Source organism: Herbidospora sp. NBRC 101105, from assembly GCF_030269205.1.
Taxonomy (GTDB): domain Bacteria; phylum Actinomycetota; class Actinomycetes; order Streptosporangiales; family Streptosporangiaceae; genus Herbidospora; species Herbidospora solisilvae.
In genome coordinates this window covers 1537913-1595583 of sequence record NZ_BSSX01000001.1, presented here as the reverse complement: position 1 = coordinate 1595583, position 57671 = coordinate 1537913, and the positions used below count along the sequence as shown (strand labels likewise).

Here is a 57671-nt window from a genome sequence, read left to right as displayed (position 1 = left end):
GACCACCTCGGCCGCCGCCAGCCGGGCCAGGCTCGCCGTCAGGTCGGAGCCGAAGGTCCGGCGGCGCATCTCGATGTAGTCGACGGGGTCGGGGATCCGGCCGGCGGCCTCGTTGTCGAGCTCCCACACCCAGCTGTCGATCATGTCCTCGACCGCGGTCCGGAATCCGGACCGCGCCCGCTCGGGCAGGCTCGCGGCGGTACGCCGCCACAGGTCGGCCAGCCCCCGCTCCATCGACGTGACGGGCTCGGGAGCGGAACCCTCGCGCATGATCGCCTTGAGCCGCGTGTTCAGCGCCCGGGCCCCGGCGAGGTCGCGCCCGGCGCCGAAGGCCACGGGATAGTAGTCGTCGCCGTAGGTTCCCCAGGTCAGCCAGTCGGTGGTCAGGAAGACCTCCTCGGGGGCGCCGTCGGCGTTGATCAGGGCTGCGCAGTGGGCCAGGTCGATGCCCGAGAAGCGGCGTTCGTCCCAGATCGCCTCGTCGAGGAAGCCCATCTCCCGCGCCCAGACGCCCGCGTGGCGGCGGGCCGCGTCGAGGTGGGGGCTCATCCGGAGCGGGTAGGGCAGGTGGAGCTCCGGCACGGGCTGCGGCCCGACCCGCTCGAACGGCACGTGGGAGTGTTGCCGGGCACGCTTCTCCGCGCCGATCCGCAGGGTCGCCGTGCCGAGGCCGTGAGGTTGCCGCACCTTGCCGGAGACCATGCCCTCGTTCATGTAGCGGCTCGACCGCATGTGCCACTCGTGGCCGCCCGACTGCCAGTCCTGCAGGCCCTTGGCGTAGAGGGCGACGGCGGCCTGCTCGTGGGGCGGGACCGCCCGCTCGGCCAGCAGGGCCGGGAGCTCGGTCAGCGCGGTCGTCTCGAACTGCTGCAGCCGGGAGGTCAGCAGGTCGTTGACCCGTTCGGCGGCCTCCTGCGTGGTGACGCCGAGGAACTTCTCCAGCACCAGCACGGCGTTGGAGTTCTCCCCCTCCTCGGCCACCTCGCGCTGGTAGGAGAACAGGTCGTTGCGCAGGTGGACGGCGTCGGAGAAGGCGTCGGAGAGCACCTGGAGCGGCCGGGTCGCGGCCAGGTGGCCGGGCACCTCGGCCCCGGCGGCGAACTCGACCAGGTTGGCCGACCAGGGGGCGCCGCCGACGCGGCGGCGCATCTGGACGTACTCGATGGGGTTGGCGATCCGTCCCCGGTCGATGTTCTCCAGTTCCCACATCGACTCGACCATCAGGTTGTGCGTCGACACGACGAAGCGCTCGCGCCAGCCGGCGGACATGTGGGGAACGGTGCGCTCCCACAGGTCCTTGAGGCCGGCCTCGGCCGGGTTCTCGGGCTCGGGCGGGTCGTCGCCCATGAACAGCTCCAGCCGGTCGAGGTAGTGCTGCGCGCCGGCGAAGTCGCGGGAGTGCTTGAACAGCTCCAGGAAGTGGTCGTCGAAGAAGAACACCCACACGTACCAGTCGGTGACCAGGTCGAGCGCGGGGCCGTCGCAGTCGGGGTGGGTGTACGCGCACATCAGCGCGTAGTCCATGCGGTCGAGTTCGTCGGCGGTCCACACGACGCCTCCCCCGGGTCGGGGGGCGTCGAGCATGCCCATCTCCTTGGCCCACGCCATGGTGTGGGCCCGGGAACGTTCCAGATGGGGGTTGAGCCGCGCGGGATGCGGCACGTAGAACTCGGGCATGGTGAAGGCCTTCAAAGAGGCTCCTCTCCTCGGGGGGGTACTCGCCGTGACGACATTGGCACTTTCCGTGGGATCACCGCAAGACCCGAAAGATCTCACCCTTGCGGCGGACCCGCCGGGTCTGTCCCGCTTTGTACGCTCTCCCGATGACGATCAGGGTGCTCATCGCCGACGACCAGGCGATGATCCGTGTGGGGCTGCGCCTGATGGCCGAGACCGAGCCCGGGGTCGACGTGGTCGGCGAGGCCGCCGACGGCCGGGCGGCGGTCGCCCTGGCCCGCTCCCTGCGGCCCGACGTCCTGCTGCTCGACATCGCGATGCCCGTCATGTCGGGCCTGGAGGCCGCCCGGATCCTCCTGGACGAGGGCGGCGCGCCCCGGATCGTGATGCTCACGACGTTCGACACCGACGAGAACCTGCACGCCGCGCTGCGCCTGGGCGTGGGCGGCTACCTGCTGAAGTCGTCTCCCCCGGAGCAGCTGGTCGAGGCGATCAGGACCGCCGCCGCCGGAGACGCCCTGATCGACCCCGCCGTCACCCTGCGGGTGATCGCCGCCTTCGCCGCCGCGAGCCGCCTGGCTCCCCCGCCCGAGTTGTCCACGTTGACGGCCCGCGAGCGGGAGGTGCTCACCGGCCTGGCCCGGGGCCGTTCCAACCGCGAGATCGCCGCGTCGCTCTTCGTCGGGGAGGCGACGGTACGCAGCCACGTCGCCCAGGTGCTGCGCAAGCTGGGCCTGCGCGACCGCGTCCAAGCTGTGGTGTTCGCGTACGAGACCGGGCTGGTCAGGCCGGGTGAGGGCCGATGAGCCGGGTGGCAGCCGTCCTCGTGGCCGTCGCCGGGCTGGCCGAGGTCCTCGGGCGTCCCGAGGCGGTCGGCGACCCGGTCCCGCTCGCGCTGGGGGCGCTGGCCGCCGGGGCGCTGGTGTGGTTCCGCACCCGCTTCCCCGCCGCGCTGCTGGTGGCGCTGGTCGCGGTGGGGGCGGTGTCGGCGGGCGGCGCGTACTACCCGTTCTGGCACCTGTACGCCACGCTCGTGCTCGTCCACACCATCGGGTGGGCCTACGAGCTGCGGTCGCGCGCGGGCCTGCTGGGCCTGGCGGCCGTGATGGCGGCGTGGGCGCACCTGCAGACGCGGCTCTGGACCGATCCGCCCGAGGTGCTGATCTCGGCGATCTTCTACGTGGCGGCGTACACGACCGGAGTGGCCCTGCGCCGTCAGATCGCCCGCACCCGGATCATGGCCGAGCGGGCCGTCCGCCTGGAGCTGGAGCGCGAGCACGCGGTGCGGCAGGAACGCGCCCGCATCGCGCGGGAGCTGCACGACGTCGTGGCCCACAACGTGAGCCTGATGACGTTGCACACCGGCGGCGTGCGCCGCCTTCTCGGCCCCGCCTTCCCCCGTGAGGTGGAGCTGCTGCACGGCGTCGAACGGGCCGGGCGGGAGGCGATCGAGGAGCTGCGGCTGATGCTCGGCATGCTCCGCGAGCCCGGCGAGCCGTCCCCGCCCGGCACCCTGGAGGACCTGGTCGCGGCCGCGGGTCCCGGCGTCGGCCTGACGACGGTGGGCGAGCCCCGGCCGCTGCCGCCGGGGGCCGGTCTGTCGGTCTACCGGATCGTCCAGGAGGCGCTGACCAACGTCCGCAAACACGCCCGCGCCACCCGGGCCGAGGTGACCCTGACCTACGCCCCCGGCTCCGTCACCGTGACGATCACCGACGACGGGACCGGCGGCGGCGCGGACCACGCCGCCGCCGGGACCGGGCACGGCCTGATCGGGATGCGCGAACGCGTCGCGATGCACGGCGGCACCCTGACGGCGGGCCCCACGGCCACGGGCTACCGGGTGACCGCCGTGCTGCCCATCGGCTGAGCCCATTCCCCGTCGCTCATCCTGAGCATCCGCAGGCCGACGACCCCCGCTCCGGCCAGGTAGAGCGCCCCGGCCACGATCGTCCCGACCGGATAGATCGGCCCGGCGAGCGCCCCCGCCAGCATCGCCGGCCCCGCCCACCAGGGGGCCTGCTTCGTGTACGCCAGCACCAGCGCCAGCAGCAGGACGCCCAGCAGCCCGAGGAAACCGGGGTTGCGGAAGCCCCAGGCGAGCCCGGGGTCGGCGCCGATCAGGTCGCCCAGGGCCGACCCGGCGTGGGGCTCCATGACCCGCTCCAGCCGGGAGTAGACGAAGTCGCTCGTCATCAGCGCCGAGAAGTTGATCACACCCAGTACGGCGACGGACCCGGTGACGTGGGCGGCGACCGGCGCGCGTTTGGCGGCCAGATGCGTCATGCCGAGCAGGCCCGGCACGAGCAGCACCCACGACCAGTGCAGCAACGTGGCACTGACGGAGACCTGGCCCGGGTTGGCGCCGTAGTGCCCGATCCCGCCACCGGCGCGGAGGGCGGGATCGACGACGAGCCCGGCGATGTAGAGGACGGGGACGGCCAGGAGACTGCTCCCGGCGACGACCCGGAAGAACCTCACGGGATCACGAAACATGACAACCTTCCGACAAGCCGCGAATGACGTGCGGGAAGGCTAGAGACCGGACACGGGCCGGGGCGTCCCCCGGGACGCGGAAGGCGGGTCCCCCGAGACGCTGAGCCGGCCCGCGCGGCGGCTAGTCCGCGAGCTGTTTCACCAGGGTTCTGGCCTCCATGGTCACCCGGCTCGACCCCTTCCTGGCCGCCAGTTCGGCCAGCCCCGGCACCTTGCCCTTCGCCCCGCACACCCGGGCCGCCTTCACCGCCACGCCCAGCAGCTCGCCCAGCCCGGAGCGGGGCTTGGCGCCCTCGTCCGGCAGCAGGCCGGGCAGGGCGACCGACAGCACCTCCCACACGGCGGCGTGGGCGCCCGCGTCGGCCGACTGGCCGAGCACCTCGGTGATGCGGCTGAGTTTCAGGACGTCGCCCGTCACCAGGCGGCGGATCGCGTCGCCGACGCCCTCGGCCGGGAAGTCGGGACGGCCCGCCAGGGCCAGGAAGGCCTCCCCGGCCGCCGAGCGCTGGACCGCCCGCTGGTGACCCATCGCGCCGACGACGGCCGCCGCGACCAGAGGGCCGACCGGGCCGGGGGCCACGGCCAGCGGGATGACGGCCTCGCCGGAGGGGTCGCTCTGGTCGGCCCAGACGCAGATCCAGCGGAGCAGGTAGGCGGCCGTGGCCTCGGGGTGGTTCGGAAGGGTGCCGGCCCAGATGTCGCGGGACCGGACCCAGTAGTTGAACTCGTCGTCGGGCGACAGGGTGACCAGAGTGCTGATGTGGTCGGGGAGCCGCCGGCCCGGGTTCATCGTGACGACCGGCTGCCGCTGGATCCAGCCGTGGCGGTCGGTGACCTTGACGGTCCACTCGACGACGGGGTCGGGCAGACCGCCCTCGCGGATCCATTCGGCCACCATGCGGCCCCCGTGACCGCCGATCTTCTCAGCGCGGTCGGCCACCGAGGCGTCGACGTCGCGGGGCAGGCGGAGCAGGGCCTGGGTGAGGTCGGCCGGGAAGGGCTCGCGGTCGCCGAGGGCTTCGAGCCGGGTCAGCAGGGTCTCGGGGTCGACGAGGTGACCGGGCAGCGTCGGGGTGGCGAGCAGGCAGGGGCGGGTCTCCCCCTCGGCGGCCATGCGGACGAGTTCGAGGGCCCGCTGCCGGAACAGGCGGGCGTGGGGGGTCGTTCTGCCGCGGTCGGGGTCGCGCGGCGGCAGCGCCAGGTGTTTGAGCCGATCGAGGAACGACGGGTTCAGGCCGAGGAGCTTGCGGGCCTTGGCGCGGAAGCCCTCGTCGGCGTGTTCGCCGATCAGCGCGGCGGCCCAGAACAACAACCAGCCCGGGTCGTCGGGGACGTAACCACTGGTCCGGAAGTACTCCCAGGCGGTGGGCTGGAAGTCGGCCTTGAAGCCGGCGACCATGGCGGCGCGGTCGTGGTGGCTCAGCTCCACCAGGGCGGCCATGACCCGCTCGAAGGTGTCCATGTCGTCGGTGTGCTGGACGTCGTGCAGCTCGATCACGAGTTCCGGGACGGTGCGGATCGGCGGCTGGAGCGGCGGCGCGCTCACCAGGGGGACGCCGGTGAACACCTCCTCCTCGGCCGTCTCGGTCACGCCGAACCTCTCGGCCAGCGGCGCGCGTTCGTCGGCGGGCAGCCGGACGGCCGCGTCGGCGACGGCCGCGCGGGCGGTCTCGGTCGACGGGCCGAGCTTGACCGCGAGGCGGATCGCGCGGGCGCGGGTCGCGGAGCTCTCGGCGGAGAACACGTCGGCCAGCGCGAGCAGGGCGCCCTCGGCCCTGACGGGGTCGGCCGCGGTGACCTTGAACGTGTCGGAGATCCACTTGAGCGCGGCCCCGACGTGCTTCTTCTCGGCCCGCAGGGCCAGCGCGCCGACGGCCTCGCCGAACAGGCCGGCGTCGAGCCGCCCGGCCAGATCGAGGGCGCGCAGTTCCCCGACCGCGAGGTCGGCGACGTTGGCGGCCCCGGCGGGCAGGCAGCGGACCAGGTCGCGGGCGGGCGTCTCGTCGGGGCCGGGCTCGAACCGGCGGCGCAGCTCCACGAACATGCCGAGGTCGCGGGCCTCGCCGCCGATCAGGAACCGGCCGATCGTGCCGTCGAGGACCGTCGCCCGGTCGAGGCGGCCCCTCTTCACCTCAGCGTGCAGCGCGTCGACGAACGCCGTGACGGCGGCGCTCTCCCAGGTGCTCCGGAAGGGGGCGGAGGCCCCTTCGGTGTCGAACAGGCGCGGCACCATCGTCTCGGCGATCGGGTCGTTCCTCAGGTCGCCCGTGACGAAGGCGTGCCACGCCCAGCAGACGGTGAACGCGTCGCCCTCGGGTTCGACGCCGGTCTCGAGCAGCATGGTCCGGGCCAGCGCGAATCCGGGCGGCCCGCCCTGCCGGCGCCACGACCAGCTCGACCCGCGGGGCGGCCGGAGCGCGGCCGTCAGCCGCCGGGCCAGGTCGGCCCGCCATTCGAGGGGACGCCCGCGCAGCGCCCCGGCGACGGTCTTCGCGTCGGCCCACGCGTCGGCGGGCTCGCGCAGCTCACGCCGGTTGAGCCAGGTGGCGACCTGGCCGGCCCCGCCGTGACAGAGGGCGCCGGCGACCCGCAGCCCGGTGATCTCGTGGCGGTGGTCGGTCGCGAACCGCCACTCGCCGAACTTGCGCACCCGCGCGGTCAGCTCGGCCTGGAGCTCCTTGCGCCCGGCGGCGTCGAGCCACTCGATCGCGGCGGGGATGTGGGTGTGGCGGCTCTGCGCGATCAGCTGGAGGACGGTGCTCACGCCGTCACCTCGGCCAGGGACGCGACCTTCTGGGCGGCCAGCACGTGTTTGCACGGCCCTCGCGACCCCCGGTAGTCGATCCACCAGGGACAGGTGCAGGTGGGCGCCGCACCGGGGGTGAGCCGGACGGTCCGTTCGTTCACCTGGGCCACGCCCGGGCCGGTGAACCGGACGGCCCCCCGCTCGACCAGGTCGAGCGCCGACTTCAGGCGCGGGTTCATGGCCAGGACGCGGCCGGCGTCGTAGGGCAGCTCGCGGTGGAAGTGGGCGGCCTCGGCGACGTCGTAGCCGACGCGGCCGCCGGTGCCCAGGCGGGTGAGGGCCGCGCCGACGCGGGCGCGAGTCAGGCCCGACTGCTCGGCGAGCAGGTCGGCGTCGAGGCGGGGCTCGAACCGCAGCAGCGCGCCCACGAGGTCGGCGTCGTCGGCCACGGTGTCGCCGTTGAGATCGTCGAGGACGGCCCCCTCGCCGGAGAACCCGCGCCGCGGCTCGGGCGACAGGGTGAGCGTGAACCGCATGCCGGGCAGCTCCAGCTCCCACGCGGACGCCATCGGCAGCCCGCCCTCGACGAGGGGACCGTAGACGCGCAGCCCGGTCGCGAACCGCAGCAGCGGCGCGAGCACGGCCAGCCGCTCGGGCCCGGCCAGGCAGACCGCGCCGGGCGTGGGGCGCGCGGCCAGCCGCAGCGACCGCCCGGCGGGCACCGCCCACAACACGCCGCGTTTGGGCAGGTCGCGCACGAACTTCACGGCCTCGGCCCGGCCCAGCGAGGCCCGCAGGTCGAATCTGGACGCGATCACCTGGACCTCGGCGAAGCCGCGTAACCAGCGCTCGGGCAGCGGCACCTTCTTCTCCACCACCGCGCCGTCGAGCGTGGTGGCGACCACCTCGTCGTCGCCCACGGCCAGGTGGAGGGGGTCGGTGCCGCCGACGCGGGCCAGCGCCCTGCGGAGCGGCACGTTGACGTCGACGTTGGTGGTGCCGACCTCGACCACGTCGCCGTCGAGCGCCTGCTGCAGCACGTCGAGCCGGGCGTAGACACCGCCGCACGCGGAGAACGACTCGAACCGCAGCCGGTCGCCGTTGCAGGTCACCACCGGGTCGCGCATGAACGTCACGGCGCGCAGATCGAAGTAGCGGGTCTTGGCGACGTCGGCCAGGCCGATCAGGGCGGCCGCCGCGGGGGCGGCGTTGGTCAGCACGCCGCTGAAGAAATGGGGGCGGGCGACCAGGCCGGAAGGGGTGAACCCGCCGGAGGTGGACAGGCCGAGAAGGCCGGCGGCGAGGTCGAGTTCGGAGGCTCGCGAATAGGAGTACGCGATCTGCGCGTCAGACATGGCGGGGACTCTAACGGCGTCGACCGACATTCACGGAACTCGATATAGTCGAACACATGAGCGATCTCCAGGGTGACGTGCAGGCCGCGATCGACGAACTCGTCGAGAAGGGCGTCGAGCGGGGCCTCCAGGTGTCGGTCTACCTGGGCGGCGAGCCCGTGGTCGACGCCGTGGCGGGGGTGGCCGACCCGGCGACCGGGCGGGCGGTGACGCCCGAGACGCCGTTCTACAACTACTCCGTCGGCAAGGGCGCCACCTCGGCCGTGCTCCACGTGCTCGCCGAGCGGGGCCTGATCGGCTACGACACGCCGATCGCCGAGGTGTGGCCCGAGTTCGCCGCCCACGGCAAAGGCCGGGCGACGGTCCGCATGGCCCTCGACCACTCCGTGGGTGTGCCGGGCATCCCGCTCACCACGACCGCCGAAGACCTCTGCGACTGGGAGGCGATGTGCGCGGCCGTCGCCGACGCCGAGCCGTGGTGGGAGCCGGGCACCGCGATCGGCTACCACGCCTACAGCTTCGGCTACATCGTCGGCGAGATCGTCCGGCGTGTCACCGGCAGGAAGATCTCCGAGGTCCTGCGCGACGAGGTCGCCGGCCCGCTCGGCGTGGCCGACGAGCTCTACTTCGGCATGCCCGCCGACCAGCACCACCGGCTGGCCGTCCTCGAAGACGCCCCGTCGCCCGAGCCGCCGCCGGGGCTGCCGGCCGAGCTGCCCGACCTGCCGATGTTCAGGGCGGCCCCCATGGCGCTGATGCCGACCGCCGCGTTCGGCAACCGGCCCGACATCCTGGCGGCCGACATCCCGGCCGGGGGCAAGATGTCGGCCCGCGCGATGGCCCGGCTCTACTCGGCGCTGATGACCGAGGTCGACGGCGTGCGGCTGATCTCCCCCGAACGCCTCCGCGAGATCTCGGCGATCTCCTTCGAGGGCGTCGACGCCGTCTTCGGCAACCCGGTGCGGTGGGGCCTCGGCTACGGCATCGGCCACCCGGGCGCGTTCGACGATCCCGACCCGACCACGTTCGGCGTCCCGGGCGCGGGGGGCGGCAGCGCCTACGCCGACACGAAGATCGGCATGGCCTTCGCCCTCACGAAGAACGTGCTCAGCACCGACTTCACCACCGCCACCACCATCAGCGACCTGGTCCGGCGGCGACTCACCGGGTGACGGCGAGCGGCTCGCAGGTGGATTTTGGGGGTCGAGGTCGGAGAGACTGCCCGTTATGACATTTCTTCTGGCGATCAGCGATGTGCACGTCGGTTACCCCGAGAACCGGGAGATCGTCGAGCGCATCCGCCCCCGGTCGGAGACCGACTGGTTGCTGCTGCCCGGAGACGTGTCCGAGAAGGTCGCCGACTTCGAGTGGGTGCTCGGCACCCTCGCCAGCCGCTTCGCCAGGGTCGTCTGGGCGCCCGGCAACCACGACCTGTGGACCCACCCGAGCGAGACGCTCCAGCTCCGCGGCGTCGAACGCTACGACCATCTGGTGAAGGTGGCCCGTGACCTGGGCGTCGTCACCCCCGAAGACCCCTACCCGACCTGGGAGGGCCCCGACGGCCCGGTCACGGTGGCGCCGCTCATGGTCCTCTACGACTACAGCTACCGCGTGCCCGGCGTCACGACCAAAGAGGCGGCGCTGAAGCTGGCCTACGACAAGGGCGTCGTCTGCACCGACGAGATGGTCCTCCACCCCGACCCCTACGACGGCATCGACGAGTGGTGCGCCGCCCGGGCCGAGGAGACCGAGCGCCGCCTGGCCGAGCGCCCCGGCGGCCTGCCGACGGTCCTGGTCAACCACTATCCGCTGGTCCGCGACCCCACGTTCGTGCTGCGCCACCCCGAGTTCGCGATCTGGTGCGGCACCGACCGCACCGCCGACTGGCACATCCGGTTCGGCGCGGTCGCCATGGTCTACGGCCACCTGCACATCCCCCGCACGACCTGGCACGACGGGGTGCGGTTCGAGGAGGTGTCGCTCGGCTACCCGCGGGAGTGGCGTCCGAGGAGCACGACACCGGGCGAGCTGCGGCAGATCCTGCCCGTGATCTGACGGCGTGATCGACACCGTGCTGATCGACACCGTCTTGTTCGACGTCGGGGGGGTCCTGACGGTCGACCCCTGGCAGGCCCTGTGGCTGACCGGCGGCGACGGTCTCGCCGACCGGCTCGGGCTCGACCACGAACGGGTCGACGCGATCGGCGAGCGGTTGTGGCCCGACTACTCCCTGCGGGTGCGCGACGAGGCCGACTACTGGCGCGACTTCGGGCGGGCGCTCGGCCGCGAGATCCCGGCCGAGGTCGTCGCGGCGGCGGAACACTCGACCCTGCGGAGCGACCCGGCGGCGGGGAGGGCCGTCGGGCTGCTCGCCGGCCACGGCGTCACGGTCGGATTCATCAGCGACAACACGTCGTTCTGGTTTCCCAAACAAATGCGCCTCATCGGCGAAGTCGCGGAAATCCGGCCGGACCACGTGTTCCTGTCCTATCTTCTCGGTGTGTCCAAACAGACCCCCGGAACCGGCCTCTTCGAGCTCGCCGCCCGAACGCTCGACCCGTCGCGCACCCTCGTCGTCGACGACCGGGCGCACAATATCGGCCGCGCCGCGAGCGCGGGTTTCCGGACGCGCTTCCACGCCCTCGGCGGCGATATCGGCCTGCTCGACGCCGTCAGGGAGAGCGCGGGAATTTAGGGTGCGATTCTTACGCCGCGCGCCCTCGCCGCCGCCCGTCGAGATCCAGGAACTGGGCGATCAGACGCAGGCCTTCCAGGCCATGCTGGTCGAGTACAACTGGCTCCGCCAGGAGAGCCTGAACGCCATCAGCAACCGGGTGACCATCGCCAACTTCATGTTCGGCGCCATGGCGATCATCCTGGCCGCCCTGATCGGCCAGCCCACCCCGAGCACCGGAACCGCCCTGGTCAGCCTGATCGGCGTTCCCCAGATCGCCAAGGTCGGGCTGATGATCTGGCTCGGCGAGTACAACCGCTCGCAACGTGCCGGGAAATGGCTGGCCGAACTCGAGGTGCGCATCAACACCGCCGTCGGGCGCAGGAACGTGTTGTCGTGGGAAAGCACGCTGCTGAGCAATTCCCTGCACATGTCCTATCCCTATTCGTCGGTGCTGCTGCTGTTGCTCGGCGCGGGCTGGGCCGGGATATTCGTCGGCGTGATGCAATTGCGGGTCACCGCCGGCCTGCCCGCCGGCCAGGTGCCGTGGCTCATCGGCGGGGTGCTGGTGGTGGCGGTCGTCATGGAGGCCTGGTTCCTGGTCTTCTTCCGCCGGAAATGGCTGCAGATAAAACGGAACTACTCCAAGTCCGGCCCGTCGATGTGGACGGTCTGAGCCTCAGAATCCCGCCGTCTCGCGCACCAGCACGACCACGCTCCGGCCCGGCATGAACTCGTTCTCGATGATGAGGATCCGGCTGATGAACGACTCCTGCCCGACGAGTTCCCGCAGCCGCCGCCCCTCCAGCACCAGGCTGTGCTCGCGCAGCCGGCGCAGCCCCGTCTCGACGTCCGGGACGATCTTCTGGGAGCCGACCACCCACACCGCCGTCCGGGCGCCCGACCCGTACGGGGCGAGTTGCGAGCCGCTGGCCGACGCGGTGAGCAGGCGGCCGTCCTCGGTCACGGCGTGCACGCTGCCGACGACGACCTCCGGGGTGGCGCCCAGCCTGATCCGGTCGCGCACGTCGTCGAGCGGGCCCGCGGAGGCGCGCACCGACACGTAGCCGCCCGACTCGTCGATGTCGGCGGCCAGGCCGGAGACCCGGAGGGTCTCGCTCGTGGCGGTGAAGATCGGCTGGTCCCTGGGGAGCAGGCCGCGGACGAGGTCGCGGGCCTCCACCAGGGTGTCGACGACGTGGACGTCGAAGCCGTTGGCCTTCAAGGCCCCGGCCGCGCGCTGGAGGGTGGTCTCGTCGGCGGGCAGGGCGAAGGTGGAATCGGTCATGATGTCCCATCTCATAGGTGGTTCCGTCTGGTAACTGACCACATTTTGCGGAACCATGACGTCATGGAGAAGACGGCACTTTCAGCTGCCTCAGGCACCTCGGGGGAACCACGTGACGAGCGGTTGTGCCGGGCGCGGCAGATGCTCGACCGGGTCGCCGACAAGTGGACGCTCAACGTCATCCACGTCATCGGCACGGAGACCAAGCGCTTCACCGTCATCAAGCGGGAGATTCCGGGCCTCAGCCAGCGCATGCTGACCGTCACGCTGCGCAACCTCGAACGCGACGGCCTGGTCACCCGGACGGTCCATCCGGTCGTCCCGCCGCGGGTCGATTACGAATTGACACCGCTGGGTCACACTTTGCGTTCGGCGGTTTGCGGTCTGTTGGACTGGTCCATGACAAACGTGGACGCGATCGACCGGGCCCGCGAGGCCTACGACGCCCGGCAGGCCGACATGTAGGGGAGGAACCCATGCATCCGAGCCCGGTTACGTGGCGTGACCAATTCCTGTACTTCCTGCTCCCCGACCGGTTCAGCGACGGCCGCGAGGAGACCCGCCCGAAGTACGACCGCACCGACGCCCACCGGGCCCCCGACCCGATCGTGTGGGCCGACTCGGGATCACGTTTCCAGGGCGGCACGATCAAGGGGATCACCGGCAAACTCGGCTACCTGCGCGACCTCGGCGTCACCACCCTGTGGCTCGGCCCGGTCTGGAAGCAGCGCCCCGACCTGGAGACCTACCACGGCTACGGCATCCAGGACTTCCTGGACGTCGACCCCAGGTTCGGCAGCCCCGACGACCTGCGCGCCCTCGTCGCCGCGGCCCACGACCGGGGCATGTACGTGCTCCTCGACGTCGTCTACAACCACACCGGCGACAACTGGTTCTACGACGACGGCGGCTCCCCCGTCTCCCAGCTCCCCTACCGGCCCGCCCCGCCCTACCCGATGCACGGCTGGCGCTCGGCCGACGGCGCCAGCGTCCGACACATCGCGGGCCGGGGCGACGGCGTCTGGCCGGAGCCGTTCCAGAACCCCGAGTGGTACACCCGGGCCGGCGGCATCGGCCGCTGGGACCCCGAACCGTGGGAGAACCCGCTCCACCCCGACGTCGAGTTCCGCCGGGGCGACTTCCAGACGCTGAAAGACCTGGCCCTCGGCCGCGACGAGGTCCTGTCGGCGGTGGTCGACGTCTACCGGCACTGGATCGCGTTCACCGACTGCGACGGGTTCCGGATCGACACGGTGAAGCACGTGCCGTGGGAGGTGTCGCGCAACTTCTGCGGGGCGATCCGCGAGTACGCCGAGTCGGTCGGCAAGGAGAACTTCCTGCTGCTCGGCGAGGTGACCGGTGGGGCGGAGATGGCGCGCGACTACCTTGACGTGTTCGGCCGCAACCTCGACGCCGTGCTCGACATCGGGCAGCCGGCGGCGCTGATCGCCGGGCTGGTCAAGGGGTTCGCCGACCCGCAGGCGTTCTTCGCGCAGTACCGGGGCCACGACGTCCTCGGCGGCCACCGCGAGACCGGCCGCTACCACGTGACGATGTTCGACGACCACGACATGGTCGGCCGTGAGCGCCGCCGTTTCTCGGCGGGGAACAGCGGGCCCCACTCCGACACCCAGGTGGCCCACGCGGTCGGCGTGCAGCTCACCACGCTGGGCATCCCGTGCGTCTACTACGGCACCGAGCAGGGCTTCGACGGCGCGTCTCCGGCCGGGGGCGACGACCGCTACATCCGCGAGACGATGTTCGGCGGCACGTTCGGGGCGTTCGGCACCCAGGGGTGTCACTTCTTCGACCCGGAGCATCCGGCGTACCGGCGGATCCGGGCCCTGGCGGCGGTCCGCAACCGGGCCGACGGCGTGGGGCTGGCGCTACGGCGCGGCCGCATGTACCTGCGGGAGATCTCGACGGGCGGCCCGTTCCGGCTCCCGGCGACCGGCGAGCTGACCGCGTGGTCGCGCCTCCTGCACGACCGCGAGGTCCTGGTCGCCCTCAATCCGACGCTGCACCCGCTGACGGCCCTGGTCACCGTCCACCGCCCGTTCCACCCGGAGGGGTCGGTGCTGTCGGTCCTCTACGGGGAGACGGCGCCGCCCTCGGTCGTCCACCACGAGGGCCGGGCGCTGGTGCGGGTCAGCCTGCCACCGGCGGGCATGGCGATCCTGGGCTGAAGGCCGAGGACTCGGCCGCACGGCGCTCTCCCCGAGCGTGACATGCGACCAGGTCGATTGAGACGGACCGTCCCCGATCAGTCGCAGGCCGAACCCCCTCCGGGTCAGCCTGGTTGCGACCCCGACGTGAACGCCGCCTGCAGTAAGGCCTCCGCGTCGTCCAGATACCTCGACAGGTACTGCTCCGCCTCGGCCAGCCGGCCCTCTTCCAGGAGCCCGGTCAGCAGGCGGTTGCGGGCGACGAACGGCGCGTGGAACGCGCCCGGGTTCTCCATCACGTGGAAGACCAGCCGCAGTTCGGCGAGCAGCTGGCCCATCAGCTCGTCGAGGCGGGAGCTTCCGTGGAGGGCGACGAGGGCCTGGTGGAAACGCAGGTTCGCGGTGCCGACGTCGCGCCAGCGGTCGTCGGCGGCGGCGCGTTCGCCCTCGTCGACCGCCTCGCGGCAGGCGGCCAGGTCTCCCCCGGCCGAGTTGCGCACCGCCGCGCACTCGATGACGCGCCGGACCAGGTAGAGGTCTTTCACGTCGGAGGCCGACAGCACCCGGACGAACACGCCCCGGTTGAGCTTGTGGACGAGCAGTCGCTCGTGGCCGAGCAGGCGGAAGGCCTCGCGCAGGGTGTTGCGGGAGATCTCCAGTTCGGCGCCGATGGCCTCTTCGGAGAGGCGTTCGCCGGGTGCGTAGACCGCCTGGGCGATGCGGTCGCGCAGCACACCCGCCACGAGTTCGGCGGTGCTGGCGCGCAGGAGATGGGCCCCGGTCCTCTGTTCACGCACGGTAACCAGCAAAACATGCGAACAAACCTCTTGTCGAATTGTTCAACAATTCTTATGTTGAAAATGGCCCACCTCCCCACGAAGGAGCGTCATGGCAACCTCCCAGTCCCGCCGGGTGATCGTCGCGAGCCTGATCGGCACGTCCCTGGAGTGGTACGACTTCTTCCTCTACGGCACCGCCGCCACCCTGGTCTTCGGCAAGGTCTTCTTCCCGACGTTCGAGCCGCTCACCGGCACCCTGCTCGCCCTCACGACCTACGCGGTCGGCTTCGTCGCCCGCCCGCTCGGCGGCATCGTCTTCGGCCACTTCGGCGACCGGGTCGGCCGCCGGGGTGTGCTCGTCACGACGCTCCTGCTGATGGGGATCGCGACGTTCCTCATCGGCCTGCTGCCCACCTACGCCGCCGTCGGCGTGGCCGCGCCGGTCCTGCTCGTGACGCTGCGTTTCCTCCAGGGGCTCGGCCTCGGCGGCGAGTGGGGCGGCGCGGTGGTGATGACGATGGAGCACGGCGACCCCGCCCGGAAGGGCTTCAACGCGAGCTGGCCGCAGGTCGGGGTGCCGGCCGGGAACCTGCTGGCGGCCGGCGCGCTCGGGGTGCTGTCGGCGGTCCTGCCCGAGCAGACCTTCCTCGACTGGGGGTGGCGGGTCCCGTTCCTGCTGTCGGGCGTGCTCGTGGGGGTGGGGCTCTGGATCCGGGTTCGGGTCTCCGAATCCCCCCTGTACGCCGAGATGCCCGCCAAGGCCCGCATGCCGCTGATCGACGTGATCACCACGCATCCGCGCGCCCTGCTGTCGGCCATCGCCGCCCGCATCGGCGTCGACGTCGCGTTCTACACCTTCACCCTCTACATCCTCACGTACGTCACCGGCACGCTGAACCTCGACCGGCAGACGGGCCTGAACGCGGTGCTGATCGCGTCGGCGTGCCAGCTCTTCCTGATCCCGCTGTTCGGCGCGTTGTCCGACCGGGTCGGCCGCAAGTCCGTCTACCTGGCCGGGGCGGCGGGCGCGGCGGTGTGGGCGTTCGTGTTCTTCCCGCTGCTCGACACCCGGTCGTTCGCCCTGATCGTGTTCGCGACGGTCGTGGCGCTGGCCTGCCACGCGGCCATGTACGGCCCGCAGGCCGCGTTCATCGCCGAGTTGTTCAGCACCCGCCTGCGCTACAGCGGGGCGTCGATGGGCTACCAGCTCGCGGGCGTGCTGGGCGGGGCGCTGGCGCCGATCATCGCGCTGGCGCTGCTCGACCGGTTCGGCAGCACCCTGGCCGTCTCGCTCTACGTCCTGGTCGCGCTGGGGATCACCGCCGCCGGCGTGGTCGCGGCGCCCGCGACGGCGGAGGCGCGCGTGTGACGCGCCGAGATCCGCGCCGCCACTTCACACGCGAAGGCCGCCGGCGAGGCCGGCTCGAAGACCGGAATGGAGGCGCTCGCGCGCGGCGACATCGGCCTCGACGGTCCCGGTCCCGGCGTGCGGGCGTCCACCGCGTCGGTGTGGCTCCCTCTTCTGGAGCACCGCGCGAAGGACACGGGTGGCGTCGCTGCCACGGCGCCACCCGTGCCGATCTCACCTCGCCGCCGACGGTCGCGATGGCGTGCCCGACGGCCGGGGCGCTCGTCCAGCAGGTATTCGCATCGGTGATCTCGAAGCGCTGAACTGGCCCGCGCCATCTGGTTAGTGTAGCCTTACCTAAGTTTTACTCGGGCGAGGCGGAGGGTGACGGGTGAGGGCTGTCCTGTGGCGGGCGATCTCGGGGCAGCGCCGTGACGTCGTCACCGGTGCCGTGCTGGGGGCCGCCCACCAGGCCGGTGAGGTCATGGTCCCGGTGCTGATCGGCGTCGTGATCGACCAGGGCGTTGCGGCGGGCGACCTGCCCGCGCTGGCCCGGTGGCTCGTCGTCCTGGCGGTCGTCTACGTCGCCCTGTCGTTCTCCTATCGTTTCGGCGCCCGCGCCGGGGAGCGCGCCGCCGAGCGGGCCGGGCACGCGCTGCGCATGGAACTGGTCGAACGGGTGCTCGACGCCCGGGGCGGCGCCGAGGAGGGCCGGCTCCCGGGCGCGCTGACCAACACCGCGACCGAGGACGCCAAGCGGGTCGGCGCGGTCAACATGTCGGTGATGCTGGCCTTCTCGGCGCTGATGGGCATCGTGGTCGCGGCGGTCGTGCTGCTGCGCATCTCCGTGCCGCTCGGCCTGGTCGTGCTGGCCGGCACCCCCCTGCTGCTGTTCCTGGGCCACCTGCTGAGCAAGCCGCTCGAGAAGGCCAGCGAAGACCAGCAGGACCGCGCCGCGCACGCGTCCGGCGTCGCGGCCGACCTGGTCAAGGGGCTGCGGGTGCTGAAGGGCATCGGCGCCGAGACGGCCGCGGTCGCCCGCTACCGGGTGACCAGCGGCGACTCCCTCGCCGCGACGCTGCGCGCGGCCCGCGCCGAGGCCCTGCAGACGGGCCTGGTCGTCGCGCTCACCGGCGTCTTCATCGCCGTCGTGGCGCTGGTCGGCGGCCGGCTGGCCGCCTCGGGTGAGATCACGCTCGGCGAGCTCGTCTCGGCCGTCGGCCTCGCGCTGTTCCTGATCGGCCCGCTGGAGGTCTTCGCCTGGGTGAACGCCCAGTTCGCCATGGGCCGGGCCTCGGCGGCCCGGATCGCGGAGGTGCTCGCCGCCCCCCACGCCATCGCCGCCGGCACGTCGCCGATGCCCGTTCCGGTACGCGGTTCGCTCCGCCTCCGCGGCGTCTCCCACGACACCCTCAAGGGCGTCGACCTGGAGGTGGCCCCGGGCGAGGTGCTCGGAGTGGCGGCCGTCGACCCGGCCGACGCGGTCAGCCTGCTGCGCTGCCTGGGCCGGACCGCCGACCCGTCGTCCGGGACCGTCGAGCTCGACGGGGTGGCGCTGGCCGACCTCGACCCGGCCGCGCTGCGCGAGGTGTTACTGGTCGCCGACCACGACGCCGACCTGTTCGAGGGCACGCTGCGCGAGAACGTCGGCGGCGCCCACCCCGAGGCGATGGCGGCGGCCGGCGCCGACGAGGTGGCCGGCGAACTGCCCGGCGGCATCGACGGCCACGTCGCCGAACGCGGCCAGTCGCTCTCGGGCGGCCAGCGGCAGCGGGTCGCCCTGGCCAGGGCGCTGGCGGCCGATCGCGCCGTCCTGGTCGTCCACGACCCGACCACGGCGGTCGACGCGGTGACCGAGGCGCGCATCGCCTCCCGGTTGCGCGACGTCCGGCGCGACCGGACCACGATCCTCGTCACCACCTCCCCCGCGCTGCTCGCGGTGGCCGACCGGGTGGTGCTGCTCGACGGCGGCCGGATCACCGACGCCGCCCCGCACGCCGACCTCGTGACCCGCAACGCCGCCTACCGGACGGCGGTGCTCGCGTGAACCGCGAACTGCTCCCCGTCGCCACGGCGGCCCGCACCCGCGCGGTGCTCCTCGACCTGGTCCGGCCCTATCGCGCGCTCGCCCTCGGCGGGTTCGCCGTGATGGTGGTGGCCACCTCCATCGGCCTGCTCACCCAGCCGCTGCTCGGCGCCGTCGTCGACCTGGTCGCCGCCGGGGAGCCCGCCGCCGCGATCACGACGCCGGTGCTGGCGCTCGTCGCGGTCGCGCTCACCCAGGGCGGCGCGATGACTGTCGGGCTCGCCCTGGTGTCGCGGCTCGGCGAGACGGTGCTGGCCCGGCTGCGCGAACGGTTCGTCGACCGGGCGATGCGGCTGCCGCTCGAACAGGTCGAACGGGCCGGGTCGGGCGACCTGACCGCCCGGGTGACCGGCGACGTCTCCCTGATCGCCGAGGCCGTGCGGGTCGCGCTGCCCGAGATGGCCCGCTCCGGCTTGGCGATCGTGCTCACGCTGGGCGCGCTGGCGATCCTCGACTGGCGGTTCCTGCTGGCCGCGCTGATCGCGGTGCCGGTCCAGTGGCACACCGCGCGCTGGTACGTCCGCAACGCCGGCCCCCTCTACGCCCGCCAGCGGGTGGCCGGCGGCGCCCAGCAGCAGCAGCTCCTCGACACCATCGGCGGCGCGACGACCGTGCGGGCGTTCCGGCTGGAGGCCGACCACACGGCCAAGGTCGCCGAACGCTCGAACACCGCCGTCTCGCTGACCCTCCAGGGCGTCAACCTGGTGCTGCGCTTCTACAGCCGCCTCCACGTCGCCGAGTACGCGGGCCTGGCCGCCGTGCTGGTCGCCGGGTTCCTCATGGTGCGTTCGGGGGCCGCGTCCATCGGCACGGCCACCGCCGCCGCCCTCTACTTCCACTCCCTGTTCGCCCCGGTGAACACCGCGCTGGTGCTGATCGACGACGCCCAGTCGGCGGGCGCGGCGCTGGCCCGCCTGGTCGGCGTCATCGACCAGCCCGAACCGCCCGCCCTCGACCGGCCGAAGGCCCCGCAGATCGAGGTCTCCGGGCTCGGCCACGCCTACGACGAGGGCCGGCCCGTGCTGCACGACGTCGACCTGACGATCCGCGCGGGCGAACGGGTCGCCCTGGTCGGCGCGAGCGGCGCGGGGAAGACCACCCTGGCGAGACTGATCGCCGGCATCCACCGGCCGTCGACGGGCACGATCGCCGTCCCCGGCGAGGTCGGCATGGTCACCCAGGACGTGCACGTCTTCGCCGGCCCGCTGGCCGACGACCTGCGCCTGGCCCGGCCCGACGCCACCGACGCCGACCTGCGCGAGGCGCTGACCAGGGTCGACGCGCTCACCTGGGCCGAGACGCTGCCCGAGGGCCTGGCCACGGTCGTCGGCGAGGGCGGCCACCGCCTCACCGCGACCCAGATCCAGCAGCTCGCGCTGGCCCGGCTGATCCTGGCCGACCCGCCCGTGGCCGTGCTCGACGAGGCGACCGCCGAGGCGGGCAGCGCCGGGGCGCGGGTGCTGGAGAAGGCCATCGAGACCACCGTCGAGGGCCGCACCGCCCTCATCGTCGCCCACCGCCTCACCCAGGCGGCGGCGACCGACCGGGTCGTCGTCATGGACGGCGGCCGAATCGTGGAGAGCGGCCCGCACGACGAGCTGCGCTCCTCCGGCGGCCGCTACGCCTCCCTCTGGGAGGCGTGGTCGGGTGTCCGCACCACCAGTGAAAACCCCCTCGAATAAGGAAATTCGATGCTCGGCATTACGAGAGGCATCCGGTTCGCCGCGGTGCTCGCCTCCTCCCTCCTGCTCGGCACCGTCGCCGCCTGCGGGTCGTCGTCGGAGACGGCAACCCCCGCCGCGTCGGCCCCGGCCGCCCCTCCGGCCGGCACGACCGCCCCCGCCGCCGCCTTCCCGGTGACGATCGAGCACAAGTTCGGCTCCACGACCGTCCCGGCCGCCCCGCAGCGGATCTTCACCGTCGGCCTGACCGACCAGGACGCCGCCATCGCGCTCGGCGTCGTCCCCGTGGGCACCACCAACTGGTTCGGCGGCTTCCCCGGCGCGATCGGCCCGTGGGCCACGCCGAAGCTGAACGGCGCCCCCGTCCCGACCCTGCTGGAGGACCCGGGCACCGGCCCGCAGGTCGAGAAGATCGCCGCCCTCAAGCCCGACCTGATCCTGGCCCTGTACGCGGGCCTGACCAAGGAGCAGTACGAGACCCTGTCGAAGTTCGCCCCGGTCGTGGCGCAGCCCGCGGCGTACAACGACTACGGCATCCCGTGGCAGGAGCAGACGCTCATCACCGGCAAGGCCCTCGGCAAGGAGACCGAGGCCAAGGCGCTGGTCGACGAGGTCGAGACCAAGTTCAAGACGATGGCCGCCGAGCACCCCGAGTTCGCCGGCAAGAAGGCCGTCGTGGCCACGCCCTACGAGGGCTTCTTCGTGTACGGCAGCCAGGACACCCGCTCCCGCAACCTCGTGTCGCTCGGCTTCAGCCTGCCGGAGGACCTCGACGCGGTGATCGGCGACAAGTTCGGCGCCAGCATCTCCAAGGAGCGCAGCGACCTCCTCGACCAGGACCTCATCATCTGGACGGTCCCCGACACCAAGAAGGACGTCGAGACGCTGCACAAGGACGCCGTCTACAAGGACATGAAGGTCGTCGCCGAGGGCCGCGAGGTCTTCGTCGGCGAGAGCACCAACTACGGCGTGGCGTTCTCGTTCGTGACGGTGCTGTCGCTGCCGTACGTGCTCGACCGGCTGGTACCGCAGCTGGCGCAGGCGGTCGACGGCGACCCTGCGACCAAGGTCGAGCCCGCCGCCGACTAGCGGCCGTCACTTGAATGAATCGGAGGCCGGGCCCACACAGGGGCCGGTCTCCGTTCTCACGGGCCGTAGGTCAGTCGATGGTCTGACGAGTGCGACCAGCCGCGTCGTCAGTCGGACCGCCCACTCACGATTCGATCGTGAAGCGCGGAGATCCGCGTCTTGTACTCGGCAAGTTGCTTGGAGTCGGCGAGATACAGGCTCTCCGGCGATCCTGCCAATAGTTGCTCCAGGCCCTTACACAGCTCCTTCGCGTAGCTTGGTTTACCTTGATCGATCGCGTGGCCGATCAAATCGATGTACGCGGAGATCTTTTGCCTGACCGCCCTGTGCGGGAGCCGGGATGGTTTCGTCGTAGCTGAGCGCCTGGTCTGAGGCACCGATGGCTGGCTGGTCAGGGCCCGCTGAAGACTGTTCAACAGCTCCTGGAATGCGCCGACGTGAGCAATGGGTACGGATCGAAAGAGTGCCAGCGCCTGACCGTGCAAGCGCCTCGCCTCGGGCACGTCTCCTGCCTTGGCCTTATCGAAGGCGAGATCGAGGATCCGGCCAAGTTCCCGGACCGATTCCGACGACGCAGCCGGTGGGGCTTCAGCTCTGTTGTCTGCCCTTCGCCGACGGTTGAGACGCTTGCGAGCCCGTTTCTGCTCCGTAGCGCTCAGCGTCGCGATGAGGGCCTCAGCTTCCCCATTGAGCCGTGTCGAGGCTTTGAGGTCACGAGCCTGACGCGCTTCGGTAAGTCCATCAAGAATGCTCTCCAGCCTTCCCCACGCCGATGCTTCGGGCGATACCTCGTCCGTTCTGGTCGGGGTAGGTTCTGCCAGGGGTTCGAGTTCCCCTTGGGGGAAGGCCTGTAAGCCTTGCGCGTGTATCCTCCACGTCACCCCTGTCTGGGTGCCCTCAGCTGAAATGAGCGCCGGACCTATCACTCGATGATCACGGCCGATCACCACGTCGGCTGTCTGCTCCGGCAACACGATGCGGACTTGCTGTGTCGGGAGCGTCACGACTTCGCTCTTGATCTCCGCCTCTATGACGCAGCCATTTGCCGAACGGGGCACCACGGCCAGCAGGCTGATGCTCAGCGGGAAACCTATGATCGACCCAACGCCTGCTTCCACCGCCCTAGATTCAGGTGGTGGCTCCATCACCTTCGCATGCTCCACCTCGGCGGGTGCCCCGGGCAGCCGGACGCTTAGACGGCGATGATCGGCCACGTGAGGGGTCCAGATGCGGCCCTGCTCGTCGAGCTTGCAATCCTCAAGGTTCGCCCAGAGCGGGATCTTGCCGCCGATCTTCGTCCCGATCCGGACCGTACGGCGGAGCCCATCGCTCTCACAATCGACCACAAGGGCGTACCCCCGCCTCCGGGTCATGTGCTTGACCATCGGCACGGTTGGAGAGAACAGCCAATCGACCTTCTTATGAGAGCGCCGGAGCGCGGCATCTCGCTGGGGCCAGGGTCGATCAGAGTCCCAACGCAGGTCGGGCCGGAGCGCGATGGCGATCAACAATCCCTTTGTCGTCTCGATCGTCATGCCGGTGCAGGTGCCACCCTGGCGCGGAATGGTGCCTTCCCAGCTGAACTCCCTGATCTGGTGGTCCTGCTTCGTCAACCAACGGGTCAGCGCCTGCCTGATGTAGAGGTGGTCGGCGCTGCCGACATCGTTGCTGGAACGGCGACAGGTGATGGGACGGCTGGTGCCCTCGGGATGGTGCGCGAAGTGCGGCACCTTCTGGGGTCCGATGCGGGTGTACAGCTCCTTCCCACAGCCTCCCAGCCACTCACCGCAGAAGAACCTTCGAGCGCTGTAGCGCTTGCGCAGCAGCTCTGCGTCGATGCGCCCGAACGGCATCAGGATCGGCTCGTGAGATTTGGGCGATCCGAGCACGGCGGTCTGAACCTTGCGCTTGTCCGTCATCTGCACCTGCCCCGACGAGGCCCGAGAGTGGCGACAGGCTACAAGATCGGGGCACTACCCAACAGACCGTAACTCTCAGTAGTAGGCGGCCGAACGGTGCATGATCCGGCCCTCCTCTCCTGCCGGACAGCGGCGGAACAGGCCGGGTTTCATGATCCATTATCAGCCGGCGAAACGCACCCGAAGAGATTCGTCGAAGCGTTCAAGCTCCTCCGCAGGACGATCGAGGCGACCAGCCCCTGCGAGGCCCGCGCCGAGCAGGGCGGGCCTCGCCGCAGGCGGTGTCCACCCAGTCGGTTTCGGTCGGCACTGGTGCAGCCCCGCCGCACGGCACCGTGCAAGCGCGGCCACCACCTCGGCGTACTCGCCGTCCGTCGCCGCAACCACGGCGACCCCGACCCGCAGCGGCAGTTCAACCCGGTTTCGAGCCACCAGCGGCAGTGGCGTCGCTCGCGGCCGTCACCTCCCGCCGGGGGTTGTGATCAAAGTAGCCAGACCGACCGGCAACCGTGCTTTCGTGACATGGACCAGCCAGCCAGCCCTGTGGCCGGCCGGCAGTCTCCCGGCACCGGATCAGGAACGCAGGCTCTTGGGCCGCATGTCCGTCCACGTCGCCTCGATGTGGTCGAGGCAGGCCTGCCGCGCCGCCGGGCCGAAGGTCACCGTCCAGCCCGCGGGCACGTCGGCGAACTCGGGCCACAGGCTGTGCTGGCCCTCCTCGTTCACCAGGACGACATAGACCCCGTCGGGGTTCTCGAACGGGTTGGTGCTCATGCGGGGGTTCCCTTCTCTAGCGCGTCGCGCCACTTGTCGGCCAGGTCGGGCGCCCCGGGGGCGCGCGTCCAGGTCGCGGTGAAGACGCCGTCCACGGTGACGGCGTCGATGGTGTACGGGTGGGTCAGGGGGGCGTCGGGATGGTCGGGGGTCTCCTCGGCGGAGGGGTCGACGGTCCAGTCGCCCTCCTCCGGGGTAAGGCGGCCCAGGTAGTTCAGCAGGACCTCCGGTTCGCCGTCGCCGTGCACAGTGATCTTCGTGAACCAGCCGACCGTACGCGACAGGTCGCGGTCGCCGTCGCGGCCGTGGCCCTCGACCTCGATCGTGACGTCGCGGCCGAAGGCCTCGCGCAGCGTCGTGACCAGGAACACGTCGGTCACGTCGAAGGCGGGGACCCTGGTCACCGAGGTGACCGCGTCGCGGACGAGGCCGTGGACGCCGGTCTCCGGCAGGTCGTCGCCCGCCGCGGCCCACTGGTGGAACTGCACGGGGACGGGGGCCAGCTCTTCGCCGCGCCAGGCCGCCACCAGGTCGTCGAGGATGACGCCCCACGAGACGGCGTCGACCGCCAGGTGGTGGATCGACAACCGGACGCGGTCGCCGAGCCAGTCGACGGCGACCATCCGGCCGACGCGCGGGTCGAGGTCGCCGACCGTGAACTCGCCGATGTGGAGGCCGTCGTCGGCGAGCCGGGAGCGGAGCATCGGATGGTGGGCGGCCACCTTCGCCAGGAGTTCCGCGAACCGCTCAGGTGTCAGGCCGGCCGGGACGCGGAGCACGGCCGACTGGCAGAACGACTCCATGTGGGGCCGCCGGACCAGGCGGCGCATGATCGGGGTCAGCGGGATCGCCTCCCGGCGGGCCGCCTTCGCCAGGGCCTCGACCGTGCGGGACTCGAAGATCTCGCGGGTGGTGACCGTCCAACCGGCGGCGCGGGCGCGGGCGAGGACGCGCATGGCGACCAGGCTGTCGCCGCCGAAGGCGAAGAAGTCGTCCTCGACGCCGATGCCGGGCACGTCCAGCACCTCGGCGAACACCGCCAGCAGCGCCCGCTCGGCCTCCCCCGACGCGGGGCGGCTCCGCGAGGGCGCGAACGACGGGGGCGGGAGCGCGGCCCGGTCGAGCTTGCCGTTGGGCAGCACCGGCAGCCGGTCGAGGGCGACGAAGGCGCTCGGGACCATGTAGCCGGGCAGCTCCCGGGCGGCCAGGTCGCGCAGGCCCTCCACCGCGCCGGCGACGTAGGCGACCAGCCGGCCGTCGACGACCTGCACCGTCACCTGCGCCGCCCAGCGGCTCAGCACCGCCTCGATCTCGCCGGGTTCCACCCGGTGACCCCGGACCTTGACCTGGTCGTCGGCGCGGCCCTGGTAGTCGAGCCGTCCGTCGGCGGTCCAGCGGGCCAGGTCGCCGGTACGGTACATGCGCTCCCCCGCCGCGAACGGGTCGGCCACGAACCGTTCGGCGGTCAGGCCCGGCCGGTTGAGGTAGCCGCGCGCGAGGCCCGCGCCCGCCAGGTAGAGCTCGCCGGTGACGCCGGGGGCGACCGGGCGCAGGCCCGCGTCCAGGACGTAGGCCCGGGTGTTGGCGACGGGGCGGCCGACCAGCGGCGTCGCGCTGTCGCCCGTGTGGGCCACGAGCGCGTCGACCGTGGCCTCCGTCGGGCCGTAGAGGTTGACGCCGGACCGCATCCGCGACCACAACGTGTCGGTGACCGCCTCGCCGCCGACGCCGACGAGCGCCAGCGGGCCGTCGTCGAGCAGGCCCGGCATCTGGGCCAGGAACGACGGGGTGACCTCGATGAAGTCGATCGTGTGGGCGCGGACGAACCGCTCCAGCAGGACCGGGTCGCGCCGGGTCTCGTCGTCGGCGACGTACAGGGCGTGGCCGTCGACCAGCCACAGTTGCGGCTGCCACGACGCGTCGAACGAGAACGACCAGGCGTGCCCGACGCGGAGGTGGCGGCGGCCGGTGGTGGCCTTCACGCGGTCGTAGAGGTCGGCGCGGTGACTGTGGAACAGGTTCGCCATCGAGGCGTGGGTGACCACGACGCCCTTCGGGCGGCCGGTCGAGCCGGAGGTGTAGATCACGTACGCCGGGTGTCTCGGGTCGTAGACCTCCGGGAGGTCGCCGGAACCGTCGAGGCCGTCCAGGGTGTGCAGGACCAGCACCGGGTCCGCGTCGGCGAGCATGCCGGCGACGCGGGCCTCCGGCAGCGCCGGGTCGATCGGCAGGTAGGCCGCCCCCGACCGCAGCACCGCCAGGATGGCGATCACGTGGTCGGCCGTGCGCGGCAGCGCCAGCGCGACGATCTTCTCCGGGCCCGCTCCCCGGCTGACCAGGGCCCTGGCCACAGAGTCGACCGACGAGGCCAGTTCGGCGAACGTCCACGACCGGCCGCCCGCGACCAGCGCCACCTCGGCGGGGGTGGCCGCCGCCTGGGCCGCGAACAGTTCCGGGACGGTGCCGCCCGTTTCCCGGACCACGCCGGTGCCCTGGTCGAGCAACCACGCACGCTCGCCCGGGACGAGGCCGTCGAGGGCACCCACGACCGGGTCGTCGGCGACCCGCCTCAGGATCTCCGCCAGGGCGTCCGCGACGCGTTCGGCCCCGGCCCGGTCGCCGTGGAACTCGGCCGTCAGCACCAGCTCCTCGCCGGGCTCGACGGCCCAGGTCAGCGGGTAGTGCGTGGCGTCGTGGTGGGCGATCGGGGTGAACCGGTCGTGGCCGCCCGCGTCGGGGTAGGACTCGAAGACCATCAGGGTGTCGAACAGCTCGCCCGTCCCGGCGGCCTTCTGGATGCCGGCCAGGCCGAGGTGCTGGTGCTCGATCAGCGACGCCTGCCGGTCCTGGAGTCTCGTCAGGTACGCCGTCATCCGCTCCCCCTCGCGAGGGGTGGCCCGCACGGGGACGGTCGTGATGAACAGGCCGACCATCGAATCGGCGTCCGCCATGTCGCGGCCCGAGACCGTGGCGCCGAAGACGACGTCGTCGCGGCCGGTCAGGCGGGCCAGCAGCAGGCCCCACGCGCCCTGGGCGACCGTGTTGAGCGTCAGGCCGTTCGACCGGGCGTAGGCGGTGAGGCGCTCGGTCTCGGACCGGGTCAGCCGCACCTGGTGGAGCTTCGGCAGCGCCGGGTGGTGGGCGCCCTGGCCGAGCAGGGTGGGTTCGGCGCCGTCGAGCGCCTCGGCCCAGGCCCGCGCGGCGGCGTCGGCGTCCTGCCTGGCCAGCCACTCCAGGTGGTCGCGGAACGGGCGGGCCGCCGGGAGGGCGCGGCCCTCGTAGAGGGTGGTGAACTCGGCCATCAGGGCCGGGAGCGACCAGCCGTCGAGCAGGACGTGCTGGTGGGAGAGCACGAGGCGGTTCCCGGCCAGCATCAGGCGCAGCAGCGGCGGGGCGTCGAGCCGGAACCCGCTCCGCTCCACGGCCAGTTCGGCGTCGAGGTCGTCCGCGGAGATCTCCCGCCAGGGCAGCTCGACTCGCGGCGGGATCACCGCCACCGGGCGGCCGGACGACAGGTGGCGGAACCCGGCGCGCAGGTTCTCGTGGCGGTCGAGGAGGGCCTGGCCCGCCGCGCGCAGCCGGCCGGGGTCGACCTCTCCGTCGATCTCGAACACGACCTGGACGGTGTAGACGTCCTCCTCGTCGTGGGAGGCGTGGAAGAGCAGCCCGGCCTGGAGGGGGGTCACCGGGAGGATCGGGTCGGCGGACTCGGCGCGCTCCTCCGGGGTGAAGAAGGCGACCGACCGCTCGTCGGCGGACGCCTCCGCCGAGACGGCCGCGAGGCCGCGTACCGAACGGAACCGGAAGACGTCGCGCGGGGTCAGCTGGAGACCCGCGGCCCTGGCCCGGCTGACCAGGCGCATCGCCACGATGCTGTCGCCGCCGAGGGCGAAGAAGTCGTCTTCCGCGCCGACCCGGTCGAGGCCGAGCACGTCGGCGAACACCCCGGCGAGCGTCTCCTCGCGCGGCGTCGCCGGGAGGGCCTCGCCCGCGGTGAAACCGGGCGCGGGCAGGGCGGCGCGGTCGAGCTTGCCGCTGGTGGTCAGCGGGAGCGCGTCGAGCCAGACGACGGCGGCGGGCACCATGTACTCGGGCAGCGTCCTGGCCAGGTCGAGGTCGCGCGGCTCGCCTGTCACGTAGGCGACGAGCCGGTCGTCGCGGGCCACCACGACGTTGACGCCGCCGATGGCGGCCTCGATCTCGCCCAGCTCGATCCGGAAACCGCGGATCTTCACCTGGTGGTCGGTGCGGCCCAGGTAGGAGAGGGTGCCGTCGCGGTTCCAGCGGGCCAGGTCGCCGGTACGGTACATGCGCTCCCCCGCCGCGAACGGGTCGGCGACGAACCGCTCGGCGGTCAGGCCGGGCCGGTCGAGGTAGCCGCGCGCGAGCTGCACGCCCGCGAGGTAGAGCTCCCCGGCGACGCCGGGCGGGACCGGCCGCAACCACCGGTCGAGCACGTAGGTGCGGGTGTTCCAGATCGGGCGGCCGATGGTGACCTCGTCGCCGGGCACCGCGACGGCGGTGACGTCGACCGACGCCTCGGTGGGGCCGTAGAGGTTGTGCAGCTCGGCGTCGACCTTCCGGTGGAACGCGGCGGCCAGGTCCGGCGGCAGCGCCTCGCCGGAGCAGAGCACCCGCTTCAGGCCGCGCACCTCGACGTCGAGGAAGGCGCGCAGCATCGACGGCACGAAGTGCACCGTCGTCACGCCCTCCCGTTCGATGAGCGCGGCCAGGTAGGCGGGGTCGCGGTGGCCGTCGGGCCGGGCCACGACGAGCGCCGCCCCGGTGATCAGCGGCCAGAAGAACTCCCACACCGACACGTCGAAACTCGCCGGGGTCTTCTGGAGCACCCGGTCCTCGGTGGTCAGCCCGTATTCGGCCTGCATCCACTGGAGGCGGTTGGCGATGCCCTCGTGCGGGACGACGACGCCCTTCGGGCGGCCGGTCGAGCCGGAGGTGTAGATCACGTAGGCCGGGCTCTTGCCCGGGTAGGCCGTGGGCAGGTCGCCGCGCGGGCCGGCCGGGAGCGGGCCGTCGACGACGAGGACGGGCTTGGCCTCGGCCAGCATGTACGCCCGGCGCTCCGCCGGCAGGTCGGGGTCGAGGGGCAGGTAGGCGGCCCCGGCGCGCTGGACGGCGTACAGGGCCGTGACCAGCTCGATCGAGCGGGGCAGCGACACGGCGACGGTCGTCTCCGGGCCCGCGCCGAGACCGGCCAGCACCCGGGCCGTCTCCTCGACGCGGGCGTCGAACTCGGCGTAGGTGAGCCGGGTGTCCCCGAAGACGAGCGCGAGCGCGTCGGGGGTGCGGCGCACCTGCTCGCGGAACAACTCGGGCAGGGTGGCCGCCGGGACCGCGACGGTCGTGAAGGCGGGGGGCTCCTCGATGTGGACGTCGAGGTCGCGTACCCGCGTCGCGGGGTCGGCCGCCACCTGGCGCAGGAGCCGCACGAGCCGGGCGGCGAGCAGGTCGGCGGTCTCCTGGTCGAACAGGTCGGCGCTGTACTCGATCCACCCCTCGACGCCGCCGTCGCGCTCGACGAAGTCGACGCTCAGGTCGAACTTCGCGGTGTCCTGGCCGGTCTCGACCTCGGTGACGGTGAGGCCGTCGAACGCGGGCGGGGCCGCCCGGCCGGTCAGGTAGACGACCATCACCTGGAACAGCGGGTGCCGGGCCAGCGAGCGCGGCGGGTCGAGCACCTCGACGAGCCGCTCGAACGGCACGTCCTGGTGCTCGTAGGCGGCCAGCGCGGTGGCCCTGACCCGGCCGAGCAGCTCGGCGAAGGTCGGGTCGCCGCTCAGGTCGGTGCGCAGCACCAGCGTGTTGACGAAGAACCCGACGAGGTCTTCGAGGCTCTCGTCGGCGCGGCCGGAGATCGGGGTGCCGAGGGGGATGTCCTCCCCCGCGCCAAGCCGGTTGAGCAGGGCGGCGACGGCGGCCTGGGTCAGCATGAACATGCTGACGCCGTGCGCCCGCGCGACCTCGCGGAGGCCGCCGAGCAGGCCGGCGTCGAGGGTGAAGCCCGCCAGGCCGCCCCGGAACGAGCTCTCGGCCGGGCGCGGCCGGTCGGCCGGGAGGGCCAGCTCGTCGGGCAGGTCCCGCAGCGTCTCCTCCCAGTAGCCGGTCTCCCCTTCGGGAGCCCAGAGGGTGTAGTCGGCGTACTGGACCGGCAGCGGCGTCCAGTCCGGGGCCTCGCCGCGCCGGCGGGCGTTGTAGGCGGTGGCGAGGTCGCGCCGGAGCGGGGCGTCCGACCACTCGTCGGTGGCGATGTGGTGGACGACCAGCGTCAGCACGTCGCCGTCGAGGTGCGCCCGGACGGGGATCTCGCGGTCGAGCGCGAACCCCGGCGTGACGGGGCCCTCGACCAGCGGGACGGTGACGTCCTGGAGGACGAGCTGGTAGGGCTCGCCGTCGCGTTCGGGGAAGACGGTGCGCAGCGCCTCGTGCCGTTCCGCGACGTCGTTCAGGGCGTGCCGCAGCGCCGCGACGTCCAGGGCGCCCTCCAGGCGCCAGGCCATGGTGATCTCGTAGGCGCTCGTGTCGTCGATCCGGTCGAGCAGCCACATGCGGCGCTGGGCGTAGGAGAGCGGGAGGAACTCCGGCCGCTCGACCGGGACGGGACCCGGCCGGACCGCGTCGCCCAGCCGCAGGGCCAGCCGCGCGGGGGTGGGCGCGTCGAAGACCGCCCGGAGCGAGACCTCGGCGCCCAGCGCGGCCCTGATCCGGCTGACCAGGCGCATGCCGAGCAGCGAGTGGCCGCCGAAGGCGAAGAAGTCGTCGTCGGGGCCGATCTCGGCGCCGAGCACGTCGGCGAAGACCGCGCACAGCACCTCCTCGCGGGCGTCCCGGGGGCGGCGCGACGCGGCGGCCCGCCGCTCGGGGGAGGGGAGCGCGCGGCGGTCGAGCTTCCCGGCGACCGACCTCGGCAGCGTGTCCATCTGCACGAACGCGGCCGGGACCATGTGGTCCGGCACCTGCGCCGCGACGTGGGCGCGCAGCTCGTCCTCGGTCGCGGCCGAGACGACGTAGGCGACGAGCGTGTCCTCGCGCACGATCACCGCCGCCTGGCCGACGGCGGGGTGGGCGCGCAGCACGGCCTCGATCTCGCCGGGCTCGATCCGGAAGCCGCGCAGCTTGACCTGGTCGTCGGCGCGGCCGAGGAACTCCAGCGTGCCGTCGGGGCGGAACCGGGCCAGGTCGCCGGTACGGTACATGCGCTCCCCGGCCGCGAAGGGGTCGGCGGTGAAGCGCTCGGCGGTCAGGCCGGGCCGGTTGAGGTAGCCGCGCGCCAGGCCCGGCCCGGCCAGGTAGAGCTCACCCGGCACGTTGGCGGGCTGGGGGCGCAGGCGGGCGTCCAGGACGTACACGCGGATGTTGGCGACCGGGGCGGCCCAGCCGTCGTGCCAGCCGTAGGCGTCGACCGCGCACTCGGTCGGGCCGTAGAGGTCGTGCACGACGACCCCGGGCAGGCGCTTGAGCCGCTCCCACAACGCGGGCGGGGTGGCCTCGCCGCCGACCGAGAGCACCTTGGGCACGTAGCCGTCGAGGAACCCGTGGTGCATGAGTTCCCGCAGGTAGGTCGGGGTGAGGTCGACGTAGTCGAGCCGCTCGCGCTCGATCAGGGCGAGCAGCGCGGCGGGGTCGGTCATGGTCTGCTCGTCGGCGACGTGGAGGGTGTGCCCGGCCAGCAGCCAGAGCAGCGGCTCCCACGAGCCGTCGAAGCTGAACGACGCGGCGTGCAGCGCCCTGGCCGGTTCGGCGGTGATGAGGTCGGCGGCGTGCGCGGCGAACAGGTTGGCGATGCCCCGGTGGGTGCCGACGACGCCCTTGGGCGTGCCGGTCGACCCGGAGGTGTAGATGACGTAGGCCGCGCTGTCCGGCTCGACGTCGGCGACCTCGGCGTCACCGGTCAGCCCGTCGAGGGAGGTCAGCACGCAGACGGGCTTCGTGTCGGCGATCATGTACGCCAGCCGGTCGGCCGGATGGCCCCGGTCGATCGGCAGGTACGCGGCCCCGGAGGCCAGCACCCCCAGGATCGCCGGCACCATCTCGGCCCGGGAGACCGCCAGGCCCACCACCTTCTCGGGTCCCGCGCCCTTGGCGGCGACGTGCGCCGCCACCGCGCGCACCCGCTCGGCCAGCTCGGCGAAGGTGTAGGCGCGGTCGGCGGTGACCAGAGCCGTGTGGGAGGGCCTGGTCACCGCCAGCTCCTCGACGATCGACGGGATCGACCGGAACGGGAACGGCCGGGGCTCGCTCCGGACGGCCGTGTCACCGTCGAGCAGGACGGGCAACTCGCTGACCCGGGTGCCGGGCCGCAGCCCGTCGAGGAGTCTCAGCGCGCGGGCCCCGATGTCGGCGGCGGTCCGCTCGGTGAACCGGCCCTCGGCGTACTCCAGCAGCAGGGTCATACGGGGGCCGTCGACGAAGGTGAAGTCGAGGTCGAACCGGGCCGTCTCGATCGGGCTGTCGATCCACTCGGTCTCCAGGCCGAGCACGTCGGGGTCGCCGCCGGGCCGGTGGTGGTAGCCCATCATGACCTGGAACAGCGGGTTGCGGCCCGGCACCCGCGGCGGGTTGAGGTCTTCGACGAGCCGCTCGAACGGCAGGTCCTGGTGGTCGAAGGCGGCCAGGTCGGCCTCCTTCACCCGGTCGAGCAGCTCCCCGAACGTCGGGTCGCCGGACAGGTCGGCCCGCAGGACGAGGGTGTTCACGAAGAACCCGACGAGGTCGTCGAGCCCTTCGTCGGTACGGCCCGCGATCGGCGCCCCGATCGGGATGTCGTCGCCCGCGCCCAGCCGGTGCAGCAGGGCGGCGACCGCCGCCTGGAGGACCATGAACACGCTGGTCCCGGTGGCGGCGGCGAGCTCCCTGACCGCGTCGGCGTTCGGGACGTCCAGGCGGATCAGGCCCGAGGGACCGCCGGGGACCCGCGGGCCGTCGTGCGGCAGGGCGATCTCGTCGGGCAGGCCGTCGAGCCGGTCCCGCCAGAAGGCGAGCTGGCGCTCGCCGTCGCGGGCCAGCAGGCGGTCCTGCCAGAGGGTGTAGTCGGCGTACTGGACCGCGAGCGGCTCCCAGCCGGGGGCCCGGCCGAGCAGCCGTGCCCGGTAGGCGGTCTCCAGGTCGCGCAGGAACGGCCGGTCGGACCACTCGTCGGTGGCGATGTGGTGCAGGATCATCGCCACGAGGTGCTCATCGGGGGCGGTCTCCCGGACCGAGACCCTGATGGGCGGCTCGCGGGTCAGGTCGAACGGGCTGCGGTCGTCGACCGTGCCCACCCGGACCGTCAGGTCGGTGACGACCTGGTAGGGCTCGCCGTCGACCTCCTCGATGACGGTCCGGAGCACCTCGTGCCGCCGGACCACGTCGTTCACGGCCTGCTCGAAGGCGGCCGGGTCGAACGCGCCGCGCACCTTCACGACCAGCGGGAAGTGGTAGGCGTCGCCGCCGGAGAGGCGTTCGGCCAGCCACAGGCGCCGCTGCGCGGCCGAGGCGGGCACCCGCTCCGGTCGCGGCCCGGCCGTCAGCGCCGGGCGGGCCGGCGCGCCGCCGGCGACGCGTTCGGCCAGCAGCGCCGGGGTCGGGGCCTCGAACAGGTCCCTGATGGCGAGTTCGGCGCCGAGGTCGGCGCGGGCCCGGCTGACCACGCGGGTGGCCAGCAGCGAGTGGCCGCCGAGCTCGAAGAACGTGTCCTCTGCGGTGACCTCCTCCAGGCCGAGCACCTCGGCGAAGATGCGGCAGAGGGTCTCCTCGACGGGCGTGCGCGGCGCCCGGCCGCCGCCGCTCGCGACCGGCTCGGGCGACGGGAGGGCGGCGACGTCGAGCTTGCCGTTGTCGTTCATCGGCAATTTCGGCAGCACGACGAACGCGCCCGGCACCATGTAGTCGGGCAGCTCGCGCCTGACGTCCTCCCGGACCGCCGCGACCAGCGCGCTCGACCGGCGGGCGTCGCCGGGGTCGTTGGCGAGGGGCACTCCCCCGGTCGGGCGGTAGACGCCGTCGAGGGCGCGCGGCACCTCGGGCAGGAACACGGCCTCGAAGCAGCCCGGTTCCGGCGACCAGGTGGTGACGGCCGGGCCGAAGGTGTGCAGGAACTCCGGCTCGACGCCGCCTTCGACGATCCGGCCGTCGGGGATGCCGGTGACGCGGACGGGGTTCCCGTCGAACCCGGTGAAGTCGGGCCAGGCGACGGCCGGAACGTTCTGTACCGAGATTTCGGCGTCCGTCTTGTGGAGCACCACGTCGTAGCGGTACCTGCTGAGCTCGTTGTGGTGGTGGCCGCGCTTGGTGCGCAGGTCGAGGGGGTGGCCGAGACGCGTGAAGTAGTCGGGGTCGACGAGGAGCTCCTTCTCCAGGGCGAGGCTGCGGTCGACGTCGCCGCCCTTCACGGCCTGGATCGCCTCGTGGAAGTGCCGGTTCAGCCGGAGGTTGCGGACGTCGCCGACGAACAGCGCGCCACCCGGCCGCAGCAGCGCCATCGCGCCCTCGACGACCTCGGTCAGGTGGTCGAGGCTCGGGAAGTACTGGATGACGGAGTTGATGACGATCGTGTCGAAGAAGTCGCGCGGCAGGCCGTCGGTGACGTTCGCCGCCTGGTGCCGCAGCGTGACCTTCGAGGCGAGCGCGGGGTCCCGCTTGAGGTCCTCGCCGATCTTGCGGATGACCGGGGCGGCGAAGTCGGTCGCCCAGTAGCTGTCGGCCTCAGGAGCAAGCTTCGACAGCAGCAGGCCGGAGCCGACGCCGATCTCCAGGACGTTGCGCGGGTTGAGCGACCTGATCCGGTCGACCGTGGCCTCGCGCCATTCGCGCATGTGCTCCAGCGGGATCGGGGTGCCGTCGTAGGAGCTGTCCCAGCCCGCGAAGTCCTCGGTCCAGACGGCGGTGCCGATCTCCTCGTACTCGTCGGAGTAGATCTCCTGCCACTCCCCGATCTGGGCGCTCTCGGTCTCGCGGCGGTCTCCCGGGACGGGCACCAGATAGGCCACCAAGCGGTCGTCGCGGACGACCACGGCGGCCTGGGCCACCTGCGGCAGGCGGGTGAGCGCGCTCTCGACCTCGCCCGGTTCGATGCGGTAGCCGCGGATCTTCACCTGGTCGTCGGTGCGGCCGAGGAAGTCGATGTTGCCGTCGGGACGCCGCCGCACCAGGTCGCCGGTCCGGTACATGCGCTCGCCGGGCAGCCCGAACGGGTCGGCGACGAAACGTTCGGCGGTCAGGCCGGGACGGCGCAGGTAGCCGCGGGCCAGGCCGATGCCGGAGATGTAGAGCTCGCCCGCGACGCCCTCGGGCACCGGCCGCAACCAGCCGTCGAGGATGTGCGCGCGGGTGCCCCGGATGGGCGTGCCCACGGTCGGGGTGTCGCTGTCGTGGGTGCCGCCGCCGAGCGTGTTGATCGTGTACTCGGTCGGCCCGTAGAGGTTGTAGCCGTAGGTGCCCTCGGTGTCGCGCAGCACCGACCACACGTGGTCGGAGACCGCCTCGCCGCCGAGCAGCACGAGCGGCGGCCGGTGCCCCTCCAGCAGGCCCTCCTCGATCAGCACGTGGGCGTAGGTCGGGGTGACGTTGACGACGTCGATCCGGTTGGCCTCGCAGTAGGCGACCAGCGCGAGGGCGTCGCGGCGCAGCTCCTCGTCGCAGACGTGCACCTCGTGGCCCTCGACGAGCCAGAGGAGCTCCTCCCACGACATGTCGAACGCGAACGACACGGTGTGCGCGATGCGCAGCCGCCGCCCGCCGGCCGAGGCGACGGCCGGGTCGAAGATCTCGCTCTGGTGGTTGAGCTGCATGTTCGTCAGGCCCCGGTAGGGCGTGACGACGCCCTTCGGGCGGCCGGTCGACCCGGAGGTGTAGATGACGTAGGCGGGATGGTCGAGGCTGAAGTCGACCGTGACCGGGTCGGCCGCGAAGTCCTCCAGCCGGTCGAGGTGGACCCTCGGCGTGGTGGTCGCGATGCGGGCCGAGACCTCCGGCGTGGTGACCAGGACGACCGGCCGGGCGTCCTCCAGCATGGCGGCCAAGCGGTCGTCGGGGTGGTCGAGCTCCAGCGGCAGGTAGGCGGCGCCGGTCCGGAGCACGGCGAACAGCGCGGCGACCATGTCGATCGACCGGGGCAGGCCCAGGGCCACGACGGCCTCCGGCTCGGCGCCGTGGGCGATCAGCAGGCGGGCGATGCGGTTGATCTTCGCGTCGAGCTCGGCGTAGGTGACGGTGACGTCGCCGAAGACGAGCGCGGTGGCGTCGGGGGTGCGTCCGGCCTGCCGGGCCAGCAGGTCGGCGATGGTGTCGGCCGGGTCGTCGACGCGGTTCTCGCCGGGGTCGACGGCCTCGGACGGCAGCGAGGCGTCGAGGCGGCCCGTGGGGGCGGTGACGTCGGCGGCCAGCCGCGTCACGACGAGGGCGAACCGGTCGAGGAGGTCGGCGGCGTAGCGCTCGGAGACCAGGTCGGGGCGGTAGGCCAGGGTGACCCTGGTCGGATCGCCGGGGGTGACGATCAGGTTGACCGGGTAGTGGGTGGCGTCGACGTTGGCGACCGCGGTCGCGCCGTGGCGTTCGCGCAGGTCGGCGAGGCGTTCGCGGGTGTCGCCGTCGCGCATGACGAACAGCGTGTCGAACAGCCTGCGGTGGCCCGTCTCGGCCTGGACGACGCCGAGGCCGAGCCACTCGTGCGGCATCAGCGCGAGGCGCTCGTCCTGCACCCGGCGGAGCAGCGCGCCGACCGGCTCGGCGGGGTCGAAGGCGATGCGGGCCGGGACGGTGTTCAGGAACAGGCCGATGACGTTCTCGACGTCGGGGACCTCGGCCGGGCGGCCGGCGACCGTGGTGCCGAACACGACGTCGCTGCGGCCCGTCACGCTCGCCAGGGTGAGGCCCCAGGCCGTGGTGAACAGGGTGTTGAGGGTGAGGCCGTGGCTCCGGGCGACGTCGCGGAGCGTGCCGGGCAGGTCGCGGTCGAGCTGCTCGGGGATGACCGGGTCGTGGTCGCCCGGGGCGAGCAGGGTCGGCTCGTCGAGGCCCTTGAGCGCGGCGCGCCAGGCGGCGGTCGCGACGGCGGTGTCCTGGGCGTCGAGCCAGGTCAGGTAGTCGCGGTAGCCGCTCGTGCCCAGAGGCGCGGCGGGGTTCTCGTACAGGGAGAAGAGCCGGTCGAGGAACAACCACGCCGACCAGCCGTCCCACAGGAGCAGGTGGCGGCCGATGACGAGGCGGTCGCGGTCGGGCAGCCGGATCAGCAGGACGCGGAACAGGATCGGCCGGTCGAGGTCGAACCGCTTGAGGCGCTCGGCCCGCATGAGGGCGTCGAGGTCCTCGGGATCGTCGTGCACCTCCAGCGGGATCTCGTAGTCGGTCGCGATGAACTGGACCGGCTGGCGCAGGCCGTCGCTGGTGAACCCGGCCCGCAGGCCCGGGGTGGCGGCCAGCAGCGCCCCGATCGCGGCGCGCAGCCGCTCGGGGTCGAGCCGGCGGTCGAGGTCGAAGGTCTCGTGGACGGTGTAGACGTCGAGCTCGCCCGCGTCGAAGTTGGAGTGGAAGAACAGGCCCTCCTGGAGCGGCGCGAGCGGCCAGACCTCCAGGTCGCCGAGTTTCGCGCGCTCCTCCTCGGTGAGGCGGAACTCCCGCCGGGCCGCCGTCGTGCCGGTCACGGCCTCGGCGGTCGCGGCGAGGGCGGCCGGGGTGCGGTGCACGAAGACGTCGCGCGGGCTGACGGCCAGCCCGGCCGCGCGGGCCCGGCTGGAGACGCCGATCGAGCTGATGCTGTCGCCGCCGAGCAGGAAGAAGTCGTCGTCGGCGCCGACCTCGCCGAGCTTCAGCACCTCGGCGAAGATCGCGGTCAGCAGTTCCTCGCGCGGGTCGCCCGCCGCGCGGGCCGCCGCCCGCCGCGCCGTGGGCTCGGGCAGGGCGTCGCGGTCGAGCTTCCCGCTCGGGGTCAGCGGGAGGGCGTCCAGGATCACATACGCCCCGGGCGTCATGGCGGCCGGGAGCCGCTCGGCGACCGCCCGGCGGACGTCGTCCTCGGTGACGTCGCCGACGACGTAGGCGACCAGGGTGTTCGCCCGGACGGTGACCGCCGCGCGGGTGACGCCGTCGACGGCGGCGAGCGCGGCCTCGACCTCGCCGAGCTCGATGCGGTTGCCCCGGAGCTTCACCTGGCGGTCGGTGCGGCCGAGGTAGTCGACCGTGCCGTCGGGGCGGCGCGAGACGAGGTCGCCGGTGCGGTACATGCGCCGGCCGGGCTCGAAGGGGTCGGCGACGAACCGCTCGGCGGTCAGGCCGGGCCGCCCGTGGTAGCCGAGGGCGAGCTGCACGCCGGTCAGGCAGAGCTCGCCGGGCACGCCGTCGGGCACCGGCCGCAGGCACGTGTCGAGCACCCGCAGGCCGGTGTTCCAGACCGGCTTCCCGATGGGCACCGTGAGGTCGTCCTGGCCGGTCGTGTACGGGTGGAAGGTGACGTCCACGGCCGCCTCGGTCGGGCCGTAGAGGTTGTGCAGCGGGACGCCGGTCAGTTCGGTCCAGCGGCGGGCGGCCTGGCCGGGGAGGGCCTCGCCCGAGGAGAAGACCCGCCGCAGCGAGCCCGCCCACGACGGGTCGGCGGTGATCTCCGGGGCGGCGAGGAACGCCTCCAGCATCGACGGCACGAAGTGCATCGTGGTGACGCCCTCGGCCGCGATGAGCCCGGCGAGGTAGGCCGGGTCGTGGTGCCCGTCCGGCTTGGCGAACACCACCGCCGCGCCTTCGCAGAGCGCCCAGAAGAACTCCCAGACCGAGACGTCGAAACTGGCCGGGGTCTTCTGCAGGATCCTGTCGTCGGAGTCGAGCGGGTAGGCGCCCTGCATCCACTCCAGCCGGTTGACGATGGCCTCGTGGGAGACGAGCACGCCCTTGGGACGGCCGGTCGAGCCGGAGGTGTAGATCAGGTACGCGGGGTCGCCGGGCCGCGCCCGATCCGGGTCCGGGCGGTCGCCGCCCGCAGCGCCGACGCCCACAGAGTCAACGCCCGCAGAGTCAACGCCCGCAGGACCGACGCCCACAGAGTCGACGCCCGCGGGGTCGACGTCACGGGCCGCGCTCGGGCGGCTTTCGCCGCCCGAGATTTCAACATGTAGCTCTCGGCCCCGGATCACCGTCCTGGCGCCGCTGTCGGCCAGCATGTAGGCGATCCGGTCGGCCGGGTAGCCGGTGTCGATCGGCAGGTAGGCCGCGCCCGACTTCAGCACCGCCAGCAGGGCGATCATGAGCTGCTCCGAACGCGGCACCGCCACGGCCACGACGTCGCCGCGCCCGGCGTGCAGCCGGCTCGCGAGTTCGGCCGCGCGGGCGTCGAGTTCGGCGTAGGTGAGGCGCGTGTCCTCGTACACGACCGCGAGCGCGTGCGGAGTGCGGGCCACCTGTGCCGCGATGCGGTCGGCCAGGGTGCCCGGGTCGATCGGCACGGTCTCGCCCTGCTGCGGGCCGAGGTCCTCGGCCAGGTCGACGCGGGCGGCACGCTGGCCGGGGTCGGTGGCGACGGCGGTGAGCAGGCGGGCCAGCCGGTCGGCGATCCCCTCGGCCTCGGCGCGCGGCACCCGGCCCTCGTGGAACTTCAGCCGCAGGTCGAGGCGGCGGCCCGGCTTGACGATCAGCGCGAGCGGATAGTGCACGGTGTCGTGGAACTCCGCGCCCGCGATGCGCAGCCCGCCCGCCGCGAGGCCGCTGCTGGACGGATAGTTCTCGAACACGACCAGCGTGTCGAACAACTCCCCGCCCCCCGCGCGCCCGGCGGCCCGCTGGACGGCGGCCAGCCCGAGGTGCTGGTGGTCGAGCAGCGCGGCCTGCTCGCCCTGCAGCGTGGTGAGCAGGTCGGCCAGCGTCGCCGACGGGCTCCACCGGAACCGGGTCGGCAGCGTGTTGATGAACAGGCCGACCATGTCCTCGATCCCGGCCACCTCGGCGTCGCGGCCGGAGACGGTGGTGCCGAAGACGACGTCCTCGCGCCCGGTGGTGCGGCCGACGAGGAGCCCCCAGGCCCCCTGCACGACCGTGCTCAGCGTCACGCCGAGCCGGCGGGCCCGCGCGGTGAGCCGTTCGGTGACGTCCTCGGCGAGCTCGACCCGCACGTGCGCCGGGACCACCGGGACCGGTGGCGCGGCGACCATGCGGGTCGGCTCGTCGAACCCGGCCAGGGCCTGCGCCCAGGCCGCCCGCGCGCCCTCGCCGTCGCGCCCGGCCAGGCCACGCAGGAACTCGCGGTACGGGGTGACCTCCGGCAGCGCCTCACCCGCGTAGAGCGCCAGCAGCTCACGGTGGAGCACCGGCAGCGACCACCCGTCGGCGACGATGTGGTGGAACGTGAGGACCAGCCTCCGGCCGCCGATCAGCGCGCAGCGCAGCAGCGGCGCGCCCGCCAGGTCGAACGGCCGGGCCCGCTCCTCGGCGGTGACGTCGTGGTCGGCCTCCCGCCACGGCAGCGCCACCGCGCGCCGGATCACCTGCACGGGACGGCCGCCCGCGCCGGGCCGGAAACAGGCCCGCAGCGGCGCGTGCCGGGCGACCAGCAGCTCCGCCGCCCGGCGCAGCCGCTCGGGGTCGACCCCGCCGTCGAGCTCGACCACCTGTTGCACCACGTAGGCGTCGTGATCGTCGGCCAGCGAGTGGAAGTAGAAGCCCTCCTGGAGGGGGCTGAGCGGCAGCAGCTCCTCGACGTCGAGCCCGGCGACGTCCACGCCCCCGGGCACGTCCAGGACGCCGGCGGCCTGCGCCCGGACGTCGGCCACGACGCCCGCCAGCCCGGCGACGGTCCGGTGCCGGAAGACGTCGCGGGAGGTCAGCCGCAGCCCGGCGGCGCGCGCGCCCGCGAGCACCCGGATGGCGGTGATGCTGTCGCCGCCGAGGGCGAAGAAGTCGTCGTCGATCGTCACGCCGGAGACCCCGAGCGCCTCGGCGAACAACCCGCAGAGCAGTTCCTCGCGGGGGTCGCGCGGGGCGCGGCCGGAGCTGAGGGCGGCGTAGTCGGGGGCGGGCAGGGCGGCGGCGTCGATCTTGCCGCTGGCGGTGACGGGCAGCCGGTCGAGCGGGGTGAAGGCGGCCGGGACCATGTAGTCGGGCAGCCATTCGGCGGCGTGCGCCCGCAGGACGCGCATGAGCGCCGACACGTCCCGGAAGGGGGCGGGCCGGTTGGCGAGCGGGAAACCGCCGGAGGGCCGGTAGACGGGCACGGCGGTGGCGCCCGGCCGGGTGAAGACGGCCTCCAGGGAGCCGTCGTCGGCCTGGGCGTCCCAGGTGACCGTGGCCCGGAAGCCCTGCTCGGCGGCGAGGGCGTGCAGGTCCTCGGGGTCGACGCCCTCGGCCGCCGCCGGGCGGCTGGTGTCGTCGACGGCGTACAGGGCGGTGAGGTCGGCGGTCAGGCGGGCGTTGGGGATGCCGGTCACGCGCAGGCCGTCGGTGAGGGTGAGGCCGGGGCCCGTCCACCGGACGGCCCGCTCCCCGGCGGGTTCCGCGAGGCCGGGGCGCAGCACGACGTCGTAGCGGTAGCGGGTGAGCTCGTTGTGGAAACGGCCCCGCTTGACCTGGACGTCGGCGGTGAAACCGTCGAGGGTGGCGAAGAAGTCGGGGTCGAGCAGGAGTTCGCCCTCCCATGCCACCGAGCGGTCGGTCGCCGCCCGGATCGCCTGCTTGTCGTCGGGGTGGCGGCGGGTCTCCACGGCGGCCCGCAGCGTGCGGAGGAGCCGGAGGTTGCGCACGTCGCCGACGAAGACCGCCCCGCCGGGGGCCAGCAGCGTCGCCGCCTTCCGGATGACCCGCTCCAGGTAGGCGGCGTCGGGGAAGTACTGCGCGACCGAGTTCAGCACGACGACGTCGAAGTGGCCCTCGGGCAGGCCGGTGACGTCGTCGGCGGGCTGGGCCCGCAGGCGCACCTTGGCGGCCAGCGCGGGGTCGAGCCGGTCGCCGAGCGCGCGGACGGCCTCCTCCGAGAGGTCCGTGGCCCAGTAGGCCTCGGCCGACGGCGCGATCCGGTCGAGGATCAGGCCGCTGCCCACGCCGATCTCCAGGACCTTCCTGGGCTTCAGGTCCTCGATGCGCGCGACGGTGGCCTCGCGCCACTCGCGCATCTCCGCAAGGGGGATCGGGAGGCCGTCGTACATGCTGTTCCACCCGGCGAAGCCGTCACCGGCCGAGGCGGAGTAGAGCAGCTCGTGCAGGTCCTTCCACTCCTCGACGCGCGCCCCCTCGGCGAGCGACGGCACGACGTAGGCGGCCAGCCTGCGGTCGCCGGGCCGGTCCTCGCGCACCACGACGGCGGCCTGCTCGACGGCCGGGTGGGCGCGCAGCACCGACTCGATCTCGCCGGGCTCGATGCGGAAACCGCGGATCTTGACCTGGGAGTCGACCCGGCCGAGGAACTCCAGGCGGCCGTCCGACCGCCATCTGACCAGGTCGCCGGTGCGGTAGAGGCGCTCCCCCGGCCCGCCGAACGGGTCGGCGACGAACCGCTCGGCGGTGAGCGCCGGGCGGCCGAGGTAGCCGCGCGCCAGGCCCTCGCCCGCCAGGTAGAGCTCACCCGGGACGCCCGCCGGGACCGGCCGCAGCCGGTCGTCGAGCACGTAGGCGCGGGTGCCCGGGTCGGGAACGCCGATCGGCACGATCGAGCCGGGCGCGATGTCGGGGTCGCACAGGCCGAGCGTGGAGTTGGTGGTGGCCTCGGTGGGGCCGTAGGCGTTGAACATCATCCGGCCGCGCGCGTAGCGGTTGACCAGCTCGGGCGAGACGCGTTCGGTGCCGGCGAGCAGCGTCGCCGGGGGCAGGACCACGTCCGCGGGCATCGCGTCGAGCAGCGCGGGCGGCAGGATCATGAAGGTGATGCCGTGGGCGTGCGCGTAGTCGGCCAGCGGCCGTCCGGGCACCCGCAGCTCCGATGGCACCACGACCAGCCGCCCGCCCGACAGCAGGCCGAGGCACAGGTCCCAGAACGCGACGTCGAACGACGGCGAGGCGAACTGCAGCACGCGGCTGTGCGGCCCGATCCCGAACCGCTCGACCTGGGTGGCGACCAGCTTGGCGACCCCGGCGTGCGACAACACCACGCCCTTGGGCTTGCCGGTGGAGCCGGAGGTGTAGATGACGTAGGCGGCGTTGTCGACCCGCAGGTCGGTCACCGGATCGGTGGCCGGCCTGCTCTCCAGTTCCCGTACGGTCTCCGCCGCGTCGAGCACCAGGCTGCCCGGTTCGGCGGTCTCGGTGGTGGTCACCGTGCAGACGGGCCGGGCGTCCTGGAGCATGTAGGCGACGCGGTCGGGCGGATAGTCGGTGTCGACCGGCAGGTAGGCGGCGCCCGCCTTGAGCACCGCGACCTCGGCCACGATCAGGTCGAGCGACCTCGGCACCGCGAGGGCGACGACCTTCTCCGGTCCCGCGCCGCGGGCGATGAGGGCGTGCGCGATGCGGTTGGCCCGCGCGTCGAGCTCGGCGTAGGTGAGCGACTGGTCCTCGAAGACCAGGGCGGTCGCGTCGGGGCGGGCGGCGACCTGGTCGGCGAACATGGCCGGCCACGTGCGCAGTGGCACGGCGTGCGTGGTCGGGTTCCAGCCGTCGAGGATCAGGGTTTTCTCATCGGCGGGGAGCAGGTCCAGGTCGGCGACGGGGGTGCCAGGGCGGGCGAGCGCGTCGGCCAGCAGGGTGGCGAGGTGGGCGGCGTCGCCGGGGCCGTCGAAGGCGACGTGGCCGTCGTCGAAGGTCACCGTGAGGGCGGCGTCGGCGGGCCACGGGCCCACCGCGACGGCGACCTCGGGGAGCTCCTCGGGGCGGCCGTGGGCGCGGGCCTCCTCCAGGGTGGCGGTGACGCTGCGTACAAGCTCGGAGAAGGGGGTGGCCCCCGTGACCGCCAGGCGGAGCGGGAGGGTGTCGTACCCGATCAATAAGTCGGTCGCGCCGCCGTAGCGGTGCAGCAGGGCCGCGACGGCGGCCAGCCGGGTCGCCTCCGGGGCGGCGGGCACGGCCCTCCGGCCGCGCCGGGGTCCGGGCGGGGTCGCCGTGTCCACCGGGAGAGTGAGCCGCTGAGGAAGAGGGGTCAGGCGCTGGCGCCAGAAAGCCGCCGACTGATCGATAGCGGACACGAAAGACCGAGCCTCCCAAACCGTGAACACCACTACTAAGGTAAGCATTACCTAAGTTCTTCGGAAAGGCTACCTAAGCCGGGGGGCTAGAGTTAAGGGCTGCCTAACCTAAGATGAGGATTCGTGGCGATCGGTTCAGTTACTCCCAGTAAGTCACCCCCCGGGGTCCGGCCGATGTTGCTGCTGACGCTGCTGGTCGCCGTGCTCGTCCTCGTCTGCCTGCTGTCCCTGGCGCTGGGCGCCGTCGCGATCCCCCTCGGCCAGGTCGTCGCCGCCCTCACCGGCGACCCGGTGTCGTCGAACGTCGAGAACATCGTCTGGTCGGTCCGCGCCCCCCGCACCGCCATCGGCCTCACCACCGGCGTCGCGATCGGCCTGGGCGGCACCCTCATGCAGGCGCTCACCCGCAACCCGCTCGCCGACCCCGGCCTGCTGGGCGTCAGCGCGGGCGCGTCGTTCGGCATCGTCGTCTCCATCGTGGCCTTCGGCGTCGGCACCCTGTACGGCTTCATCTGGTTCGCCCTCCTCGGCGCGGCGGCGGCCAGCGTGGTCGTCTTCGTGCTCGGCCGCATGGGCCGCTCCGGCCTGACCCCCGTGAAACTCGCCCTGGCCGGCATCGCCGTGACCGCGTTCCTCGGCTCGGTGACCAGCGCGATGGTCCTCATGGACGTCGAGGCCCTCGACCGCTACCGCTTCTGGTCGGCCGGGTCGCTGGCCGGCCTGAACGGCGACGTGGCGGTCCAGATCCTCCCGTTCGTCGTGGTCGGCGCGGTGCTCGCGTTCGCCTCGGCCCCCGCGCTCAACAGCCTCGCGCTCGGCGACGACGTGGCCACCTCGCTGGGGCGCAACCTGGCGCTGGTCCGCACGCAGGGAGTGGTCGCCATCATGTTGCTGACCGGCGCCGCCGTCGCCGCGATCGGCCCGGTGGTCTTCATCGGCCTGGTCGTGCCCCACGTCGCCCGCGCCCTCGCCCAGTCGGCCGGTCTCGGCCCCGACCACCGCTGGCTGCTGCCGCTGTCGGCGCTGATCGCCCCGGCGCTGCTGCTCGTGGCCGACATCGCCGGCCGCCTGATCGCCGAACCCACGGAGGTGCAGGCGGGCGTGCTGATCGCGTTCCTGGGCGGGCCGTTCTTTATCATGCTGGTGCGCCGCCGCAAGCTGGCGGAGGTGTGACGTGGCGGCCAAGACCCTCACCCCCAAGGCCGGCGCCCACTTCCGGATCGCCCTGCCGCCCCTGTCCGGCCGCCTGCGCCCCCGCCTGATCACCGTCTGCGCCGCGCTGGCCGCCGCCACGTTCCTGGTGGTCGCCTGGGCGGTGTCGATGGGCGACTTCCCCATCACCTTCACCGAGGCGCTGCGGGCCGTCGTCGGCGTCGGCGACCCCGGCACGCTGCTCATCGTGCAGGAGCTCCGGCTGCCGCGCGCCGTCGTCGGCCTCCTGGTCGGCTTCGCGTTCGGCCTGTCCGGCGCGATCTTCCAGACGATGACCCGCAACGCGCTGGCCAGCCCCGACATGATCGGCTTCACCCAGGGCGCCGGCACGGCCGTCGTCGCCGGCATCGTCTTCGGCTGGACGAGCACCCTCAGCACCCAGGCGCTCGGCCTGCTCGGCACGTTCGTCATGGCCGCCCTCGTGTACGTGCTGGCCTGGCGGCGCGGCACCACCGGCTACCGCATCATCCTGGTCGGCATCGGCCTCCAGTGGATGGCCACCTCGGCCACCGACTACCTGGTGGCCCGGGGCATGCAGTTCCAGGCGCACGCCGCCCTCGGCTGGCTCACCGGCAACCTCAACGGCCGCGACTGGTCGCAGGCCCTGCCGCTCGCGCTCACCATGGCGGTGCTGGTGCCGGCGGCCCTGGCGCTCGGCCGCCTGACCCGCACCCTCCAGCTCGGCGACGACGTCGCCGTCGGCCTCGGCACCCGCGTCCAGGTCGTGCGGTTCGCCCTGCTCGTCACCGGCGTCGGCCTGGTCGCCTTCGGCACGGCCGCCGGAGGGCCCATCGCGTTCGTCGCCCTGGCCGCGCCCCAGATCGCCCAGCGGCTGGCCGGCACCGCCTGGCCTCCCCCGCTCGCGGCGGGCCTGACCGGCGCGTTGTTCGTCACCGGCTCCGACCTCGCCGCCGCCCGGCTCTTCCCGATGGAACTCCCCGTCGGCATCGTCACCGGCGTCCTCGGCGCCCCGATTCTGCTCTGGCTGCTCATCCGCGCCAACCGCGCGGGCTCAGGAGGCTGAGATCCCATGATGACCCCCGAACTCCAGGCCGGCGGCCTCCAGCTCGCCTACGACCAGCGGATCGTCGTCGACGACCTCGACGTGAAGGTCCCCCCGGGCCGCATCACCGCCATCGTCGGCGCCAACGCCTGCGGCAAGTCGACCCTCCTGCGCGCCCTGGCCCGCCTGCTCGCCCCCCGCAGGGGCGCGGTGGAGCTCGACGGACGCGCCCTGCACTCCATCCCGACGCGGGAACTGGCCCGGCGGCTCGGCATCCTGCCGCAGGGCCCGACCGCGCCCGAGGGCCTGACCGTGCTCGACCTGGTGACCCGCGGCCGGTCGCCGCACCAGACGTGGTGGCGGCAGTGGTCGCAGGCCGACGAGTCGGCCGTGCACGGAGCCCTGGCGGCGACCGGCATCACCGACCTGGCCGGCCGCGCCGTCGACGAGTTGTCGGGCGGCCAGCGCCAGCGCGCCTGGATCGCGATGGCGGTGGCGCAGGGCACGCCGGTGCTGCTGCTCGACGAGCCGACGACGTACCTCGACCTCGCGCACCAGATCGACGTGCTGGACCTGATCCACGACCTGAACCGCAACGAGGGCCGCACGATCGTGATGGTCCTGCACGACCTGAACCAGGCCTGCCGCTACGCCGACCACGTGATCGCCATGAAGGGCGGGCGCATCGTGGCGGAGGGAGACCCGGCCGACGTCATCACGGCGGAGAACGTGGCCGAGGTCTTCGACCTGCGCTGCCAGGTGACGACCGACCCGGTGAGCGGGACCCCGCTCGTCATCCCGATGGGCCGCCACCACACGTCGCAGCGTCAGCCGAGGTAGCCGCCCATCGTGCGGAAGTAGTCGGTCGCCGCCAGTTCGGTCCCGTCGTCGAGCCGCACCTTCCTGATGACGAGACCGGGGAGCCGGCCGCTGCGCGCGTCCGCCCCCGCCACGATGACGATGCCGTCGCCCTCGCGGATGAACACCCGTCCCGGCGTGCCGCCGTAGTTGCCCTCGGAGACCGACGCCTCCAGCACGCGCACGCGCTCGCCCTTGTGGAAGGTGAAGGCGTTCGGATACGGGTCCGACTGCGCCCGTACCAGCCGCTCCAGGTCCTCGGCCGGCCACGTCCAGTCGATGCGGCTGTCCGCGATCGCCCGCTTGTGGAAGAAGGACGCCTTGGTCCGGTCCTGGGGCGTCCAGACCGCCTGGCCCGACTCGATGAGGTCGAGGCCCTCGTGCACGATCGGGGCGATGAGGTCGACGGTCGCGAAGAACAGGTCCGTGGCCGTCGAGGTGGGGGTCACGGGGACCGAGCGCTGGAGCAGGACGTCGCCCGCGTCCAGTTCCTCGGTCATGCGGTGGGCCGTCACGCCGACCTCCGGTTCGCCGTTGATGAGGGCCCAGATGATGGGCGAGAACCCGGCGTACTTCGGCAGCAGCGAGTCGTGCACGTTCAGGGTGCCGTGCGGGGGCAGGTCGTAGATCTCGGGCGGCAGCCAGGTGCGCCAGTTGTTGGCCACGATGACGTCGGGCCGGGCGTCCTTCACGGCCTGCAGTAACTCGGGGTCGGTCGGGCGGTTGCGCAGCAGGACGGGCACGTCGTGCTCGGCGGCCAGGTCGGCGACGCTGTCGTCCCAGATCTTCTCGTACGCGTGGTCGCTCTTCGGATGGGTCACCGCCAGCACGACCTCGTGCGACGACTCCAGCAGCGCCCGCAGGGTGCGGTGCCCCCAGGTCTGGTGTCCGAACATGACGACCCGCATGGCTGGGGTTCCCTCTCCGTCGGCCGATATTGCAAGGTAAGGCTAACCTTATTTACCATACGAGCGACAAGGGAGGCGATCGCGTGACCACGATGGTCTACGACGTTCTGGGGATCGGATTCGGGCCGTCGAACCTGGCACTGGCCATAGCCATCGAGGAGCACAACGCGCAGGCCGCGCCATCGGAGCGGATGACCGCCGCCTTCCTGGAGAAACAGCCGCGTTTCGGCTGGCACCGGGGCATGCTCATCGACGACGCGACGATGCAGGTCTCCTTTCCGAAGGACCTGGTCACGATGCGGAACCCGGCCAGCGAGTTCAGCTTCCTGTGCTACCTGCGGGACAAGGGCCGCCTGGTCGACTTCCTCAACCAGAAGACCCTGTTCCCGCTCCGCGCCGAGTTCCACGACTACTTCGAGTGGGCGGCGGCGCGCATGGCCCACACGGTGACCTACTCGTCCGAGGTGACCGAGGTGAAGGCGGTCAAGGAGGACGGCGAGATCCGCTACTTCGACGTCGTCACCGCCGACGGCCGGGTCCGCCGGGCCAGGAACCTGTCGGTCGCCGTGGGCCTGGAGCCGCACCTGCCGCCCGGCACGGTGTTGTCCGACCGGGTCTGGCACACCAGCGGGCTGGTCCCGAAGGTGGCCGAAAAGGTGGCCGGAGGCGACCCGGTCAGGCGCGCGTTAGTGCTCGGGGCCGGGCAGAGCGCCGCCGAGGCGGTCGACTACCTGCACCGCACCTTCACCGACGCCGAGGTCTGCGCCGTCTTCGCCAAGTACGGCTACACCCCCGCCGACGACAGCCCGTTCGCCAACCGCATCTTCGACCCCGACGCGGTCGACGTCTACTTCACCGCCCCCGCCGAGGTGAAGCAGTCGCTCGTCGACTACCACCGCGGCACCAACTACTCCGTGGTCGACATGGACCTCATCCAGGCCCTGTACGCCACCATGTACCGCGAGAAGGTGCACGGCCACCAGCGGCTGCGCATGCTCAACGTCTCCCGCATCCGTGACGTCGAGGAGGGCCCCGACGGCCTGCGGGTGACCGTCGAGTACCTTCCGACCGGCGAGCACGTCACGATCGAGGCCGACGTGCTCGTCCACGCGACCGGTTACCGCCCCCACGACGTGGCGGCGCTGCTGGGCGAGGCGGGCAAGCTCTGCCTGCGCGACGACGAGGACGCGCTCAGGGTGAGCCGCGACCACCGCGTCCAGTTCGCCCCCACGGTGACCGCCGGCGTCTACCTCCAGGGCGGCACCGAACACTCCCACGGCCTCACCTCGACCCTGTTGTCGACCACGGCGATCCGGGCGGGTGAGATCCGCGACTCAGTGATCGCCCACCGCGCTGCGGTAGTCGCGGGGTGAGAGCCCGTAGGCGGCCTTGAACAGGCGGCTGAAGTGGGAGGCGTCCGGAAAGCCCCACTGCGCGCCGATCGCGCTGACCGGACGGGCCGCCTGGAGCGGGTCGCGCAGGTCGCGGACGCAGCGTTCCAGGCGGCGGGTGCGGATCCAGGCGGCCACCGTCGTGCTCTCGGCGCTGAACAGCTTGTGCAGGTAGCGGGTGGAGATGTGGTGCGCGGCCGCGATCCGGGCCGGGTCGAGGCCGGGGTCTCCCAGGTGCCCTTCTATGTACGACGTGATGCGCAGCAGCATCGCCCGCCGCGCGGCGTCGGGGTCGGCCGGGGGCAGGTCGAGCCGGTCGGCGAGCATGGTCGCGACCAGGTCGACCACGTTGCCGGCCAGGCGGGCCCCGTCGCGGACCTCGACGTCGTCGAGTTGCGCCGCGAGGCGGAGCAGGAAGGGCGCGACCAGGGCGCCGAGGCCCCCGGCGCTGGGGATCGACCGGCCGGTCACCTCGTCGACCCGGTCGTGCGGCAGCCCGAGCATGGCGCGCGGGAACAGCAGCACGACCATGCGGGTCGGTTCGTCGAAGTCGAGCCAGTAGGGGCGGTCGGTGTCGTACACGGCCATCTCGCCGGTCCCGACGACGGCCTGGCGGCCGTCCTGCTCCAGCCGTCCGCGGCCCTTCACGAACAGGCCGAGCTTCAGGCTGTCGGACGGGGCGGCCGAGACCAGCCGGGGCGTCCGGCGGGCCTGGTGGGCCGTGGTGTCGACGTCGATGACGTCGAGCGGTCCCAGGGAGGTGGACCGGAGTTTTCCCTCGAACCGCTTTGTCGGAAAAACCGCTTCAAGCGGCACAAATGCCGAAGAAACGACATCTTGCCAGAAATCCTGACGCTCCTCGGCCGGGACGCCCGCGGTATGGGCGATATAGAGCATGTGTGCAGATTGGGACCCGGTGCGCTGTGCGTCAAGTCATGTGCCGCCAGGTGCAAGACGAATGCCCGCCGGGATTTCCACAATTGACGGCAAATGAAGGCCGTACTGGAAGTCACCGCACTGTCCGCCGGTTATGGCGCCGCGCGCGCGATCCGCGCCGTCACGATGCGGGTTGAGCAGGGAGAACACCACGCCATCGTAGGCGGCCCCGGCTCGGGCAAGACGACGCTGCTGCGCACGCTCGTCGGCCTGCACCCCGCCGCGAACGGGACGATCCGTTTCAACGACACCGACATCACCCGGGAACGTCCGGAATGGCGGAAAGCCCGTGGGCTCTGCCTCATGCCGCAGAATCATCGTTTGTTCACGTCGCTCACCGTGGAGGAGAATCTCCTGGTCGGCGCACGCTGGGCGGCCCCCGGGCCGTGGACCCTCAGCAAGGTCTACGACCTCTATCCGAACCTGCGGGAAAAGCGCCGTGCCCACGCCGCGGCCCTTTCCCTCACCGAGCACCAGGCCGCCGCCGTCGGCCGCGCCCTGATGGCCAACCCCCGGATCCTGCTCCTGGACGCGCCCGCCGACCTGGCGGCCCTCGACCGCCTCACGAAGGAGGGCCTGGCGGTCGTGGCGGCCACCCGCGAGGTCCCGGCCGGGGCCTGCCACGTCCACCGCCTGGTCGACGGGACGGTCACGACCACCCGGACGGAGGTCCGCTGCCGCCGCTGAGCCGCGGCGCGCACCGTCCGTCCGGGTGTGCCCTGTCAGGTACGGGTCCAGCGCTGGTTGGCGGCGCCGTTGCAGGACCAGATCTGCAACGCCACCCCGTTGGCCGTCGAGTAGTTCGGGACGTCCAGGCATTTGCCCGCGCCGACGGCGGTGATGGTGCCGTCGGCGTTGAAACGCCACTTCTGGTTGTTCTGGCCGTTGCAGTCCCAGATGATCACCGCTGCGCCGTCGGCGGTGGAGCCGCCGTTCACGTCCAGGCACTTGTTGCCGTAGACCCGCAGCTCGGAGGCGGACGTGGCGGTCCACCGCTGGTTGGCCTGCCCGTTGCAGTCCCAGATCTGCGCCCGTGCGCCGTTGGCCTGGGAGACCCCCGCCACGTCCACGCACCGGTTCGAACCGACACCGCGGATGGAACTCGTCGCCGACGGGGACGGCGACGGGGTCGGGCTGGGGGTGGTGTTCGGCTGGCCGATGCTTCCGGGGATGGACTGCAGGGCCGCGTACCAGGCGGCGGCCATCTTGTCGTAGCCGCCCGCCGTCGGGTGGATGCCGTCGATCAGGTCGGCGGTGGTGAGCTTGCTGTACATGTCGACCAGGTGCACCCGCTTGCCGGCGGAGACCTTGTTCCAGACGATGTCCGGGATGGCCGCGTTGAAGGTGCGGGCCGCCGCTGCCTGACCGGCCGACGACAGCGGGATGATGGTCGCGACGAGGACGTCGGCGTTCGGGACCGTCGCGGTGATGCGGTCGATCAGCGCGGACAGCCGCTGGGGCGCGGTGGACACGTTGTAGTTCTGCAGGATGTCGTTGGTGCCGATGTGCAGCAGCACGGTGCGCGGGTTGTGCGTCCGCAACCAGCCGGTGACGTTGGCGTCGATCTGGTCGATGCGCCAGCCGGGATGTCCCTGGTGATCGTGGTCGCCGAGCGAGCCCGGCCCGTTGAACTGGGTGCCGACGAAGTCGACCGTGTACCGGGCGGCGGCCAGCCGCTGCCACAACCCGATGCGGTAACCGCCGGGCACCTGGGTGCCCTCGGTGATGGAGTCGCCCAGGGGCATGACGCGCACCCCGCCGTTGGACTCCGCCTGGGCGGCGGTCGCCCGGACGGCCACCAACATGGCGAGCACGGTCACCGCTCCGAGCACCAGGGTGAGTAATCGTTTCCCAGCGGACATGGCCAACCTCTCATCGTGCAGGTCAGGTTGATGTGAGCGCTAACATCTCCACCCGTGATCTACGGGGTGAATCATGCGAAGCAAACAGGAAACAATCGGCGACCGTCAAGAGTATGAAACATCGCGGCACGCCTTCCTGCGGCGGGGCCGCCCCGGCCCGCCGGGGCACTGAAACTTTCCTCACGGGCGGCGCCTCCGGGGCTGGAATACCTCCCCGTCAGGCACGGTTTCCGCCGATATGACGACAACCAGAGGCCGGGTCCGGCTGGAGCCGACGGCCAAGCGTTTGCGCGTTTACCTCGGTGGGCAGCTCGTGGCCGACACCACGTCGGCGCTCATGGTCTGGGAGGCGCCCTACTACCCGACCTACTACATCCCGATCAAGGACGTCGTGCCCGGAGTGCTCAAGGAGGCCGGTCCGGGGCCCCATTCGCCCTCCCGCGGCGACGCCACCCTCTACACCGTCACGTCCGGCGGCAAGGAGGCCCCGGCGATCGTCTACGCCGACTCGCCGATCGAGGAGATCCGCGACCACGTCCGGTTCGAGTGGGACGCCATGGACTCCTGGTTCGAGGAGGACGAGGAGGTCTTCGTCCATCCGCGTGACCCGTACACGCGGGTCGACATCCTGCCGTCGTCCCGGCACATCCGGGTCGAGGTCGACGGGCAGACGGTCGCCGACTCGCGGCACGCGCGGATCCTGTTCGAGACCGGGCTCCCGGCGCGCTACTACCTGCCCAAGACCGACGTGCGGTTCGACCTGCTGGAGGCGACCGACACCGTCACGCACTGCCCCTACAAGGGGTCGGCCGAATACTGGTCGGTCAACGGGAACCGGGATCTCGCCTGGTCCTACCGCACGCCGCTGCCGGAGAGCCAGAAGATCGCCGGGCTGGTCGCGTTCTACAACGAGAAGGTCGACGTCTACGTCGACGGCGAGCTGGAGCGGCGCCCGAAGACGAAGTTCTCCAAGTGATCGAGATCCCGGGCGGGGTGATCCTGCTGCGCGACGAGGCGCGGAACACCGGGTGGACGGTCGAGGTCGCGCCGTTCCTGCTCGCCGCCCACCCGGTGACCCGGGAGGAGTTCCACGGCGTCGCCGGCGACCGGCGTCCGGTCACGGACGTGTCCTGGTACGACGCCGCGGAGTACTGCGCGCGGGCCGGAGGCCGCCTGCCGACCGAGGCCGAGTGGGAGCACGCCTGCCGGGCCGGTTCCCGCGGCGACCGCTACGGCGAGCTCGACGTGATCGCCTGGCACGGGGGCGAGGTCCGGGAGGTGGGCCTCAAGGAGCCCAACTCCTGGGGCCTGTACGACATGATCGGCAACGTCTGGGAGTGGACGTCCGACCTCTACGACCCCGAGGTCTACGGCGAGTACCGGGTGTTCCGGGGCGGCGGCGCCCATGACCGGCCGTCGGCGCTGCGGGCGTCGTGCCGCCGCAAGAGCCACCCGGCGTTCGCGATCGACGATCTCGGCTTCCGGGTGGCCCGGACGATCTAGGCGGCGAACAGGAGCATCAGGCCCGTCACCGTGTAGACGACCATCAGCACCAGCAGCGGCACCTGGCCCGCCACGGCCGTGCGCCGGGGGAACAGCACCAGGGCCCGGTCGTGGGCCAGGGCCGTGCCGAGGACGTGGCCGATGACGATCAGGGTCACCTGGAGCATGGCCACGGCGGCGGGGGTCAGGAACGCCGACTGGAGCGTCCAGTTCGCCGTGCCGAGCCAGTTGGCGCCGGTCACCAGGGGGTCGGAGAGCAGGGCGACGGTGCGCTGGCCCTCGTACACGAGCAGGGTGAAGTAGTGGGCCACGACGTAGCCGATCGCGATCGGCACGATCGAGTGGGCGATCTCGCCCGCCGTGCGGTCCTGCTCCCCCATGCCGCGCCGGCCGGCCAGCCGGGTCGCCAGCAGGTAGGCCCCCAGGACGAGCAGGATGACCGACAGCAGGCCCACGGTGCCCAGCACCGGTGACGGCAGGCTGTTCTCCTGGACGAACCTGACCCAGACCGGCGCGTTGGAGACGCTGTCGTACATGGTCGAGCCCAGCAGGACGATGACCAGCACGACCAGGCCCGGCGCGGGGCGCAGCGTGGTCATGCCGTCGAGCGGGTTGCGCCAGACCAGCACGCCGTCGTCGCGGCGGGCGATCGGGGACAGCCGCCCGGCCAGGTCGCTGTAGACCTCGAACGCGTCGCCCTTGTCGAACCACCGCACACCGTAGACGAATCCGCCGGTGAGCATCGCGACGGCGTACAGGGCCAGCCACCCGCCGATGACCGGCAGGGTCACGCGCCCGGGGGCGACCAGCTCCAGCCAGACGAAGGCGAGCAGCCCGGCGGCGGCCGGCCAGTAGCCGAGCCGCTCGGGCAGCGGGCGGACCGAACGCTCCCCCCGGACCAGCAGGACGACGGTGCGCAGCGGGTTGAACAACCGCCACACCCCGCCGAAGACCAGCGACAGCGGCACCAGGCCGACCCAGAACAGGACGTAGACCACCCCGGCCGTGGGGTTGTCGGCGTCGTCAGGGCCGAAGAAGCCGATCAGGAAGTACGCCGTCGCGACCAGGCCGACGCCCCGCCACACCCGCTCCGGTACCCGCCACTGGAGGAACCTCGGCAGCGGCCGGGCGTCGTCGAGGCCGACGCCGAGCCGGGGCTCCCGCCACAGGAACCCCAGCGCGGCGAACGACACCACGAGGCAGACGATCGCGCCGATCAGGGCGGCGGAGAACGGGATGGGCAGGTCCTGACGGCCGCCGACGCCGTGGGCCAGCAGCATCAGCTCACCACGAGCTGGAAGAGCTGGAGGTCCTGGTCGTGCGTCTCCACCTCGAACAACCCGGTCGTGTCGGCCAGGAACGAGATGACCGAGGGGTGGTTCGGCAGCAGCGTCGCCGCCTTGTCGTACCCGTGGACGTGGGCCTCGTCGGCGACGTCGCTGGTCACGGTGATCTTGACACCCTGGTTGAGGCGGACCTCGATCCGGCCCGGGGGCGGGGTGACCTTCTTGCCGGAGATCGTGATCGTGATCTCCTTGATCGGGCCGACCGCGGCGGCCGGTCCCCCGGTGGCGCAGCCCGACAGGGCCATGACCGCCACGAGCAGAGCGGCGAGGTGTCTCATCGGTTCTCCAGTCAACGTTTCTTCGCGCCGGCCTTGGGCCGGTTGTTCTTCGCGGGGTTCCCCGACCTGCCGGTGGTCTTCTTGGCCGGTGGACGTCGCATCGCCCGCGCCAGCAGCACGACGACCCCCACGCCCAGCACGACCGGGATCAGCCAGACCAGCGGGCTGTCGTCACCCGTCTCGGGCGCGGCCACCGGCGAGGGCGCCACGCTCGGCGCGGCCGTCGTCACGGTCTGGGTGTCGGTGGTCGGCAGGGTCACCGGCTGACTGTCCTGCGAGTGGGCCGCCTCGATCGTGGCGAGCAGGCCCGGGTCGGGGCCGTGCGTGGGCTCGGTCCAGTCGGCGGGCGCCTTGCCGGTCTTGCCCGCGTAGGTGAACTCCACCTTGCCCTTGACCTCTTCGCCGTCGCTGGCGATCGACAGGTACTCGACCGTGTACTCGCCGACCTTCGGCCAGTAGGCCACGGGGACCTCGACCGAGTAGCCCTCGTGGTAGAGGCGGGGCTCCCACTTGCCGTCGATCAGGAACAGCTCCGTGACCGGCTCGTCGAGGCGCTTGGTCGCGCCGGTGAGCCACTGCCGCTCGACGCGCTTGCCGTCGGGGCCGGTCACGGTGAAGTGGGCGTTGCCCGGCGGCGCCTCGGTGAACCAGAGCGTCACGGTCTGGCGCGGCTCGGCGAGGGTGCCGCCCTTCTCCGGGGACGACTCGACGAGCTGGCCGTGGGCGAACGCCGGGCCCTCCAGGAGGACCGTCGTCGTGCCCAGGCAGAGCACCGCGATCAGCAACCGGGCCAGCCATCTCGTCATCGGGACAGGTCCTCCAGTCCGAGCGCGACCAGGCGGTCGCGCGTCCAGGCGAGCTCGGCGGCCAGACCCGCCACCAGGCCCGCGTCTCCCTGTGGGCGGCGGTCCTCGGGCAGGACCTGCCAGGTGTAGGTCTCGACCTCCACGTGGTCGGTCACCGCCCGCTCCCCGCCGAAGAGCGCTTCGAGGGTGGCGTTCAGCACGCCGCTCGTGCTCGCCAGCGGCGGCTCGGGGTCGGCGTGCAGGGGCAGGTGGAAGTGCACCCGCCAGGCGTCCTCCCCGGGCAGGCCGGCGAGCGCCTCGTCGAGGTCGTCGCAGGACCCGCCGCCGCGCTCCCGCGTCTGGTGCAGGAACCGCTCCTCGTGGAAGGCGGCCAGCTCCTCCCTGGCGGAGGCGGGGTCCTCGACGTGCAGGGCGCAGGAGGCCTGCGTCTTCACGACCGGCAGCCCCGCCGTCTCCAGCGAGGCCAGCGCCCCGGCCGGGTCCTCGAACTGCACCGCCAGGTGGCAGACATCGAGGCAGACGCCGAGCCAGTCGTGGTCGAGCGCGGCGAACTCCTCGCACGCCTGCCCGATCGTCTCCACGACGCAGCCGGGCTCGGGTTCGAGCGCGACCCGGATGGTCCGGCCGCTGGAGGCGGCCAGCTTCGAGAGCCCCTCCGCCAGCTCGCCCAGCCTGTTCCGCGCCTCGGCCGCCTTGGCCGGGTCCCAGTCCGTCCGCCACGCGAGCGGGAGCGTCGAGACGCTGCCGCGCGCGGCGTCGTCGGGCAGCAGCCCGGCCAGCACCGAGGCGCAGTCGAGCGTGTAGCGCAGCCGGTCGTGGGTGGTCCAGTCGGGGACGTACACCTTGCGCTTCACCACCGGGTCGTGGAAGCCCCGGTAGGGGAAGGCGTTGAGCGTCACCACCTCCAGGCCGCGGGCGGCGAGCTCGCGGCGCAGCCGCACCACCTGGACCGGGTCCTCGACCAGGGCGGTCGCGACGTCGCGCGCCAGCCACAGGCCGAGGCCCAGGCGGTCGACGCCGAGGGCCTCCCGGACCGGCTCGCCGAAGCGGGCGAGCTGGCCCAGGACCCCCTCCAGGCTTTCTGCGGGGTGGACGTTGGTGCAGTAGGCGACGTGCACCGTCGACCCGTCGGGATGCCGGAGCCGCATGTCAGGCGTCCTTGCGCACGCCGCGCAGCACCGAGTTGCCCTCGAAGGTCTCGTCGGTCTTCAGGTCCTCCAGGTCGAGGCGGCCCGACTGGCCGTAGAACTCGACCGGGTTGCGCCACAGCACCTTGTCGACGTCGTCGGCGCTGAACCCGGCGGCCAGCATCGCGTCACCGGTCTTGCGGGTCTTCAGCGGGTCGCTGCGGCCCCAGTCGGCGGCCGAGTTGACCAGCATCCGGTCGGTGCCGAACTCCTGGAGGATGC

At 72.5% G+C, this 57671-nt stretch carries 36 protein-coding genes (2 of these 36 running past the window's edge); 19 read left to right on the top strand and 17 right to left on the bottom strand.

All coding sequences use genetic code 11. The features are described from left to right. Positions 1 to 1692, bottom strand: partial view of a terpene synthase family protein gene (locus tag QSK34_RS06960; RefSeq protein ID WP_285581168.1) — the 5' portion only. Its footprint begins 477 nt before the window's first position; the window shows 1692 of its 2169 coding nt (coding positions 1-1692); the start codon lies at positions 1690 to 1692; its stop codon lies off the left edge, out of view. Positions 1693 to 1823: 131 nt separating this feature from the next. Between QSK34_RS06960 and QSK34_RS06955 the strand changes: the two genes are divergently transcribed. Both QSK34_RS06955 and QSK34_RS06950 read left to right on the top strand, forming a co-directional pair. Then, positions 1824 to 2483, top strand: coding sequence for a response regulator (locus tag QSK34_RS06955; protein WP_285581166.1), 660 nt, complete (start codon positions 1824 to 1826; stop codon positions 2481 to 2483). Then, positions 2480 to 3547, top strand: a complete 1068-nt coding sequence (locus QSK34_RS06950) for a sensor histidine kinase (protein ID WP_285581164.1) — start codon at positions 2480 to 2482, stop codon at positions 3545 to 3547. Before QSK34_RS06955 ends, QSK34_RS06950 begins: the two co-directional genes overlap by 4 nt. Here the strand turns inward: QSK34_RS06950 and QSK34_RS06945 are convergent. From QSK34_RS06945 to QSK34_RS06935, 3 genes are all read right to left on the bottom strand, one after another. Further along, positions 3514 to 4158 (bottom strand): hypothetical protein, encoded by a 645-nt coding sequence (locus tag QSK34_RS06945; protein ID WP_285581162.1) that lies wholly within the window; start codon positions 4156 to 4158, stop codon positions 3514 to 3516. The two genes, QSK34_RS06950 and QSK34_RS06945, sit on opposite strands and share 34 nt — an antisense overlap. Before the next feature lie 136 nt (positions 4159 to 4294). Then, a complete protein-coding gene (locus QSK34_RS06940; protein WP_285581160.1) occupies positions 4295 to 6937 on the bottom strand; it encodes a DUF6493 family protein in 2643 nt (880 codons plus the stop codon). Continuing rightward, positions 6934 to 8274 carry an SWIM zinc finger family protein gene (locus tag QSK34_RS06935; protein WP_285581158.1) on the bottom strand — a complete coding sequence of 447 codons (1341 nt, stop codon included), beginning with the start codon at positions 8272 to 8274 and terminating at the stop codon, positions 6934 to 6936. Before QSK34_RS06935 ends, QSK34_RS06940 begins: the two co-directional genes overlap by 4 nt. 56 nt (positions 8275 to 8330) lie before the next feature. Between QSK34_RS06935 and QSK34_RS06930 the strand changes: the two genes are divergently transcribed. From QSK34_RS06930 to QSK34_RS06915, 4 genes are read left to right on the top strand one after another with little or no spacing between them, the layout of a single operon-like run. Then, positions 8331 to 9446, top strand: a complete 1116-nt coding sequence (locus QSK34_RS06930; protein WP_285581156.1) for a serine hydrolase domain-containing protein — start codon at positions 8331 to 8333, stop codon at positions 9444 to 9446. 55 nt (positions 9447 to 9501) lie between these two features. Further along, a complete protein-coding gene (locus QSK34_RS06925) occupies positions 9502 to 10329 on the top strand; it encodes a metallophosphoesterase family protein (RefSeq protein WP_285581153.1) in 828 nt (275 codons plus the stop codon). A 4-nt stretch (positions 10330 to 10333) separates the two neighbouring features. Further along, positions 10334 to 10969, top strand: coding sequence for an HAD family hydrolase (locus tag QSK34_RS06920; RefSeq protein ID WP_285581152.1), 636 nt, complete (start codon positions 10334 to 10336; stop codon positions 10967 to 10969). Position 10970: 1 nt separating this feature from the next. Beyond that, positions 10971 to 11624, top strand: coding sequence for a hypothetical protein (locus QSK34_RS06915; RefSeq protein ID WP_285581150.1), 654 nt, complete (start codon positions 10971 to 10973; stop codon positions 11622 to 11624). A gap of 3 nt (positions 11625 to 11627) precedes the next feature. Here the strand turns inward: QSK34_RS06915 and QSK34_RS06910 are convergent, their stop codons facing one another. Beyond that, positions 11628 to 12236, bottom strand: coding sequence for an LUD domain-containing protein (locus tag QSK34_RS06910; protein WP_285581148.1), 609 nt, complete (start codon positions 12234 to 12236; stop codon positions 11628 to 11630). A 63-nt stretch (positions 12237 to 12299) separates the two neighbouring features. Between QSK34_RS06910 and QSK34_RS06905 the strand changes: the two genes are divergently transcribed. Both QSK34_RS06905 and QSK34_RS06900 read left to right on the top strand, forming a co-directional pair. Next, complete coding sequence (locus QSK34_RS06905; RefSeq protein WP_285581146.1) at positions 12300 to 12701, top strand: winged helix-turn-helix transcriptional regulator; 402 nt, start codon at positions 12300 to 12302, stop codon at positions 12699 to 12701. 11 nt (positions 12702 to 12712) lie between these two features. Then, positions 12713 to 14422, top strand: coding sequence for an alpha-amylase family glycosyl hydrolase (locus tag QSK34_RS06900; protein WP_285581144.1), 1710 nt, complete (start codon positions 12713 to 12715; stop codon positions 14420 to 14422). Positions 14423 to 14526: 104 nt separating this feature from the next. Here the strand turns inward: QSK34_RS06900 and QSK34_RS06895 are convergent, their stop codons facing one another. Next, a complete protein-coding gene (locus QSK34_RS06895; RefSeq protein WP_285581142.1) occupies positions 14527 to 15198 on the bottom strand; it encodes a GntR family transcriptional regulator in 672 nt (223 codons plus the stop codon). A 91-nt stretch (positions 15199 to 15289) separates the two neighbouring features. On the opposite strand from QSK34_RS06895, the gene QSK34_RS06890 reads away from it, so the two are divergent. The 4 genes from QSK34_RS06890 (at position 15290) to QSK34_RS06875 (ending at position 21385) form a co-directional block, all read left to right on the top strand. Continuing rightward, a complete protein-coding gene (locus tag QSK34_RS06890) occupies positions 15290 to 16549 on the top strand; it encodes an MFS transporter (protein WP_285581140.1) in 1260 nt (419 codons plus the stop codon). A gap of 370 nt (positions 16550 to 16919) precedes the next feature. After that, positions 16920 to 18575 (top strand): ABC transporter ATP-binding protein, encoded by a 1656-nt coding sequence (locus QSK34_RS06885; protein ID WP_285581138.1) that lies wholly within the window; start codon positions 16920 to 16922, stop codon positions 18573 to 18575. Continuing rightward, positions 18572 to 20296 carry an ABC transporter ATP-binding protein gene (locus QSK34_RS06880; RefSeq protein WP_285581136.1) on the top strand — a complete coding sequence of 575 codons (1725 nt, stop codon included), beginning with the start codon at positions 18572 to 18574 and terminating at the stop codon, positions 20294 to 20296. The genes QSK34_RS06885 and QSK34_RS06880 overlap by 4 nt, the downstream gene beginning before the upstream one ends. A gap of 9 nt (positions 20297 to 20305) precedes the next feature. Then, positions 20306 to 21385, top strand: coding sequence for an iron-siderophore ABC transporter substrate-binding protein (locus QSK34_RS06875; protein ID WP_285581133.1), 1080 nt, complete (start codon positions 20306 to 20308; stop codon positions 21383 to 21385). A gap of 107 nt (positions 21386 to 21492) precedes the next feature. On the opposite strand, the gene QSK34_RS06870 is transcribed toward QSK34_RS06875, so the two are convergent. From QSK34_RS06870 to QSK34_RS06860, 3 genes are all read right to left on the bottom strand, one after another. After that, positions 21493 to 23304, bottom strand: coding sequence for a competence protein CoiA family protein (locus QSK34_RS06870; RefSeq protein ID WP_285581131.1), 1812 nt, complete (start codon positions 23302 to 23304; stop codon positions 21493 to 21495). A 573-nt stretch (positions 23305 to 23877) separates the two neighbouring features. Beyond that, positions 23878 to 24078 carry an MbtH family protein gene (locus QSK34_RS06865; protein ID WP_285581129.1) on the bottom strand — a complete coding sequence of 67 codons (201 nt, stop codon included), beginning with the start codon at positions 24076 to 24078 and terminating at the stop codon, positions 23878 to 23880. Beyond that, on the bottom strand, positions 24075 to 44207 hold the full coding sequence (locus QSK34_RS06860; protein WP_502875367.1) for an amino acid adenylation domain-containing protein: 20133 nt from the start codon (positions 44205 to 44207) through the stop codon (positions 24075 to 24077). The genes QSK34_RS06865 and QSK34_RS06860 overlap by 4 nt, the downstream gene beginning before the upstream one ends. Before the next feature lie 126 nt (positions 44208 to 44333). Between QSK34_RS06860 and QSK34_RS06855 the strand changes: the two genes are divergently transcribed. The 3 genes from QSK34_RS06855 to QSK34_RS06845 are packed head-to-tail and all read left to right on the top strand — an operon-like array spanning position 44334 to position 47214. After that, positions 44334 to 45332 carry a FecCD family ABC transporter permease gene (locus tag QSK34_RS06855; RefSeq protein ID WP_285581125.1) on the top strand — a complete coding sequence of 333 codons (999 nt, stop codon included), beginning with the start codon at positions 44334 to 44336 and terminating at the stop codon, positions 45330 to 45332. Position 45333: 1 nt separating this feature from the next. Beyond that, positions 45334 to 46395, top strand: a complete 1062-nt coding sequence (locus QSK34_RS06850; RefSeq protein WP_285581123.1) for a FecCD family ABC transporter permease — start codon at positions 45334 to 45336, stop codon at positions 46393 to 46395. A 6-nt stretch (positions 46396 to 46401) separates the two neighbouring features. Beyond that, the gene (locus QSK34_RS06845; RefSeq protein ID WP_285581121.1) at positions 46402 to 47214 is read left to right on the top strand and encodes an ABC transporter ATP-binding protein; all 813 of its coding nucleotides are present in this window, start codon (positions 46402 to 46404) and stop codon (positions 47212 to 47214) included. On the opposite strand, the gene QSK34_RS06840 is transcribed toward QSK34_RS06845, so the two are convergent. Further along, the gene (locus QSK34_RS06840; RefSeq protein ID WP_285581119.1) at positions 47202 to 48140 is read right to left on the bottom strand and encodes a methionyl-tRNA formyltransferase; all 939 of its coding nucleotides are present in this window, start codon (positions 48138 to 48140) and stop codon (positions 47202 to 47204) included. The two genes, QSK34_RS06845 and QSK34_RS06840, sit on opposite strands and share 13 nt — an antisense overlap. A 92-nt stretch (positions 48141 to 48232) precedes the next feature. Here QSK34_RS06840 and QSK34_RS06835 point away from each other — a divergent pair, with 92 nt between their 5' ends. Next, positions 48233 to 49513 carry a lysine N(6)-hydroxylase/L-ornithine N(5)-oxygenase family protein gene (locus QSK34_RS06835; RefSeq protein ID WP_285582064.1) on the top strand — a complete coding sequence of 427 codons (1281 nt, stop codon included), beginning with the start codon at positions 48233 to 48235 and terminating at the stop codon, positions 49511 to 49513. Here QSK34_RS06835 and QSK34_RS06830 read toward each other — a convergent pair. Next, on the bottom strand, positions 49475 to 50428 hold the full coding sequence (locus QSK34_RS06830) for an AraC-like ligand-binding domain-containing protein (protein ID WP_285581116.1): 954 nt from the start codon (positions 50426 to 50428) through the stop codon (positions 49475 to 49477). The genes QSK34_RS06835 and QSK34_RS06830 overlap by 39 nt on opposite strands. Positions 50429 to 50521: 93 nt before the next feature. On the opposite strand from QSK34_RS06830, the gene QSK34_RS06825 reads away from it, so the two are divergent. Beyond that, positions 50522 to 51154 (top strand): ATP-binding cassette domain-containing protein, encoded by a 633-nt coding sequence (locus tag QSK34_RS06825; RefSeq protein WP_161478036.1) that lies wholly within the window; start codon positions 50522 to 50524, stop codon positions 51152 to 51154. Between the two features lie 35 nt (positions 51155 to 51189). Here QSK34_RS06825 and QSK34_RS06820 read toward each other — a convergent pair whose 3' ends face one another. Continuing rightward, positions 51190 to 52329, bottom strand: coding sequence for a lectin (locus QSK34_RS06820; RefSeq protein WP_285581113.1), 1140 nt, complete (start codon positions 52327 to 52329; stop codon positions 51190 to 51192). Between the two features lie 238 nt (positions 52330 to 52567). Between QSK34_RS06820 and QSK34_RS06815 the strand changes: the two genes are divergently transcribed. Both QSK34_RS06815 and QSK34_RS06810 read left to right on the top strand, forming a co-directional pair. Then, on the top strand, positions 52568 to 53305 hold the full coding sequence (locus tag QSK34_RS06815) for a DUF427 domain-containing protein (protein WP_285581111.1): 738 nt from the start codon (positions 52568 to 52570) through the stop codon (positions 53303 to 53305). Further along, entirely contained in the window at positions 53302 to 53832 is a 531-nt protein-coding gene (locus QSK34_RS06810; RefSeq protein ID WP_502875366.1) for a formylglycine-generating enzyme family protein, read from the top strand. Before QSK34_RS06815 ends, QSK34_RS06810 begins: the two co-directional genes overlap by 4 nt. Here the strand turns inward: QSK34_RS06810 and QSK34_RS06805 are convergent. The 5 genes in view from QSK34_RS06805 to QSK34_RS06785 are tightly spaced (at most 11 nt apart) and all read right to left on the bottom strand, a layout consistent with a single transcriptional unit that may run on beyond the window. Beyond that, positions 53829 to 55112, bottom strand: coding sequence for a hypothetical protein (locus tag QSK34_RS06805; RefSeq protein ID WP_285581109.1), 1284 nt, complete (start codon positions 55110 to 55112; stop codon positions 53829 to 53831). The two genes, QSK34_RS06810 and QSK34_RS06805, sit on opposite strands and share 4 nt — an antisense overlap. Beyond that, positions 55112 to 55456, bottom strand: a complete 345-nt coding sequence (locus QSK34_RS06800) for a hypothetical protein (protein WP_161478040.1) — start codon at positions 55454 to 55456, stop codon at positions 55112 to 55114. Before QSK34_RS06800 ends, QSK34_RS06805 begins: the two co-directional genes overlap by 1 nt. 11 nt (positions 55457 to 55467) lie before the next feature. Continuing rightward, positions 55468 to 56262 carry a copper resistance CopC family protein gene (locus QSK34_RS06795; RefSeq protein WP_285581106.1) on the bottom strand — a complete coding sequence of 265 codons (795 nt, stop codon included), beginning with the start codon at positions 56260 to 56262 and terminating at the stop codon, positions 55468 to 55470. Then, entirely contained in the window at positions 56259 to 57410 is a 1152-nt protein-coding gene (eboE, locus tag QSK34_RS06790) for a metabolite traffic protein EboE (RefSeq protein WP_285581103.1), read from the bottom strand. Before eboE ends, QSK34_RS06795 begins: the two co-directional genes overlap by 4 nt. A 1-nt stretch (position 57411) precedes the next feature. Continuing rightward, on the bottom strand, positions 57412 to 57671 hold the end of the coding sequence (locus QSK34_RS06785) for a TatD family hydrolase (protein ID WP_285581101.1). The gene runs 598 nt beyond the window's last position; 260 of the gene's 858 nt are visible here — the last part of the coding sequence; its start codon lies off the right edge, out of view; its stop codon occupies positions 57412 to 57414.

Excerpts from the sequence above, each read along its gene's own strand:
- QSK34_RS06905 (WP_285581146.1), top strand. The coding sequence starts at position 12,300 with ATGGAGAAGACGGCACTTTCAGCTGCCTCAGGCACCTCGGGGGAACCA.
- QSK34_RS06825 (WP_161478036.1), top strand. The coding sequence starts at position 50,522 with ATGAAGGCCGTACTGGAAGTCACCGCACTGTCCGCCGGTTATGGCGCC.
- QSK34_RS06835 (WP_285582064.1), top strand. The coding sequence starts at position 48,233 with ATGGTCTACGACGTTCTGGGGATCGGATTCGGGCCGTCGAACCTGGCA.
- QSK34_RS06795 (WP_285581106.1), bottom strand. The coding sequence starts at position 56,262 with ATGACGAGATGGCTGGCCCGGTTGCTGATCGCGGTGCTCTGCCTGGGC.
- QSK34_RS06875 (WP_285581133.1), top strand. The coding sequence starts at position 20,306 with ATGCTCGGCATTACGAGAGGCATCCGGTTCGCCGCGGTGCTCGCCTCC.
- eboE (WP_285581103.1), bottom strand. The coding sequence starts at position 57,410 with ATGCGGCTCCGGCATCCCGACGGGTCGACGGTGCACGTCGCCTACTGC.
- QSK34_RS06930 (WP_285581156.1), top strand. The coding sequence starts at position 8,331 with ATGAGCGATCTCCAGGGTGACGTGCAGGCCGCGATCGACGAACTCGTC.
- QSK34_RS06865 (WP_285581129.1), bottom strand. The coding sequence starts at position 24,078 with ATGAGCACCAACCCGTTCGAGAACCCCGACGGGGTCTATGTCGTCCTG.
- QSK34_RS06925 (WP_285581153.1), top strand. The coding sequence starts at position 9,502 with ATGACATTTCTTCTGGCGATCAGCGATGTGCACGTCGGTTACCCCGAG.
- QSK34_RS06890 (WP_285581140.1), top strand. The coding sequence starts at position 15,290 with ATGGCAACCTCCCAGTCCCGCCGGGTGATCGTCGCGAGCCTGATCGGC.
- QSK34_RS06950 (WP_285581164.1), top strand. The coding sequence starts at position 2,480 with ATGAGCCGGGTGGCAGCCGTCCTCGTGGCCGTCGCCGGGCTGGCCGAG.
- QSK34_RS06840 (WP_285581119.1), bottom strand. The coding sequence starts at position 48,140 with ATGCGGGTCGTCATGTTCGGACACCAGACCTGGGGGCACCGCACCCTG.
- QSK34_RS06935 (WP_285581158.1), bottom strand. The coding sequence starts at position 8,274 with ATGTCTGACGCGCAGATCGCGTACTCCTATTCGCGAGCCTCCGAACTC.
- QSK34_RS06860 (WP_502875367.1), bottom strand. The coding sequence starts at position 44,207 with ATGCTTACCTTAGTAGTGGTGTTCACGGTTTGGGAGGCTCGGTCTTTC.
- QSK34_RS06815 (WP_285581111.1), top strand. The coding sequence starts at position 52,568 with ATGACGACAACCAGAGGCCGGGTCCGGCTGGAGCCGACGGCCAAGCGT.
- QSK34_RS06845 (WP_285581121.1), top strand. The coding sequence starts at position 46,402 with ATGATGACCCCCGAACTCCAGGCCGGCGGCCTCCAGCTCGCCTACGAC.
- QSK34_RS06830 (WP_285581116.1), bottom strand. The coding sequence starts at position 50,428 with ATGCTCTATATCGCCCATACCGCGGGCGTCCCGGCCGAGGAGCGTCAG.
- QSK34_RS06800 (WP_161478040.1), bottom strand. The coding sequence starts at position 55,456 with ATGAGACACCTCGCCGCTCTGCTCGTGGCGGTCATGGCCCTGTCGGGC.
- QSK34_RS06910 (WP_285581148.1), bottom strand. The coding sequence starts at position 12,236 with ATGACCGATTCCACCTTCGCCCTGCCCGCCGACGAGACCACCCTCCAG.
- QSK34_RS06955 (WP_285581166.1), top strand. The coding sequence starts at position 1,824 with ATGACGATCAGGGTGCTCATCGCCGACGACCAGGCGATGATCCGTGTG.
- QSK34_RS06900 (WP_285581144.1), top strand. The coding sequence starts at position 12,713 with ATGCATCCGAGCCCGGTTACGTGGCGTGACCAATTCCTGTACTTCCTG.
- QSK34_RS06870 (WP_285581131.1), bottom strand. The coding sequence starts at position 23,304 with ATGACGGACAAGCGCAAGGTTCAGACCGCCGTGCTCGGATCGCCCAAA.
- QSK34_RS06820 (WP_285581113.1), bottom strand. The coding sequence starts at position 52,329 with ATGTCCGCTGGGAAACGATTACTCACCCTGGTGCTCGGAGCGGTGACC.
- QSK34_RS06855 (WP_285581125.1), top strand. The coding sequence starts at position 44,334 with ATGTTGCTGCTGACGCTGCTGGTCGCCGTGCTCGTCCTCGTCTGCCTG.
- QSK34_RS06805 (WP_285581109.1), bottom strand. The coding sequence starts at position 55,112 with ATGCTGCTGGCCCACGGCGTCGGCGGCCGTCAGGACCTGCCCATCCCG.